The 57,671-nt window shown below is 36.5% G+C and carries 50 protein-coding genes (1 of these 50 running past the window's edge); 7 read left to right on the plus strand and 43 right to left on the minus strand.

Annotation, left to right across the window (positions count from 1 at the left end; genetic code table 11):
* Window positions 1-180: 180 nt before the first annotated feature.
* The 18 genes from Q0940_RS10865 to nrtS all read right to left on the minus strand — a co-directional run bounded on the left by Q0940_RS10865 (window position 181) and on the right by nrtS (window position 24,923).
* Complete coding sequence (locus tag Q0940_RS10865; RefSeq protein WP_299268577.1) at window positions 181-1,533, minus strand: M28 family metallopeptidase; 1,353 nt, start codon at window positions 1,531-1,533, stop codon at window positions 181-183.
* Between the two features lie 308 nt (window positions 1,534-1,841).
* Entirely contained in the window at window positions 1,842-4,214 is a 2,373-nt protein-coding gene (pbpC, locus tag Q0940_RS10870) for a penicillin-binding protein 1C (protein ID WP_299268313.1), read from the minus strand.
* 67 nt (window positions 4,215-4,281) lie between these two features.
* The gene (locus tag Q0940_RS10875) at window positions 4,282-10,248 is read right to left on the minus strand and encodes an MG2 domain-containing protein (protein ID WP_299268316.1); all 5,967 of its coding nucleotides are present in this window, start codon (window positions 10,246-10,248) and stop codon (window positions 4,282-4,284) included.
* A gap of 428 nt (window positions 10,249-10,676) precedes the next feature.
* A complete protein-coding gene (locus Q0940_RS10880; protein ID WP_299268319.1) occupies window positions 10,677-11,738 on the minus strand; it encodes an acyl-CoA desaturase in 1,062 nt (353 codons plus the stop codon).
* Complete coding sequence (locus tag Q0940_RS10885; protein WP_299268325.1) at window positions 11,735-12,793, minus strand: iron-sulfur cluster-binding domain-containing protein; 1,059 nt, start codon at window positions 12,791-12,793, stop codon at window positions 11,735-11,737. The genes Q0940_RS10880 and Q0940_RS10885 overlap by 4 nt, the downstream gene beginning before the upstream one ends.
* A 385-nt stretch (window positions 12,794-13,178) precedes the next feature.
* A complete protein-coding gene (locus Q0940_RS10890; protein ID WP_299268328.1) occupies window positions 13,179-13,676 on the minus strand; it encodes a hypothetical protein in 498 nt (165 codons plus the stop codon).
* An 83-nt stretch (window positions 13,677-13,759) separates the two neighbouring features.
* The gene (locus tag Q0940_RS10895; RefSeq protein ID WP_299268331.1) at window positions 13,760-14,302 is read right to left on the minus strand and encodes a GDYXXLXY domain-containing protein; all 543 of its coding nucleotides are present in this window, start codon (window positions 14,300-14,302) and stop codon (window positions 13,760-13,762) included.
* The gene (locus Q0940_RS10900; RefSeq protein ID WP_299268334.1) at window positions 14,295-15,404 is read right to left on the minus strand and encodes a DUF4401 domain-containing protein; all 1,110 of its coding nucleotides are present in this window, start codon (window positions 15,402-15,404) and stop codon (window positions 14,295-14,297) included. The genes Q0940_RS10895 and Q0940_RS10900 overlap by 8 nt, the downstream gene beginning before the upstream one ends.
* The gene (locus tag Q0940_RS10905) at window positions 15,391-16,440 is read right to left on the minus strand and encodes a DUF2157 domain-containing protein (protein ID WP_299268337.1); all 1,050 of its coding nucleotides are present in this window, start codon (window positions 16,438-16,440) and stop codon (window positions 15,391-15,393) included. Before Q0940_RS10905 ends, Q0940_RS10900 begins: the two co-directional genes overlap by 14 nt.
* Window positions 16,441-16,628: 188 nt before the next feature.
* Window positions 16,629-16,934, minus strand: a complete 306-nt coding sequence (locus Q0940_RS10910; RefSeq protein WP_299268340.1) for a DUF1330 domain-containing protein — start codon at window positions 16,932-16,934, stop codon at window positions 16,629-16,631.
* A 104-nt stretch (window positions 16,935-17,038) separates the two neighbouring features.
* Complete coding sequence (locus Q0940_RS10915) at window positions 17,039-17,398, minus strand: VOC family protein (protein ID WP_299268341.1); 360 nt, start codon at window positions 17,396-17,398, stop codon at window positions 17,039-17,041.
* A gap of 23 nt (window positions 17,399-17,421) precedes the next feature.
* Window positions 17,422-18,039 (minus strand): DUF1287 domain-containing protein, encoded by a 618-nt coding sequence (locus Q0940_RS10920; protein ID WP_299268343.1) that lies wholly within the window; start codon window positions 18,037-18,039, stop codon window positions 17,422-17,424.
* Between the two features lie 80 nt (window positions 18,040-18,119).
* Window positions 18,120-19,718 (minus strand): diguanylate cyclase, encoded by a 1,599-nt coding sequence (locus tag Q0940_RS10925; RefSeq protein ID WP_299268346.1) that lies wholly within the window; start codon window positions 19,716-19,718, stop codon window positions 18,120-18,122.
* A complete protein-coding gene (locus tag Q0940_RS10930; RefSeq protein WP_299268349.1) occupies window positions 19,708-20,136 on the minus strand; it encodes a hypothetical protein in 429 nt (142 codons plus the stop codon). The genes Q0940_RS10925 and Q0940_RS10930 overlap by 11 nt, the downstream gene beginning before the upstream one ends.
* Window positions 20,137-20,138: 2 nt before the next feature.
* Window positions 20,139-21,404, minus strand: coding sequence for a hypothetical protein (locus Q0940_RS10935; protein WP_299268352.1), 1,266 nt, complete (start codon window positions 21,402-21,404; stop codon window positions 20,139-20,141).
* Window positions 21,405-21,757: 353 nt separating this feature from the next.
* Entirely contained in the window at window positions 21,758-22,432 is a 675-nt protein-coding gene (locus Q0940_RS10940) for a dienelactone hydrolase family protein (protein WP_299268355.1), read from the minus strand.
* A gap of 529 nt (window positions 22,433-22,961) precedes the next feature.
* Window positions 22,962-24,611, minus strand: coding sequence for a methyl-accepting chemotaxis protein (locus Q0940_RS10945; RefSeq protein WP_299268358.1), 1,650 nt, complete (start codon window positions 24,609-24,611; stop codon window positions 22,962-22,964).
* Between the two features lie 69 nt (window positions 24,612-24,680).
* The gene (nrtS, locus tag Q0940_RS10950; RefSeq protein ID WP_299268361.1) at window positions 24,681-24,923 is read right to left on the minus strand and encodes a nitrate/nitrite transporter NrtS; all 243 of its coding nucleotides are present in this window, start codon (window positions 24,921-24,923) and stop codon (window positions 24,681-24,683) included.
* Window positions 24,924-25,278: 355 nt separating this feature from the next.
* Here nrtS and Q0940_RS10955 point away from each other — a divergent pair, with 355 nt between their 5' ends.
* Window positions 25,279-26,175, plus strand: a complete 897-nt coding sequence (locus tag Q0940_RS10955) for a 3-hydroxyacyl-CoA dehydrogenase (RefSeq protein ID WP_299268364.1) — start codon at window positions 25,279-25,281, stop codon at window positions 26,173-26,175.
* Window positions 26,176-26,580: 405 nt separating this feature from the next.
* Here Q0940_RS10955 and Q0940_RS10960 read toward each other — a convergent pair whose 3' ends face one another.
* From Q0940_RS10960 to Q0940_RS10980, 5 genes are all read right to left on the minus strand, one after another.
* Window positions 26,581-27,981, minus strand: coding sequence for an alpha/beta hydrolase (locus tag Q0940_RS10960; RefSeq protein ID WP_299268366.1), 1,401 nt, complete (start codon window positions 27,979-27,981; stop codon window positions 26,581-26,583).
* 992 nt (window positions 27,982-28,973) lie between these two features.
* A complete protein-coding gene (locus tag Q0940_RS10965) occupies window positions 28,974-29,324 on the minus strand; it encodes a hypothetical protein (protein WP_299268368.1) in 351 nt (116 codons plus the stop codon).
* 122 nt (window positions 29,325-29,446) lie between these two features.
* Window positions 29,447-30,382 (minus strand): hypothetical protein, encoded by a 936-nt coding sequence (locus Q0940_RS10970; RefSeq protein WP_299268371.1) that lies wholly within the window; start codon window positions 30,380-30,382, stop codon window positions 29,447-29,449.
* A 138-nt stretch (window positions 30,383-30,520) separates the two neighbouring features.
* Complete coding sequence (locus tag Q0940_RS10975; protein ID WP_299268374.1) at window positions 30,521-31,102, minus strand: hypothetical protein; 582 nt, start codon at window positions 31,100-31,102, stop codon at window positions 30,521-30,523.
* A gap of 136 nt (window positions 31,103-31,238) precedes the next feature.
* Window positions 31,239-31,652, minus strand: a complete 414-nt coding sequence (locus Q0940_RS10980; protein ID WP_299268377.1) for a GNAT family N-acetyltransferase — start codon at window positions 31,650-31,652, stop codon at window positions 31,239-31,241.
* A gap of 294 nt (window positions 31,653-31,946) precedes the next feature.
* Here Q0940_RS10980 and Q0940_RS10985 point away from each other — a divergent pair, with 294 nt between their 5' ends.
* Window positions 31,947-32,555, plus strand: a complete 609-nt coding sequence (locus Q0940_RS10985; RefSeq protein WP_299268380.1) for a phage integrase N-terminal SAM-like domain-containing protein — start codon at window positions 31,947-31,949, stop codon at window positions 32,553-32,555.
* Window positions 32,556-32,769: 214 nt separating this feature from the next.
* Here the strand turns inward: Q0940_RS10985 and Q0940_RS10990 are convergent, their stop codons facing one another.
* The 5 genes from Q0940_RS10990 to zwf are packed head-to-tail and all read right to left on the minus strand — an operon-like array spanning window position 32,770 to window position 38,510.
* A complete protein-coding gene (locus Q0940_RS10990; protein WP_299268383.1) occupies window positions 32,770-33,411 on the minus strand; it encodes a bifunctional 4-hydroxy-2-oxoglutarate aldolase/2-dehydro-3-deoxy-phosphogluconate aldolase in 642 nt (213 codons plus the stop codon).
* A 56-nt stretch (window positions 33,412-33,467) separates the two neighbouring features.
* On the minus strand, window positions 33,468-34,421 hold the full coding sequence (locus Q0940_RS10995; RefSeq protein ID WP_299268386.1) for a glucokinase: 954 nt from the start codon (window positions 34,419-34,421) through the stop codon (window positions 33,468-33,470).
* 25 nt (window positions 34,422-34,446) lie between these two features.
* Window positions 34,447-36,264: a phosphogluconate dehydratase gene (gene edd / locus Q0940_RS11000; RefSeq protein WP_299268388.1), complete on the minus strand. Its 1,818-nt coding sequence runs from the start codon at window positions 36,262-36,264 to the stop codon at window positions 34,447-34,449.
* Between the two features lie 24 nt (window positions 36,265-36,288).
* A complete protein-coding gene (gene pgl, locus Q0940_RS11005; protein WP_299268391.1) occupies window positions 36,289-36,987 on the minus strand; it encodes a 6-phosphogluconolactonase in 699 nt (232 codons plus the stop codon).
* A gap of 53 nt (window positions 36,988-37,040) precedes the next feature.
* A complete protein-coding gene (zwf, locus tag Q0940_RS11010; RefSeq protein WP_299268393.1) occupies window positions 37,041-38,510 on the minus strand; it encodes a glucose-6-phosphate dehydrogenase in 1,470 nt (489 codons plus the stop codon).
* Window positions 38,511-38,844: 334 nt separating this feature from the next.
* Here zwf and Q0940_RS11015 point away from each other — a divergent pair, with 334 nt between their 5' ends.
* Complete coding sequence (locus Q0940_RS11015; RefSeq protein WP_299268396.1) at window positions 38,845-39,702, plus strand: MurR/RpiR family transcriptional regulator; 858 nt, start codon at window positions 38,845-38,847, stop codon at window positions 39,700-39,702.
* Between the two features lie 157 nt (window positions 39,703-39,859).
* Window positions 39,860-41,290, plus strand: coding sequence for a pyruvate kinase (gene pyk, locus Q0940_RS11020; RefSeq protein ID WP_299268579.1), 1,431 nt, complete (start codon window positions 39,860-39,862; stop codon window positions 41,288-41,290).
* Between the two features lie 160 nt (window positions 41,291-41,450).
* On the opposite strand, the gene Q0940_RS11025 is transcribed toward pyk, so the two are convergent.
* From Q0940_RS11025 to lrp, 7 genes are all read right to left on the minus strand, one after another.
* Complete coding sequence (locus Q0940_RS11025) at window positions 41,451-41,744, minus strand: DUF3301 domain-containing protein (protein WP_299268400.1); 294 nt, start codon at window positions 41,742-41,744, stop codon at window positions 41,451-41,453.
* A gap of 102 nt (window positions 41,745-41,846) precedes the next feature.
* Window positions 41,847-43,160 (minus strand): serine--tRNA ligase, encoded by a 1,314-nt coding sequence (gene serS / locus Q0940_RS11030; protein ID WP_299268402.1) that lies wholly within the window; start codon window positions 43,158-43,160, stop codon window positions 41,847-41,849.
* A gap of 57 nt (window positions 43,161-43,217) precedes the next feature.
* On the minus strand, window positions 43,218-43,598 hold the full coding sequence (gene crcB, locus Q0940_RS11035) for a fluoride efflux transporter CrcB (protein ID WP_105052649.1): 381 nt from the start codon (window positions 43,596-43,598) through the stop codon (window positions 43,218-43,220).
* A 48-nt stretch (window positions 43,599-43,646) separates the two neighbouring features.
* A complete protein-coding gene (locus Q0940_RS11040) occupies window positions 43,647-44,906 on the minus strand; it encodes a replication-associated recombination protein A (protein WP_299268581.1) in 1,260 nt (419 codons plus the stop codon).
* A gap of 74 nt (window positions 44,907-44,980) precedes the next feature.
* Window positions 44,981-45,625, minus strand: a complete 645-nt coding sequence (gene lolA / locus Q0940_RS11045; RefSeq protein WP_299268407.1) for an outer membrane lipoprotein chaperone LolA — start codon at window positions 45,623-45,625, stop codon at window positions 44,981-44,983.
* 3 nt (window positions 45,626-45,628) lie between these two features.
* The gene (locus Q0940_RS11050) at window positions 45,629-48,295 is read right to left on the minus strand and encodes a DNA translocase FtsK (protein ID WP_299268582.1); all 2,667 of its coding nucleotides are present in this window, start codon (window positions 48,293-48,295) and stop codon (window positions 45,629-45,631) included.
* 165 nt (window positions 48,296-48,460) lie between these two features.
* Complete coding sequence (gene lrp, locus Q0940_RS11055) at window positions 48,461-48,931, minus strand: leucine-responsive transcriptional regulator Lrp (RefSeq protein WP_299268409.1); 471 nt, start codon at window positions 48,929-48,931, stop codon at window positions 48,461-48,463.
* A 163-nt stretch (window positions 48,932-49,094) separates the two neighbouring features.
* Here lrp and ald point away from each other — a divergent pair, with 163 nt between their 5' ends.
* Window positions 49,095-50,225 carry an alanine dehydrogenase gene (gene ald, locus Q0940_RS11060; RefSeq protein WP_105052645.1) on the plus strand — a complete coding sequence of 377 codons (1,131 nt, stop codon included), beginning with the start codon at window positions 49,095-49,097 and terminating at the stop codon, window positions 50,223-50,225.
* A 217-nt stretch (window positions 50,226-50,442) separates the two neighbouring features.
* Here ald and Q0940_RS11065 read toward each other — a convergent pair whose 3' ends face one another.
* The 5 genes from Q0940_RS11065 to Q0940_RS11085 form a co-directional block, all read right to left on the minus strand.
* Window positions 50,443-50,781, minus strand: a complete 339-nt coding sequence (locus tag Q0940_RS11065) for a DUF6172 family protein (protein WP_299268415.1) — start codon at window positions 50,779-50,781, stop codon at window positions 50,443-50,445.
* Between the two features lie 165 nt (window positions 50,782-50,946).
* Window positions 50,947-51,786: a 2OG-Fe(II) oxygenase family protein gene (locus Q0940_RS11070; RefSeq protein WP_299268584.1), complete on the minus strand. Its 840-nt coding sequence runs from the start codon at window positions 51,784-51,786 to the stop codon at window positions 50,947-50,949.
* 205 nt (window positions 51,787-51,991) lie between these two features.
* The gene (gene yghU / locus Q0940_RS11075; RefSeq protein ID WP_299268418.1) at window positions 51,992-52,861 is read right to left on the minus strand and encodes a glutathione-dependent disulfide-bond oxidoreductase; all 870 of its coding nucleotides are present in this window, start codon (window positions 52,859-52,861) and stop codon (window positions 51,992-51,994) included.
* A gap of 360 nt (window positions 52,862-53,221) precedes the next feature.
* On the minus strand, window positions 53,222-53,821 hold the full coding sequence (locus tag Q0940_RS11080) for a TetR/AcrR family transcriptional regulator (protein WP_299268421.1): 600 nt from the start codon (window positions 53,819-53,821) through the stop codon (window positions 53,222-53,224).
* 239 nt (window positions 53,822-54,060) lie between these two features.
* Window positions 54,061-55,482 carry a sodium-dependent transporter gene (locus Q0940_RS11085; protein ID WP_299268424.1) on the minus strand — a complete coding sequence of 474 codons (1,422 nt, stop codon included), beginning with the start codon at window positions 55,480-55,482 and terminating at the stop codon, window positions 54,061-54,063.
* 168 nt (window positions 55,483-55,650) lie between these two features.
* Here Q0940_RS11085 and Q0940_RS11090 point away from each other — a divergent pair, with 168 nt between their 5' ends.
* Together Q0940_RS11090 and Q0940_RS11095 are read left to right on the plus strand one after the other, a co-directional pair.
* Window positions 55,651-55,950 (plus strand): YciI family protein, encoded by a 300-nt coding sequence (locus Q0940_RS11090; protein WP_299268427.1) that lies wholly within the window; start codon window positions 55,651-55,653, stop codon window positions 55,948-55,950.
* A gap of 32 nt (window positions 55,951-55,982) precedes the next feature.
* Complete coding sequence (locus Q0940_RS11095) at window positions 55,983-56,423, plus strand: hypothetical protein (protein ID WP_299268430.1); 441 nt, start codon at window positions 55,983-55,985, stop codon at window positions 56,421-56,423.
* Window positions 56,424-56,493: 70 nt separating this feature from the next.
* Here the strand turns inward: Q0940_RS11095 and Q0940_RS11100 are convergent, their stop codons facing one another.
* The 3 genes in view from Q0940_RS11100 to Q0940_RS11110 are tightly spaced (at most 40 nt apart) and all read right to left on the minus strand, a layout consistent with a single transcriptional unit that may run on beyond the window.
* The gene (locus Q0940_RS11100; RefSeq protein ID WP_299268433.1) at window positions 56,494-56,700 is read right to left on the minus strand and encodes a hypothetical protein; all 207 of its coding nucleotides are present in this window, start codon (window positions 56,698-56,700) and stop codon (window positions 56,494-56,496) included.
* Window position 56,701: 1 nt separating this feature from the next.
* Window positions 56,702-57,226 carry a DUF1697 domain-containing protein gene (locus Q0940_RS11105; RefSeq protein ID WP_299268436.1) on the minus strand — a complete coding sequence of 175 codons (525 nt, stop codon included), beginning with the start codon at window positions 57,224-57,226 and terminating at the stop codon, window positions 56,702-56,704.
* 40 nt (window positions 57,227-57,266) lie between these two features.
* A protein-coding gene (locus tag Q0940_RS11110) for a hypothetical protein (protein ID WP_299268439.1) crosses the window boundary here: on the minus strand, window positions 57,267-57,671 show its 3' portion. 27 nt of this gene lie beyond the right edge of the window; the window shows 405 of its 432 coding nt (coding positions 28-432); its start codon lies beyond the right edge, outside the window — the gene reads right to left on this strand; its stop codon occupies window positions 57,267-57,269.

Raw genomic sequence — 57,671 nt, forward strand, 5'->3', positions numbered from 1 at the left:
CGTTATCCTAGATGGGTAAAGCCAAAACCGTCTAAGTATCCCAAAAACGGAAATAAAAATGCCAGTCGGCTTAACTGTGACTGGCATTACACTATACGTGTCTTTTTATAACTATAACTTAAGTTATGCCTCATCAGAGGAGAATAAACAATGTAAGTTCAATTCTTTAATCTTAATCCTTTAATCACCAAAGCTGCCAGCAGCTCCAGGAAATACAACAGGGCTTTCTGTACCATCAGCAGCAACACTGGCTACACCAAAGAAGTAGTTATCAATAACTACATTTTTTAAGGTAAATTCACTTACCTTGCCAACTGAGCGACTAAATTGCCATTGTGAAGAGTCTGTAAATCTCCAATATATTTTAAAACCAACCAGTTGTGGGTTTTCTTCTGCTGACGGTAACGTCCACCAAAGTGTTGTGTCAGGCTTAACCGCTCCTTTAATACCAACATTTGCAGGTGGTGTTGGTGCCATTGCCATTGACGCTAAAGACACAGCATTAAGAGATGTTAATTTAGCGGCGTAGTCAAAGTTAACGCCATCAATTGTGTCACCATAAACAATGCCATTTTCAGTACGTAAGTCTTGATGTTGACGGTTATAATTTTCATTAGTTTCCATGATCCTAACACCTGGGATCCCCACTTGATTAAATGGTCTGTGGTGTCCACCGCGACCAAATCGGTCTAAACGGTAAATCATCATAGTATCTAAATTTGGAATGTATTGATCCGCAATTTTATCTATATAACGTGCTAAATTACGACTTGGTGAGTCAACTTCACCACCAGTAAAACGACGAGTGTTCGCTTCTTTGGCTGTCTCTGTAGGGCGTGTTCCTTCCGAGAAAATGCGTGCGGTTGTATTATTTATAACACCATTAACACCTTCAATGTTACCAATCATGTCATTGTTTAAAACCGCTTTAATTCTCCAACCGTCTTTTTGTGCTTGTTTGGCCATTATCTTGCCACCAAATAAGCCCTGCTCTTCACCAGCTAAAGCAACATAAATAATACTGCCATGAAATTTATATTTAGACAGTACTCGAGCGGCTTCAATAGTACCAGCCAAGCCAGAAGCATTATCATTAGCTCCCGGAGATATTGATGTAGAATTCATTACATCTGACACTCTTGAGTCAATATCACCAGACATTACAACAAAGCGATTTGGATCTGATTGCCCCTTTTGAATTGCAACTATACTAACAACCTCAGTTGAATTTGGAATACGCTTTTCACCACTAATAGTTTCTGATTGATAATACACAGTAAGGCAATTACCACACTCCGCAGATATTTTATCAAATTCAGCTTTAATCCATCGACGTGCAGCACCAATACCTGTGGTTGAAGATTCAGTTTCAGACAGAGTATGACGTGTACCAAAGCTGATCAGTTTCTTTATATCTTTTTCAATATTACTTGCAGAGACTTCACTCGCAATTTTATGTAGTTGTTGATTGTCGACAGAGCCTGATGCTGGTGTTGTAGATATGTCGCTTGCAAACGACTGACCTACAATCATAACAAGTGGCAGTAAGCTGACTTTATATAAGGTTTTTATATTCATCTGACATTCCAATTTAGCTTTTATAATTTAGCTTTTTTAATTTAATGTGAATTTGTGAGTTATACCAATTGTATTAACTCACTATACCTTTAATCATAAGCTGAAAAATACAGCTAAACGGTTAAATGCCCAAGAACAGACGTTTAATTACCGTTAATGTAAGGAAATAAATAAAAATGACTATAAAAGGCTTAAACGTTAAGAGATAGCAGTGTGTTTTTAATTGATGTAGCAGCTATCAGAGACATCCATCAATAATTTAACTACTGAATAAGGGTTACTCGAACTTTGTTTGATGAGCCTCGACCTAGGTCGTCTACAACTTTAACGTTGAATGTGCCAACTTCTGGATGCCAGAAAAATGGAGTATCTCGGTCTACCTTGCCGACAAACCTATTATCAATAAACCAATATAAATAATTTGAGTCGCTATCTGTCGTGGCTGTAAAAGGCAGTACTTCATCTTTTAACTTACTTGCTCTAACTGTGTAACGAATTAAGCTACTTGGCGAGGTTATTACTGGTGCAAGACCTCGAGTGCCAGTTTCGTTAATAGAACACGACTCTAAATAAATAGGTGGTTGGCGTTTCACAATACCGGCTTGTCTAAACAGGGATATTAAGTCCGACGGCCAAAATTCATAAACGTCTTTTTTAGTTGTCGCTGAGTCAAACCGACATGCTCTTAATCCTGTTTTTTTATCTATGTAAATTTCTCTGTGTACGTCGGATATTTTAATTGGCGATTTTCCCGGTATAAACAAGCCCTTTTTAGTTTTAGGGCAATGTACGTTTGGTAAATCGCCAGTGCTTGCGCATATATCGACTTTGGTCACATTTAAGCCGTCGGCTGAGATATTATCTTTAATTAAACCATAGCTTTCTAATGAGCGGATTATTTCAAAAAATAAAGGCCCTGCTGCTTTACTGCCGATAAAAGAAGGATGCCCTTCTCCGGTAAAGTTACCAACCCAAACGGCTAATACATAAGGTCCTGCAACGCCAACAGCCCAAGCGTCTCTAAAGGCAAAAGACGTTCCTGTTTTCCAATATACTGGATATTTTTGTCGGCTTTCTTTTTGAAAGTCCATTTCATCTACCGCGGTATTTTGCTTTAACATTTGTAAGGTCAAATACGCAGCTTCTGAACTTAATAAGCGATTTTCATTTGATCTTTGTTCGCTATTGGCATGGTTTTCGTTATCGTCGTTGCTAAGGAAATACTGGTTTATATCAGCTTTAGCAGTGTTTTCGTTAGAAACGACTGTTGACGACTCAGGTGTTAAAATTACTTCTTCTTTATATTCGCCTAAATTAGCTAACATGGCGTATAACTTTACCAGCTCTAACATGGTAACTTCGTTGCCCCCCAACGCTAGCGCTAAGCCGTAAAACTCTTTTGGTTTTAAATCTTTAACCCCACCTGCAACTAAAAGCTCGTACAAACCTGTTTTTTTCAGTTCATACATTAAATTTACCGCTGGCACATTTCGACTTAAGACTAATGAATCAGTTGCCGTTATTGGCCCTAAAAAACCTTGGTCATAATTTTCTGGCGTGTATGCACCAAAACGTTTTGCGGCATCTTTTACTAAAGACAGAGGATGGATTAATCCTTCATCAATAGCGAGTCCGTAAATAAACGGTTTAAGGGTTGACCCCGGTGACCGTTTGGCTTGAGTACCATTCACCTGCCCACTAATTTTACTATTAAAAAAGTCAACAGAGCCTAGCTCGGCAACCACTTCCATGGTTTTATAATTCAGCAACATGGCAGAGGTATTATTGAGGCCATCTCGGTCACGACGTTCTATATAACTTGTCGCGTGACGTTCCAATAACTTTTGTAAATTCAGCTTAATCGAGGTTTTGTACTGACCTGATTTAAGGTGTGGGTATTCACTGCGTAAGTGATTCATAAAATGTGGTGCTAAAAAAGGTAAGTCAGACGTGGACTTAACACTAATAGGCAGTTGCATTGCACTTGCCCAATCTGCATCGTCCGGATGGTCTTCTAACCAACGAGTAAATAGTCTTTGTCTTGTGTCTATCAGTATCGGTTTAGCTGTCTTTTTTATAGGATTACGTTTGGTTGGATTTTGCGGAATTAAACTCAATAACAAAGATTCTGGCAAATTAAGCTTACTTGCTGGTTTATCAAAATAAACCAAACTAGCAGCACCAACACCTTCAATGTTTGAGCCGTAAGGCGCCAGGTTAAAATAAGCTTCTAGTATTTCAGTTTTACTGTAATGCCTTTCAATTTGTAAGGCTCGGAAAATTTGCTCCAATTTGCCCAAAATAACATGTGTGTTCATGCCAAAACGTAAGCGCGCCAATTGCATTGTTATAGTGGAAGCACCAACGCGTCGGCTACCTTTGATATAACTGGTATAAAATGCCTTGGTTAAGGCAACAACATTAATACCAATATGTTGATAAAAGTACTGATCTTCATATAAAAGAGTGGCCTCTTGTATATCTAAAGGAATTTTATCTATTGGTGTCCAAAGGCGGTAACGATCATCTCTGGCTAAGTTTAACCGCAGTAGTTTCTCGTCATTGTCATAAAATGCCGTTGAATAAGAAATATGCTGGGTAATATCAGGTTTGGGGATAAATAGGTATAGCAGCACTGTAAACAGTACTGCTATTAAAACTAACTTTATTAAAACTGCTTTTTTGAAAAGCACAAAGCGTTTTCTATTTAGACGAGATGACATCAAAGCGACCAGACGTCGAATTAGCCTTAATAGTTAAGTCGTACATAGACTCAACGCTAACCGGAGGAATAACGAAACTACCTATCGTTGTTGCTTTAACTTGATAAGTTAGTGTTGTCACGCTCTCACCAAAGCCACCGTAAAATACAACTCGGTCTTCTCTTACGTCTTGGTAATCAGACTTCCAACCATTGTAGCCACGACGTACACTTTCGGTTTCAACTTCAAAACCACCTGGTAATAAGTCAACAACCGCAACGTTAGGAACATAGCTGCCTGTTGTACTACGTATTTTTAATACAACATTTAACTCTTGCCCTTGAGCTACTTTACCAGTGATAACATTGCCTTTATCGTCTTGGAACTCACGTATCACTTCTAAGCCTTCACTTACCGCTTCTTTTGGTAAGTTAGTATCAAAACCCGACTGACTAAGCATATAAAATGAGTTTGGCTGAGCAAATAGTTTTAGTTTTTCAATATCAGTAAAGAAACTGGCTTTAGGATATGGGTTATGTTCAACCGTTAACTCATCTCCCGGAGCTTCTTCGCCATCTTTTTTACTTGCTTTAAATGCCGTAACCGTTACATCTTCCTCTACACCTTTTGGTAATACAGCTTGCGAATAAGCACTCATAGCAATGACTGACCATGCAGATGACAAAGTGTTGTATTGGCCTTCAAAAATTGGCTCAACAAAAGTAAACAACTTGTCTTTTTCAAGTTCAGCTAACTTTGTTGGAAAGTGTTTAGCTAAAAGATAAACATATTGCCCATCATGGGTAAGACGCGAATCGTAAGAACTCCAACGATCATTCTTAGATTTCTTGCCCACACTATATTCTTCAATAAAGGACTCGGCTTTGTCTTCAACACGCATTAACTTATAAGTCGCACCAATAAATACTGACGCAATATCACGACGCCACTCTTTACTTCTAGCACTTTTGAGTTTTTTCTCTAAGTCGAATAGATAGTTAGTAGTAACATCACCTTTACGTGTTAACAGGTAAATAGCATAAGCTCGGTTTCTATTACTAATTGTTGAACTTGAGCTAGACGAGTTATGAGCTATCTTGCGCACAGCCTCGAAGCCTTTTTTCCACATATCATTTGGTATTGCTACGCCCTTTTCTTTCGCATCTAGTAAAAAGTGCATTACATACAAAGACGCATACGTAGACTCGTAATTACTAGCAGGCCAAAGCATATAGCTACCATTTGGTAATTGGCGTTTTCTTAATGTGTTTATTAGGTTATTTAAACGCTCATATTTAGTGTCTACATCCCCCATATAAGTTGGATGTTCTAAATAGTTAAGTATTGGGAATACGCCACTGACTACTTGTTCCGTACACATGTGTGGGAATGTATTTAAATAGTTAACCAAACCATCGACTAAAGCTAATGGGCTTTGAGACGCTGTGATCTTATTGTTAGACAAACTAGGATAAAGTGTTCTTGGTACGTCAAATTCTTCTTTACCAGACTCACTTAAACCACTTTCAAAGGTACTCACTAAAGGCACTGGTGGACGAACACTTAATGTTGCCGTACGACGACTGTATTTTTCACCCGCAGATGCAGTAAAGGAAATAGACGCTGCGCCTAGCTTGTTAAGAACTTTAACTCTAAGGGTTACTTTATCCTCTGAGTTTTCATCAATTTTCAAGCTTAGTTTATTTTCACCTAATATTTGCAAGTTATCTGACGTAGTAACATCAATATCAATTGGTAGTTGTTTGCCAGATTGCTCAACACCATTGGCAACACCTAACACAACTTCAAATTCATCACCTGGAGCGGCTGCGGTTAATACATTTGGTGTTAATACAAATGGACCACGCACAAGTGTTTTATGCTCTTGTACACCAACACCGTCGTTATTTACAGCCACCGCCATAACTCGTAATGTACCTGAGAAAGTGTCAGGGACTACAAAAGTGTGTTGTTTTGTTTCAGGACCTGCGGATAAAACACCAGACCAAAATGCAACAGGTTTCTCTACTTTACGAGAGAATGGATTAAGCTGCTTGCTTCTAAACGACGATACCATTTCGTTCACACCACCACCTGCGGCAGCAAACTCTTGGACTAAACGAAACGCAGGTAAAATAAGATCCACTATTTGCATAGTGCCTACTTCTAATGCGCGTTTTTGTAAAAAGTGATTTAGCGGTTTAGGTGTTTGATATTTTGCAACTTGTAATATGCCTTCATCCACTGCATACAAAACCACGCTGGATGGTTTAGCTGAGCTGTATGAAATAGTTAATTCATCACCTGGTTTGATTTTTTTAGGTACACCTAAGTCCAAGTCAACAATACGTGTGCTACGGTCAATAGAAAATGACTTAACGGCGTAGCTTAATGGACTAGTAAATATTTCTTTTGAGTCAACATCACGGACAAAAGACACATTTATATAAGCATTACCTTCAATACCCGCAGGTAACTTTATGGTTTGTACACTGCTAAGTGTGGTCGTTTTAAACCATTTATGCGCATGGACTTTGTTGGTTTCAATTGTGATCAAGCCAGAGCCGGTATAAGGCGCGACAATACTCATTTCAATTTCTTCACCAGACTTATAATCGCCCTTGTTTAATTGCAATTGTAACTCAGCATTTCTTTCTAACTTGCCTGCTAAATTACCCGCACCTACAACGGTAAAGTGTACTTTAGTTAGTTTGTTGCCGTCTTGATCAACAAGTTCTAATAAATAAACACCGGCTGTGTCAGTAGGTAATTTATAGTCCGTGCCCTTTTCAGTAATAGAGAACTTTTCTGTACTTAACAGTTTATCTTTTCTTACCGATTGATATTTATAAGTACCATTATTTTGCAGTACTAAAGTAGAAATATACTGCTGTTGCGTTAACTGTAGAGACAGATCATTACGAGCAATCTGTTTAACGTCTGAGTTAATATTTACAAAGTTTAATACACGGTCTGAGTCTCTAGAAATATAACCTAAGTCACCGTCAGCTTTATAACCTACCAATTCGCTTGCTGGTGATACAAGCATAGCGGTACTTGAACGAACGCTTCGGCCACCGCCTTCTTCATAACCTTGAACAGAAAAGTTTAAGCGATATGTACCCGCTTCATAGTTTTTAAGATCAATATCAAATTCAGCTTTACCGTTTTTATCGGTTTTGGTTTCGTCTAAGTTTTCATTTCTTTGTCTGATATTTTTATTATCGTAATAAGAGTCTGAAAATTTATATTTAGCGTATTCATTAAAGTAAAAGTTAGCCGGCGTTAAACGTATATTGGCTGTCACTCTTCTGTTTTGAGCTGGTGTGCCAAATAAGTTTTCAAGATTAACCAATGCCTTTATTTCAGAGGCGGTTACCCAACCTTTTGATTTATATTGAGCAAATTCACTTTTTATTTTTAATCTATCAGCTTGAAACTCTTCTACTTTAAAATTGGTGCTACCAAGTTGGCGATGTCTATTTTTTTCAACCAGCGCAACAGACGCATAATAGTTACCTGTAGCTGAGCCATATTCGGTTTTAAAGCTAAAATCAATTAAGCCATTAGGCTCTAGTCGCACACGTTTTTTATAAACCGTTGCGCCACGAGGATCGGTAACTCTAAGCTCTAAAGGAATAGCGCCTAAAGCAGAGAAGTCTTGTTGTTTAACAATAGTCGCTAAGTTAACTTCATCACCTGGGCGATAAATACCACGAGAAGAGAAAACAAATGCATTTATTTGGTTGCTCGCATTTTGACTGGTTCTTACACCACCGGTATCAAAACGAGAGTAATTTACCGTTCTGTCATAACGATTATATGGAATGAAAGAAATATCAGAACCTTTCTTCACAACAAAAGCCACAGGCTCTTTATCACGTTTAAATGAAGATGTTATTGGGAAATATGCATGACCTTTCGCATCGGTTTTTGCCGTTAAAACACTAAGTCCATTTTTCGCTAATAAAGAAACACTTGTGTTACCAACAGGTTTACCTGTTTCTATAGATTGCACAAATAAGTCGTGGGAGCCATCTGCATTATTTTTTACTAAAATACCTAAATCTGTAATAAGAATAAGGCGGCGGTCTGTACGACCAAATGAATAATTTCCAACTGGATCCCAAGCTCTAGCATCAATAATAAATAAGCCCAAACCATCCGCAGGAGTATAACTGTCACTTAAATCAAGCGATGAATACACGGCTTTTTTCGGATGTTCGTCTTTTAATTTAATGTGTTTGGTTGAAAGCGTACTGATGTTCTCTTCTGAAAAGTAGTAACTCTTAAAATCAGGGCTCGTTATACGGCCGCTTGTTTGGCTAATTAAGTGATTAATTTGATTTTCATGTACTTTAGAAATATCGACTTCAATTTCTTTAATGCCGCGCGTTAAGAACGACAATTTATGATCACCATTTTTAGACAAAATAGCGCCATCTGACATAATATTTACTTCTTTAGGATAAGCTGGAGTCTCTAAAAATCGCTCGTACCTATTGCCCATTACAAAACCATTAGTTGATTTTAATCCAGAGTCTAAACTTATAAAAACCTGTCTATTCTCTGGCGCATCAAGAGTAAAACTATGCAACTTAGCCGTATCATGCTCAGTAGGCACAGCAGTTAATTTGATTTCGTTTGCCGGTTTTAGAAGTTCTTTAAAACCAACATCGCTAGTGCGACTCCAGTATTTACTTCTACCTTTAGCATCAGTTGTTGGTAATAAATACGCTTTAGTTTTACCAATTACATCTTCTGAGCTGATTTGGTCTGTAAAGTTAATAACAAGTGCTTGTTCTGGTTCGTCTTCTGAATCTTTAACTAAAGAAATACCTGTTCTATTGACTTTAAAAAAGCTAGAAACACTTGGAATTGATAGCGTCTTTTTAACTTTATAAGCTGAACTAGAGTCACCGTAAATTGGCTCAATACCTTTATCTAGTTCAAGGTACATATAACTACGACTATCTTGAATTTTTATTTTTTCTGACGTGATGTAAATTCTACGTTGATGTTTGTCGGACTTTACATCAAATTTGTATTTGTATTCACCGTTGCTACCTTTGCCACTGAGTGGCTGAATCAAGGTTAAGTTTTCTTTTATGCTTTCAAGTTCAACCGGATGAGTTGCGTTTAATGTTGCAACTACCTTATGGCTATTTGTTACTTGTGGGTCTTGATAAAGTTCAAACGAGGCTAAGCTCATTTTAAAACGAGGTGTAGTAAAGCTAGTACTGTCGTTATTTAATAAAAGGTCAGGTTTAAAAATAGAGGCATCAAAACTAACAGTATATTTTTTGCCAGCAGGCCAATCTTGTTTTGGTTGAAATTTAAGACTATCTTCTTCATTCCAACGCCAAACACCCGCAACCTCTGGGGTCATTGTTATGCCACTTGTGATCTCTTTACCTAACAGCTCTAATTTAGCAACAGAACGTGATACTTCTTCATTTTTATTGTTTCTAGACTTGCTAGGCTTAAATCTTATGTATACCGCTTCTGGGTGTAATGTTTCACTATTATAACGAGTGAGTCCTGGACCAGTGTTACTGATTGTATAACTAACAGGTTGAGGTAACGAAAGGTAATAATTATAACCAATTACAGCTAATGTCACTAAAACCACAACAGAGATAACGGTCTTTTTAAATCGTTTAATGTAACCAACAATAAAAGTCCAAGACGGTTTAAACCATTTAGGTTTCTTCAGTGTAATAATGTCTAAGATACTTAAAATAGGTAATACAACAGCAAAAATACTGGCAAAAATAGCCACCCCCTTTAATGCCATTTCAGGACCCGAGGTGAATAAAATAATAATCCCCAAAATAGCCGCCAACAAAATAGCAACAAAACCGCCAAATAAGAATTGCTTGCCTACAAACCCGAGAAATTTAAGTACCTTTAAATTAAATACTTTTGATAACAAAGAAACCTTCTTGTCTTTATCTTGTTCATCCATTGGACATTAACCTTATATGTTAGTTCTACGTATTAGTTTGGTAATTTTGCGTTGTTAGTAAATCAGTGTCATACATTCAATAATGTTTTAGTTACATCATTAGCGAGTGTTCGTAAAATGGCGTATCCATTAATGTTTCAACTGTGTACTTTCTATTGTTATTAAGCAATTAGTGTATGGGATCATTGGTAAAAGTTGATTTTGCGTTAACCGTAACGTCAACCCACTCTCATCTAGCTTAATAGGCCGCAAATACTATAATAAAATGAGTAAGTTAACTAGTAGGGTAATCCCCTAGTCATACCTGAAAAAAACAATTTGAATTAACCATTCGTGTTTAGTAAAAAAAATGCCACCTATTGAAAGTGACATTTAAATATTTGAACTCTAAAATAACCTAGATTATTGATATTTTATATAATGTTTTTTTAAACTGCATTAGGTAAAGAGTATTTAAATATACGCTTTAATACGCCAGAATACTGAGTTGAGAAACTTCCGGTATTATAAGGTAATTGATACTTTTTAAATACTTCCTGAACCTGTGGCGCAACGTCTTGGTAACGAGAAGATGGTAAGTCAGGGAATAAATGATGCTCTATTTGAAAGCTCAAATGCCCTGTCATTAAATGAAACGCTTTGCCACCTTGAATATTTGAAGATCCCAGCGCTTGACGGTAATACCATTGTCCACGAGTCTCATTCTCAATAGACGCTTCTGTAAACGTATGCACGTGTTCGGTAAAGTGACCACAAAATATAATGGTTGAAGTCCATAAATTACGTAACAAGTTGGCAATTAAATTACCTACTAACACCCACAAAAATAATGGGCCAGCAATCAATGGGAAAAACACATAATCTTTAATTATTTGGCGTGTGGCTTTACTAAAAAATCGATGTTTTAATTCAGAATGTGGAACTCGTTGATCTCGCCCGGCTTTCTTCTTACCAAAGAAAACACGTTCAGCCGCTAGTTCGTGATAAGCAATGCCCCACTGAAATAGTAAGCTTAAATTAATGTAAGTAATAAACTGCCAAAGATTTTTAACTTTCCATTTAAAGTCGTTAGATAAACGTAAAAGTCCGTAACCGAAATCACGATCTTTACCTATTACATTAGTATAAGTGTGGTGTTCAAAGTTATGCACTCGGTTCCAACTTTTACCATCACAGGCAATATCCCACTCATAACTTTGTGAGTTAATGTGTTTATCATTCATCCAGTCGTATTGACCGTGCATAACATTATGGCCAATTTCCATATTGTCTAAAATTTTTGATGTCGCCAATAATAAAATACCAACTACCCAAAGTGCAGGATGAATTAATCCAGTTAATAACATTAAGCGGCCTGTCCAACCACAGTAACGTTGCCAACGAATAACACGACGAATATAGTCGGCGTCTTTCTTACCTACTTTTGCCATAGTATTTTGCTTTATAGAATCAAGCTCTTGAGCAAATTGATCGTAATTCATTTGAGTCATATTGACATCTCCAAGTCGCTTAATGGCTGTGAAATACACAGCTGTATAATTTGTTCACCACTGTCTGACACATCGCCAGTAAGCAAGTTTTTTACAAGCCCACTCTTTTTAGTACAGTGACATTGATGACATACACCAATTCCGCAACCACGTATCACTGGCGCGTTTTGGCTTTCTAATTGTATTAACAGGTTTTGTTGGTTAGATGCCGTAAAAGCGTTGCCATTTAACGTAACAGTTACTTCTATTTCTGTCGCTGAATCATCATTAACTATTGGAGCTAATGAGAAATGCTCTTGATAGAAATTAGCGCCAGCATCTTTACTTAACGTTTCAATATCAGACATTAAACCTTGAGGTCCACAGCAATAAACATCTGAGTTAGCCAGTAAAGTTAATGGCTGTGATTTATGTTCACTGCGAGTCATAAGGTCAAATGTAAAATGAGAATGCTGTTTTGCTAATGACTCTAATTGCTCAACAAATTGATGTTCATTCAATGGCGCAATATAACGTAAATACATTGGGCTGTTAGTTGCAGAGATATGCTCTGACAACATTGACATCATTGGAGTGATACCTGAACCACCTGCAAGCATAACAATAGGATTTTCCAATGGCTTATTTGACTGTTGAAATACAAACTCACCTTGTGCCGCTGAAATATTTACCCAGCTATTAATAGTGAGTTCATCCGCTAACTGTGGTGTAAAACGCCCTAATTCATTTGTCTTAATCACTAAAGTAATCGTTTTATCTTTAGCATATTGCTCAGGACTAGAGGCTATTGTAAAAATACGCGTTAGCAAACGACCATTAAATTCTGCTGTCAATTCAATATGTTGACCCGCTTTATGTGCCTTCCACTGGTGCTGAGGTTGCAATGTAATATGTACAAAGCTACCAATAGTTTTAGTAACGTTAAGAACTTGAGCGCGATATAAACCCTGACGCCATGCAGGTTTTACTCGCTGTATCACTGGTTCAAAATAACCAGAAAAAGCACTATGGTGTGAAAACCATAAACTTAGTTTGTTTAAAGTTGTAGATAACATAATTTGAGAGTACACCTGTACGCTGAAGTTTGAGCGCACAAGTGTACGCTTAAATTATTAAAAATCAATACTCTATATTTAACATTAATTATTGTTTTTTATGTTTGAAAAAATAAGATACACGCTACATCAAAATAGTTAAGTGCATGTTATTAATAGCTTTAATAACTAGATTCAGCTGAAATAGATTTGATGTAGAGGTTTAACGTGGGTGTTTATGGATATGCTTATAGATGCAATTACAGAAAGATTATTGCTATTTATTGCTATGAATAAAAAAGCTTTGGCTAAGTTTACAATACCAAGCCAAAACTATTTATCTATTCTCTAATTAACGTTAACTAAATTAACTTAGATGTTAAAAACAAGATTTTTACTTATATTATTAATATAAATCTTTAATTCTAGTAGTAAAATCAGAAAAACTACGTGTCATTTTATGACCTGATTTTACTGTTAATGTATTACCGTTTAATGAAAACTCGCTTTTTGTGTCTTCAAAGCTCGCTTTTGGTAGCACTTGAATGTCAGTCAGTTTAGCCAATTCTTCTTTATAATCTTCATCTGCTGCACAAATTTTACTAATAGATTCTAAAACCGCAACAGTACGCTCGCCTGAATGGCCGATAACCCATTCACTTTTGTACTTCTCACTTTTTAATGTCTCTTTGTTTGTAGAGATCATTGTTTTGTATTCATCCCAGTTTACAGTAACGTTTAATGATGAATTACCACACGCTGTTTTCACATTGGTCACTTCTTCTGCAATTTTTGCATCAACAGCTCGTATCGCTTTTTTATCTTTTACAGCAGCAAAAGTCGTAGAGCTAAATACCGTACTAAGTAAGGTAACAGCAATACCTGCTAATATTTTATTTTTCATTTTATTTCCTCTAAACATTTAATGATTAATTTTTGCTAAGTGTCTTTCAAATATTTTTACTTTGCTGAGTATTGTTTCCTTCTTTACTTCCCTAACACATTAAATGCGTCGTCCACTAAAGACACTAGTAATAACTCGCCTGAAGGGTCTACTCTAAATAGTCCGTACTTTGCAGCTTCAAGCTCAAGGCCTTTGCCCTCTTCAAAGAAGTAAGCATTGGTAGCTATTTTTATTCTGCCACTGCGCTCTCTAAACTTAGCCGGTATAAGTTCAGCGTTTTCATTATCAAGGATATTACTTTTATCATAAGCAGTTTTAGTCACTTTTATAAATGAGCCAACTCGATTTTCATCGAGTGTTAGTTGTGCAAAACCGTCAAAAACATTCTCTTCAACATTTGATTTAAGCTCACTATGGCGATAATGACTGAGGCCTTTTTCAATTTCACTGGCAATGGCAAAACGCAGCGCCATATAATCGCCTTGCATTAAAGATCGGGGATCAACCGGAGCTAATTGCAAATAAACAATTTGACCATTTTCTAACAATTGTTCTTTTTTATAAATAGACCAATTCACCACGCCAAGAACTAAAACCAAGGTAATAACGGCAACTAATTTACGCATGCTCAACTCCTTGTGCATCAGCTTTATCAAGAATTGATTTTTCAGTCTCAGACCAAAAACGTACAAGGGCAAATCGAGTCATTAACATTAAAATTCCAACTAGGAATAATATGGCAGATTTATACAATAAGGTTTGTTCCATCGTATAATAATAAACCGAGCAAAAACCTAATAATGCGATGATCCCTATTCCCATCATCACTCGATTAGAACGAGAAAAACCAAGTATAATAATAACAACCGCCGCCGAGAAACCAGTCGCTTTAATAGTTAATAAACAAAACAATAAAGCCGCGCCGAGCGCTAACATAGTCGGCTTAGTTGGTAATCTTCTTTGAACGGTTTTTTCCATATATGGAATGACTTTCCAGATACTAAACATAATGGCAAATACAAATAAGCCTTGGGAAACTCTATATGGAAAATAAAACAAAGGTTCTATATCACTAGATAAAACCGTAAAAAGCCATAAATCGAGTTCAGTTACACAATGTATGGTTAACCAGAACAAAGTTAGCCCATAAACCAAGCCACTGACTTTTTGGTAAGACTTAGTCGTTTTAAATTCACGTGTGTACAAGACAACAAGCAGTACCAGCACAACTGAACTAACCACATAAGGAATGCCTATTACTTGAAAGCCAACTTCAAATGAGATTGCAGCAAAAGCCGAAGAAAAAACACGATGAACAAAATTAGGCATGATCACAGCTAATAGCGCATGGAAAACACCGACAACAAGCCAACTATCAGGCTCTCTCTCACCAACAATGGAAAAAACAACCAAAACTTGCCCTGCTAAACTAATGGCTAACCCTACATGCTCAAAAAATTCATTTTTAGGTATGCGTATTATAAAATACGCTACAACAACGAGAAGCCCACCGACAATGCCAACAATAGCTTGTTCATCAAATAGCTCAGCCATTAACAAACCGACAAACCCTAAGAAAAATACAGCGCCCACCCAACCAGAAATAGCCAATAGCGTTTTAATATACCAAGACGATGTTAACGGTTGCGACTGAATGTCGTCATCATCATTGTTTTTCATGAGTCCTGCATTTTTTAACTTAGCTAATAATGAATTACTCTGACTCATGTTGAACTTCCTTTTTAACCTGTTCTTGCAATGGCTCTTGTTCGCCCCTGTCTTGCTCAAATGATTTTACTTTAGTCGACTTTTGCACTGAATTAAGCCACCAAGCAGAACAAGCACCAAGACCTACGATAATTAACGCTAGCAACAAAAATGCACTTATGATTTCACTACCATTAAATAAAAGATTTATAAATAATGTGGCGATCAGCATAATTCCAGACAAACAACCAATGGCTAATATAAACAGTTCAACGCTTTTAACGCGATACACCCAATAACCTAACCCCATACAAATTACCCACATAGGTACGGCTAAATTGCTCAGCATATTGCCTTCGCTCACTGAAATTATCGCAAGAATTGTAATTAAAATGGCCACAGTTACAGTTATAAATCGCATAGAAAAACCATCTTGTAACCATTTACACTTTACACTGGCCAGCTGCCATACAATTAAGCTGACAAAATTAATGGCAAACAAGCCCCATAAAATACTATCTTGAACGTCATGTAGGAAAAACAAGCCGTTATGCGCATCGATATACAAAATAAAAGCGACGTTAATTAGGATTATGGATATTAACCACAACACTGAAAATCTTGCTGTCATTGTCCAAGGTAGAATTAAACAAGCCCAAATAAAGAATAGCTGCCAAGGATCGGCTCCTGTTTGATAAGTTTGACCAAACAGTGCTAACAAAACCCCCACTAAAATAGCAGAGACTGTGATAGATGCTTTTGCCAACAAGGATTCTTTTTTTAATATTAGGTAGGAAATTACAGCCGCGACTAAGCTCACCTCAACCAAAGCAAATTTTGCAAAGCGGCCGAATTCAAGCCAGTTAAAGGCAATAAAGAAAAGTACAGAAAGGCCAAGCGCAATACTGCCAGTCCACAAACATAATTGATTTAAGAAGGTTAACCAACGTGAATCGTTTGGGATAATGTTAGCCAGAGTAACGGCCTGCTCTAGGTTTTCATCCGTTACTACATTACTTTCAATGAGATCAATCAACTCATTACGATGTGAGTCCATCACACATTCCTTATGAATAAACGTTATTAACAAAAAGTCATTAACCCAAGTGGTTAAGAAGAACTTGCTAACAAAAGCTGTTAATAATCGTTTCTAAAAAAACTAAAATGAGTAGAGTGTATTTAACAACGGCTACTTTATATTAACTACAGTGAAATTAGAAGTTTTTGAGGGTATGGTGTATTAATTCAATCACTTGAACCGTGTATTGCAATAGTTGTGACTGACTTAACTGAGTTGTTGAAATACTCCTCTCTTACTTTAAGGTAAGCAGGATCCGTAAAGAATCCATCCATCATTTCCTTACTTGGAAAATCAATTGTGAAAACACGATTAATCGGCTTTTCTGTTTTTGAAATTAAAACATCACTGACTTTAAAATCGAAACCAAAACTACCACCAAAGGTTTTAAGAATTGGGATCATATTTTCACGGTATTGTTGATATACCTCATCATCAAAAACCTCCACCCCCATAATTCTTTCAAAAGACATACATACTCCAAACTAAATAAAACAGGACATTCTAAACATATCAGCACTTACACATGGAATAAATATTTAGCTGAGCTAAACCGAATAAGGACTATGTATTCTTCCTACGAGTTAATTTTTGACCAAACAGCTAATTCATTTCCACTTGGTTCTGTAAATTCAAATCTACGACCGCCTGGAAATGAAAAAATAGGTTTTGTTATTTTACCACCAGCTAATTCGACATTAGACTGGGATAATTCAAGATCATTACTTAGTAATACTAACAAAGCAGAGCCATTAGCAACGGTTGCCGTTAATTCAGATTTATAAAAACCACCATCAATACCTTGGTTTGTAAATGCAGTGTAGTCAGGTCCAAAGTCTTCAAATGACCAACCAAACGCCGTCTCAAAAAATAGCTTTGTTGCTGGGATATTAGTCGCTGGAAATTCTACATAATTTAGTTTTTCATTCTGAGTCATTGGTTAAATACGCCTTAGTTAACTTACTCGTTATACTTTGCTGGCACGTATCGATAATGCCCTGTAATTTTATAATTAAATAGCATATCTTCAATTTCAGGACCGCTACCAATATTATGAACTATCATAGGGTTACCTGTTTTTGGATTAATACGGTCTATCACGATACCAATATGAGGAAGATTTCCCGACACCATCCAAGTCACTATATCGCCTGTCTTATAATCACTTGGAACCGCAGATGTTGTTAATACCAAACCATGTCGAGTAAAGAACGTTTGTAAATTAGGCACCCTTCTGTGATCAATATTCTTATCAGGGCTTTTTAAGCCCCACATTCGCTTAGACGGATATAACAAAAAATTATCACGCATATCTTCATGAACAAGTTGTTGTAAGTCCGTACCTATTGCTCGGTAAGAACGAATAACCACGTCAGTACAAACACCTATATTTTTAGGTACATCCCCATTTGGATAGCCAATAGATAAATAAGCACCATCATAAGTTACCTGATGAGTTGTTCTTTCTACTGAAGCTGCCACTATATCTTGCTCAAATACAGTTGCAGCAACTGGAGTTGCTATAAAAGCGGTTAATATAAAAAAAGCGAATAAAAACCAATTGATAAAGTACTTCATATTTTCCTTATAGAACGAGCTCTTTGCTGATATTTAAGATCTGGGTAATCTTGTTTGAATTGGCTTTTGATTAAATCCTGCTATTTATTTTTAAATAGTACAACTTGCCCTCGGCCATTTTCTTTTGCTTGATACATAGTGTTATCTGCATTCACCATAAGTTCATGTAATGCTTCTCCATGGCTAGGACCAATAACGACACCAATACTGGCACTAATATCACAACTATTTTTATCCGTTACTTTAATTGGCAGCTCAATATCCTGTAACATTTGTTGAGCTTGGGCCATAACTTGTTTTTGATCAAATGATTCAATTTGACGAGCAATCAAAAATTCATCTCCCCCCCACCGAATACAAATATCTGTTTTGAAGTTAAATCGATTTTTTATACGTCTGGCCACTTCAGTTAATACTTTGTCGCCAGCTTCATGACCAAAATTATCATTTACCGGTTTAAACTTATCTAAATCAATCATCATTAACACTAAGTTACGATCATTTTGGATACATTCAGATAGCGCGTTATTGAGTTCTCTTTCTCCAGAACGTCTATTTAACAAATAAGTTAATACGTCATGATCCGCTTCAAATCGAGTTTGGAATTCTTTTTCTGCACGTTCAGTTACGTCATGTAAAATAACTTCAATCAGGGTTTCTTGATTTTCGCGCAATGTATTACGTTGCTCTGATAATTTAGCGAATAAGCAATGTATCCACTTTGTTTGTGTTCCAATTGTGCATTCGATGTCTAAAGTATACTGCTCTGCATTTTCCTTATCTCTGATCACATGTAGCAACTCTTGTAATTTTTCAGAATTGTTTAATAAAACAGGAAAATTAAGTGAGGATAATTCAGTCTCACCTTTGACCAAAAAATGGGATTTAAATGCGGGATTGTAGGTTGTGATCATGTTTTGTTCATTAAGCAAGCAGATACCTGCGCTGGCTTGTTCAAAAATCAATCTAAAACGAGACTCTAGCTCTTCTGTTTTTGTTCTTAATTCCCTTTCATTACGGATAGTCTGTTGTAATGCATGCATTAAGGAGTTAATACCAGTTATCAGTCGACTTATTTCACCTTTACCACGCTTTTTTACACTCAGCATTTGCATTGTTTGTGGCATATTTGGATCTATTTTAGCAAAATCATCTGTTAATTTTTGTAGCGGTCTACTTAATTGTTTGTGTACAACAATGGACACAAAAAAGATGATAATAATAGAATGAACCATCATTAATAACACTTCTTTTTCACTGGCCTTTTGTGCTTGCTGCTGAATATAAATATCATCAGGGTATAAGGTTAATATACCTATTTGAGTGTCAGGTATAAAAGGATGCATAAGCTGAATTGATACAGGCTCAGATACGTTATTTATATCACCTTGAGTAAGCAGCATTTCTGAGTCACCGGATAAGGTAACCCCTTTAACTAGATCATTACTTAATAAGCCCGTAGTGATCTCTGCGCCAAGCTCAGAATCGACTAAATAGGCAGAAATAGCCGCTGTTTTTTGTATTGTTTCAGCAAGTTGTTTAACCAAAGAATAATTAGTGGTTTTCTTTTCTTCTAACCCTGATATATAAGAAAAAAGTGACGTAATCAACGACACTAACAAAGCCATGATCGTAATTGAAAATGCAACTCTAACGTAAAGCTTTTGACTAATTCTCATTTAATCTATACACCACTTTAACTGAATCCGTTACTTCTGATCCTGGAATATAGGCAATTGCTGATTCAGACATTTTCAAATGACTAAGTATTTCATTAATTGACGCCATTGACTCAGGAGGTTTAGCGCGTCCAGAGAATAATAGTCTAGCCCAATATGCGTTAATTTTTCGTTCATTCTGATCAACCAGTCTCAAATAAAAATCATTTTTTAATTGTGATTGTTTTGCTAAATCTAAAGGTTTAGCGCTTTTACCATCAGGAAACGTTATATAACGGCCCATATAAATATCGATTACTTCTCTTTTAGATAGTTCGCTTATACTATTAGCTTTACTGACAACCACCACTATATCTTGCCCATGACTAGATAAACTAAATAATAAAAGAGGTAAGATACTAAGTTTTATTAACTTCATGGTTAAAATACCATATTAGCGCTAAAACTAACTAAATTAACATTATGCTCAAGGTCTACTTGAGATAAGTCTTTAAGATCCCATAAACCAGCACCTGATGACTTAATAATATAATGGTCTGCTTGTATTTTAAACACTAGCTTATCTGAGTAATACCATTTAGCACCTAAATTAACACTTTCTTGATCCGCACTACTGCGTTTTATTGCTAAGTCTGTATTTGCAATTAATGTATATATCGCTTGAGACTGGGCCTCGGGTAAATAAGATAATGACTCTGGTATGACAATCTTTGGAGTGTTTTTCTTATTTTTGGCTGTTGAAACACCGCCAAAATAAGTCATTTCATTAACTCGATAACCAACACTTAAGTAAGCACTGGTGTTAGATGGAATGACAGTCCAATCCGACGTTGCAGATCCTAACTCAGCTTGAATTAACCAATGAGTATCGTCGTAGGCGACACCTAATGCTGAATAATTTATTTTATGGTGCTGATATTCAAACCCATGAGCAAATTCAGCAGCCTGAGGCCAAACTCCCGTTGAAGCAACAGAATTTAAGCCATCAATTAAATAATCAAAAGGAGCCGATTTAAAATTTGAAATATCAGTTCTGGATGCCGAAGCCCTAAAAGTCCATGCACTTTTTATATATACAGCGCTAGCCGTATATAAATCATCAAATGTAACGGCTAGTGTTTCATTTCCGGCTATTAATTTAGGCGTTGTTTGGCCAACAGAAAACTTAATTCGTAAAAAGCCATTATTAATTTGATTATTATATTCAACATCAACTCCGTCATAATGACCTGCGGTTGAAGCAAAAGAATAGTATGCATGTGGAGGCCTAGCCCATAGGTATGCGTAACCTACATGATTGTACTCAGATATAAGATAAAGATCGCTATTAAGCCTACCCGCCCTAAATATCCAATTACGTTGTGGACGATAACGTATAAATGCTAATTCTAAAAAATTATCAAAAGACTTAATTGAGCGATCTTGGTATATAGCTTGAACAACTGCGTCCCAATTATTATTTATGGTTATGTTCGCTTGACCACCAAGTAGAGAATCTCGCCTAAATGAAAAGCCTGCCTCACTAGCATTTAGATAGTTAGAGCTAAAACCAATATCAGGATCATCGCTGTAGCTCATTGTTAAAGTAGCAAAACCACTAAAATCAACATCTAGGTCATCTGCTTTGATCGGACTTGATACAAAAATCATAACAACTGCACATAACAAAATGTACTTAACTAACATGAATGCCTCATTTATATCCAAGTTTAATTTAGGGCTGCTTAATTATCTCAGCAATCAAAACAGCTTTGACCATCGGACTATAGTTCATATTGAAGCTTTATATCAAAAACTCAATAAACCTATTTATTACTCACCCCCTACTTAGTCTAGTTTACCGGTATTCATAAACAAGTTTGCTCTGTTTTTAATAGATTAAACTAATAATTTAGAGGAGAGATACTACCATAAGTTCCAATTCCTGGGTAAGAGCTTGATTAAACCACCAAGACTCAGAGAAAAGCGAATAATTAAAGTGAGTTTCTATGTTAAAGATGATTGAAAATCAACTGTTCTGACCCTATTGGTTTAAAAGCTTAAGCAAGTAATCGAGCTTGTAACCATGATGAGATATCCGCGAGTTGCTCTGGTAATACAGAATGTTCCATTGGATAGCTTTGCCAAGTTACATTATATTTAGCAGCATTAAGTAAATGGTTTGCTATTTTACCTGCACTGATAGGAACAACACCGTCCTGCTCACCATGATTTTGCAAAATAGGAGTATCTGCATTAGCGCTATGGCATTGCTCTGGTAGTTTATCTGCTGTCGGTAAATAACACGACAGCGCTAAAATACCTGCCAAGCTATGTTCAAAACGTAAAGCAGTAAATAAACTCAAAACACCACCTTGACTAAAGCCGGCTAAAACAATCTTTTTTGCAGGTATGCCAGAGTCAATTTGCTCTTGAATTAAGTCCTTAACCAGTTTCTCAGACGTTAACACACCTTCTATATCAGCACGATTATGTAAATCCATACTTTTAATGTCATACCAAGAACGCATTACATAACCTTGATTTATCGTAACCGCTTGCTCTGGGGCGTGAGGAAAAACAAAACGAATTCCATGGTTTTCCGGTAAAGCTAATACTGGCACAATTGGAGCAAATCCAGCACCTGAGTCTCCTAATCCATGTAACCATATTACACAGGAAGTCGCTGGGGATTTTGGTTCAATAGTAATTCGTTCAAGTAACGTTGTTGGCATAAAATTCAATAATTAATTTGTTAATCAAGGCTACATAATAGCAATGCTTGGTGCTCGTGGCAAAACGGACGAACTTTGCTTTACTCTTAAAGCCCCCACACATTTTAGATCTTTAAAAAAGGTACGCTTCACTCTATGGATACTTATTGATTAGCACCAACAGAATATAAAACTCTCAAGGCAAAGGTTAAGATTTTATATATCATGGGTTATTACTAGTGCAGAGTGAGTTAAGTCAACAATTAACAAAGCTTCCGCGTCCAGCCACCCCCTTAGTTACATCCTTGTAGGTAACAAAGAACAAGGTGTCTTGGTTGATCCCTTCGGACAGCGTTTGTTTGGTATAAATACGGCCTCATAACATAATTTAGGTAGAGCAATTACACCTCACATGTTCTAAGTTATCTAAATACCAAACAATTCGCTGCAAAAACAAACTCGAAAGATCAACAGGCCCTAAATTCAAAAAATAAAAAAACCGATTAACATAAAGCTAATCAGTTTTAATTTTGCAACTTATGGTTAAAGACTAACTAGTTTTAAAGAATCCAACTTCTTTATTTAGTTTTTCTGCCAATTTATCTAACGCAATAGTTGCAGCATTATTTTGTTCTAACGAATGTACTGTTTGTTTGTTGATATCATCAATTTGCGCCATAACATCGTTAATTGAACCAATAACGACAACTTGCTCAGTCGCTGTATCTGAAACTAAACTTGCATTTTTAAACGAATTATTAGCATTGTCACCGATTTCTTGTAACAACTTCATTGCATCTTGTGTCTTAGTTTGACCATCTTGAACTTTAGGTAAGGTATCCTGCATTACCGTTACCGCAGTTGAGGTTTCTTGCTGAACCTCTTCAATAGTTGATTGAATTTGACTGGTTGCCTCACCAGTACGTAAAGCAAGTTGTCTTACTTCATCGGCAACTACCGCAAAGCCACGACCAGTTTCACCAGCACGAGCCGCTTCTATAGCTGCATTCAAGGCTAATAAGTTGGTTTGGTCTGAAATACCGTTGATCACATTAGTAATGCCGCCAATTTGAATAGTTAACGCTTCTAATTTACTAATTTGCTCTACAGCCTGTGTAACGATATTTGCTACGTTTTGCATTGCTTCTACGCTTAAAGACATAGACTCAAGTCCATTATTTGCCCTTTCCACCATACGTTGTGCGTTTGTTTTATTTTTAGAAGCCGTTTCTGCTATATCTGTAATGTTGGCTTGAATATCATTCAGGTTTTCACTAGTGCTTACGGTTAATTTATCTTGTTCATGAGCCAATAATATTATGTCTTTAGACCCTTTAGTAACCACTGTAGATTGTACTTTCAAGTCATTTGACGCACCTGTAATTTCAAGCATTGTATGTCTTAAACGTTCCTGCATTTTAGCCATTGTACACATCATACTATTTTCACATGGCGTGACAAATGGCTGGACCAAGTTACCTTGGGCTATTTGGGACAACGCCTCAGCCGCAACTTTAGGCTCTGCACCAAGTGAATTTTTAAAGCTGTTAGCTATAATGTAGGCAATTAAAATAGACAGGGCTAATGCACTAACCGTTAATACCAACATAGTAGTTTTAAACGTTGATGCGTTTTCTAAAATTTCTTTAGTTGTAATAATATTTTTACTTTCTTCTAAATCAATAAACGAATTAATGGTACTAAGCCATTCTACAAACAGTTGACTACCACCGTTTTTTAACAACATTAAACCGTCGTTATTTGGCATCCCATTTTGAGTTTTAATGACATTTAGAATTAAGAGTTCGGTTTTTTGTTGAATTTGTTCAAGCTGCTGTAGTATCGAATTCTCTTCACTACTAAACTCGATGCCAGATACTTTCATTGCTTCCATGTTTTTTTGTGATACCTGGTAAAACTCAGCTAATTCATTGATATTGTTAATATGTATATTTGCTTCTTCTGGACTACTTGATGTTGCCAAATCACGAATAGCGATAGCACGGTCATGAACACTGCCACGAAAATTAATCGCATTACGTTGCTTAACTACATTAATGTTCGTCATTGTAGTTAGAGAACTACCGATCATATTAACTCGGTAAATACCTACGGTAGTAAGTATTATCATAAGCAAAGTAGTAATACTAAACCCTATCAGTAAACGATTATTAATACTGATGTTATTTAAAAAATTCATTTTATTTCCAATTTAAAGTGGGCGAATTAAGTCATTCCAAAGATGAGATGCTTGTTGTAATACTTATACTTATTTTGTTTCTATTTTTGCTAATATGCTGGAATATAGTGATACACAAAAAGGGACTATGTAGGTAAGGATAACTTTAAACCAGTTCAGCTCTGCAGCATCAAAAAAAGCCTCTCCTTGATTGATTAAGGTCAAAATTGTTCCAACAACAATACTGATAATAACGGCGGTTTTAATTTGTTTTTTAGTGATAGCTGTACTGATGTTCAATGATTGCTCGATAGTTTGTTGAATTGCCCCCATTCACTTTAGGTTAAAACTGTGGCTTTTGTAAACCTACTAATCATTCTTTTATATTCAATTTCGTTTTGAAAGTTAAATCAAAGTGGCTATGAGCCATTAAATATAGAATTTAACAACCTGTGTAATAGTGAATTACTTTTATTTAATTTGCTCTTCCCCCCTTTTAATTTCCGGTAAAGCACCAACCATATAAGTAGAAGTTAACTTTATTCATTAACTTAATTATTTTATTGCCAAGATTTTGATTTTAATATCTATTTCTTGACTGATTTTTGAAATTAGATTTTTAAACTAACCATAAACTAAATACTAAGAAGGATATAACTACTTCTTTGTTTAGTAGGAGACTAATGTTATGAAATATAAAAATGTAACTGTGGCTGGAAGTGGTGTTTTAGGGTATCAAATTGCTTTTCAGTCGGCCTTTCATGGGTTTAATGTAACGGTTTATGACATCAACGATGATATTTTGGAAAAGGCAAAAACAAAATTTCAAACGTTAAGTGAGGCGTTTAAAGTAGATTTAAATGCAACTCAAGAGCAACTAGATCAGGCATATAAAAATTTAACTTACACGTCGGATTTGAAAGAGTCCGTTAAAAATGCGGATCTGCTCATTGAGGCGGTTCCTGAAAGTCCTGAGATAAAAATAGATTTCTATCAAAAGTTAGCTCAAGTTGCTCCAGCAAAAACAATTTTTGCAACCAATTCGTCAACCCTTCTTCCGAGCCAATTAGCCGACGCCACAGGAAGACCAACTCAGTTTGTAGCCTTGCATTTTGCTAATAATATTTGGACCCATAATACAGCCGAAATAATGGGTCACCCGACAACAGACCCTAAGGTGTTTGAGGAAGTAGTGGAGTTTGGTAAAGCAATAGGAATGTTGACCTTACCACTAAACAAAGAGCAGCCTGGATATATTTTAAATTCACTGTTAGTGCCTTTACTATCAGCTGGCTTGGATTTACTTATCAAAGAAGTTGCAACACCTGAAACAATTGATAAAACATGGATGAAAGCCACAGGCGCCCCAATTGGGCCATTTGCAATATTAGATACGGTTGGTATTACAACTGCATATAATATTAATCAATTATCAGCAGCCAAAACAAAAGATCCACTTAAAATTAAAACAGTAGAGTACTTAAAAGAAAACTTTATTGATAAAAATAAACTAGGTGTTTCTACTGGTGAAGGTTTTTATAGATACCCAAACCCTGCTTACTTGGAACCTGATTTTTTAAAGTAAAGAATTAATCGCAGAGCAAAAAAGGATCAGAGTGATATTAAATAAAAATAATATAACTCTGATCCTTTCATTTCTTAGCAGCATTAAACAAAGTGTTGCATCGCTTTAGAATTTGTAGCTAAGAGCTAATTTTACTAACTGTCTATCTGTGCGTTGCTAGATTTATAAACTTCGAATTTGACTAAAAGCGGTTGACGATCAAATTTGTAGAGGTAGAAATAGTACCTAGGCTCAAAAATACCAGAGATTTCTGTTTTATGGTGAAGTACATAAGCATTAGACTCCCCCATTGTTCTTAAATATGACTCCATTTGAGTATTTAGCTGTTTAATATCTACTGTAGAAATATACTTCCTCAGCAATATGTTTAAATAAATTTAACATTGCCATATATAACTCTGTTAATTATTGCCCAATCAATCTTTGATTTTTAGGATAAAAAATACCATGAACTATCCCAGTATATTGAGGGCTACTAATATCACTAAGAGAGACTGAAATTCGTGATTTATTGGCTACCATTACAGCATCGCCCGTCGATTTAATAGAAACCCCAGCCATATCTAAACGACTACCACTTATTAACATTACATTATGACCAGATATATTTGCATTAGTTATAGTGGCAACAGAGCCTTTAAATTCTATTTGATTATCTTTATTAGCAAAACTCAGGTTTTCAATATTAACTACCGAGTCTATGAATTTAAAGCTATCTGCACTGATGTTAATCAATTTAATATTGTCGCAATCGTCCATTACAATTTCATCATAATGACCAGAATAGGTTTTATTACGTAACCCTTTACAATTTAAAACACCTTGATTTTCACCTGTATTTGGCAAAGTATATTTATCGGTTATCGGCTGGTTAAGAGCTATTTCTAAAGCTCTCATAAACTCCACATTATGACTTTTCATTGGCACATGCGCCGCACCTTGAATCACTTGTAAACGGGCATTACGCATTTGCTTATAAAGTACTTTACCGGTACGAATTGGTGCAACATTATCTTCATCCCCCCAAATAATATTAACGGGTAAACTGATCTGACTAACGGCTTGACTAAAGTCCTCTTCAACCAAACTCAATGCCGCATTCATATTATTTGAATCTGACACTAACAAATTCCATGCATAATCATTATTTTGTAAAAAATCGGTTAACAAAGAGCTTTTGGTCGTAACTTCTATCATTGATGAGCTAAATTTATTTGCTCCATCAATTAATTTTTGAATAGGTGCTGGTATATAATCGCCAAACTCAAAAGATGCAATGTGCTTAATAAAGGCCGACTTTTCTAATAAACCAGCAGCATCCACCAAAATCAGCTGTTCAACAGAGTTTTCATATAACTCAGTATAACGTAGAGCAATTGCGCCCCCCATAGAGTGACCAATAACAATCGACTTTCTATTAGTGTATTTTTTACTAATAGCGTCTATAACATGGGCATAATTGGTGGGTAAGAAACGTCCTCTGGAACCTGAAGAAAGCGCAAAACCTGGAAGGTCCATGGCTATTACACGATAATTTTTGGCAAGGGTTGGAATAACACTAAACCAATCTTTCATCCCTAACTGGCCAAGTCCATGAATCAAAATAATAGGAGGGTTAATTCGGTCACCAGCCTCTAATACAGCAACTTCACTATTAAAGACAGGCTCATTAAAATAAGATAACTGCCAATTTTCGTCAGGCAGAGAAGTAATGGGTGTAGGTTCAACAGCTGCTTGTGCTTGTTGTTGGCAAGAGTAAGTTAATACCATCAATAACAACATATACATTGAGACTCGTCTTAGCATCCTTCATCCTTAAAATGTTTATAACAACATATTTTTGTTGCTTAGATAATATTAACTTTGTTAGTTCATCTAAGCCAGAACTTACTTAAATTACCTTATAAATAAACAGTTTGAGTAGCAGGGTCTAATACCAACTTTCGTATTTATAATTAATTTACTAACGGTCTAACTCTGTGCGTTACTAGATTTTTTTAAGTCAAATAGCTTGATTAACCCCAAAAGAAATTAAGGTAAAGAAAAATATAACTAAATTATTATCCTCCCGCGTCCCCTAACCTACTTTCTTTAGAGCAGAGTTTAACTAACTTCATTAATTGGCTTAATTGTAATTCAACCATTATTTTTACAGCCAACTATTTATAAGCAAAGCTGCGTAATACCATTTACTGTAAATAATGAAATTGAAAATACATAGCAATTAAAGGGCTTTAGAGAATAATTGAAGCAGCTTAAGTTCCATTCAAACATTATATTAATTCTGATAAACAAATATTGCTGTCCGTTTATCAGAATTTTTAACGACCAATTTATGTATGTGAAATAAACAAGAACTAGATTAAAAATGAGCGCCAGCCAAGATTTAAGGCGTCCATTATTAATGCGTTTGTTAGGTGCCGTTGTAAAAGTAATTTCTATAATTTAGAAGTGGTACTTTATAGACCTGAATTTTAACTTTCCCACTCGATGGACAATCTTTTTGGCATCTTACTTCAACGTTATTTACCGCTTCAATATATTGCTCGGAGGTAGAGTCAATTTTTACTATCATTCGATAAACGGGTTTATTAGATACTACTTTTTTTATCTTTTTTACGACCATGGCTTCTACTGAATACATGTATATTCCGCGAAAGTAAAAATTATCTAAAACCAGAGTAAAAACAACTATTGTAATTAAAGTGAGTATTGAAAACTTAATTTTCGATTTAGTAACGGAATTCAATTAGACACCTAACGAGGCTGTAGAATTTCTCATTCTCAGCCAATTCTTGTTACAAGCCATTTGTCACCACTCTTTGACCGCAATGAATGCAAACAATAGAGCCTGAAAACCAACGCCATACAACTTTATCCCAACTACCACTAGATACAGGATGTGGCGTTTTAAAACCTTGAACAATAAGACACTTATTACAATGTGGGCAACGATTAAAAAACGCTAGAACAATATGAAGTACAACAGAAACAGAGAAAGCACCAAAAATATAAATCAAATGACTAGCGCTTGCATTTGGTTCTGAGAAAACTTTTCCGTAGCCTAAAGATACAAAGAATACGATCAGTAAAGTCCAAGCGATAAAAACGCTTAATACATCAAGTTTCCTGACAATTGAATTCTGCACCGAAATTCCCTATGGCTTATAACGCCTGAATAATGTGTGAGCTAGTTTGGCAGTTTTATTGCGTTGTTTGCAACTAAAAATGACAAACTAAAGTGAATCACTATTCATTCTCTTGTTAGCATTTACCAGTGCTTGTCTTCATGCCACCCAACTGTACATTTTAATCCCCAAAACATAAAACCTCCACCACAAACCCAAGACGGCTTGAGTTGTATCCATATAACTTCGTTATTAATATAGCCAAAGGCGACGGATGGTTCATCCATTATTCCTGACTCTAAATATGCTGAACCTTTACCATTGGATTTAGAAATAAAGTTTGAATCGAAACTAGATAAATAGTTCTCTAGTCCCTTATTTGAGCTGAGTGTTAAATGAAATTTTTCTTTCTGATTTTCAGAGGACTTATAATCGTATACTAAAATCGGAGAAGACAGTATTGCAGCTGGTACTAAAATGGGAGACAAGAGTATTGCAAATACAACAGTTCCTACTGCCCCATTGTTTTTTCGGTTTTTTTCTTCTTCATTTACACTTTTTAAATTGGTTAGAAAATTAGGGTTATTATTGTTTTTAACATTTAAATTAAATTTAGATAAGCACTCCACTACATCCAGCTTTTCGTGGTGTGGGAATAAAGTACACTTTCTAATTTCAGGCCAGTAAAATTGATCTCGGGATATTTCTGAGCTAGCTAATAATCGACCGCTCTCTGTTAACAGCTCGATATATCTATCCTTATCCTCAATCTCATATGTAAAATAAGAATATTTTTTATCGTTAATTAAATAATCTAGTCTGAATTGGTAACTGTTACTAAGAGTTTTGAAATCATGGCTATCTTTAGCTTCATTTATATCTTTTAAGGAAACTGTATTTGACGCACACCCACTAAGCACAAGTAATATAAAAACAAGTTTAGAATATTTCACCATAATCTCAGTAAATGCTAACGAGGCTGTAGAATTACTCCAACAGCCCAAATTGATAAAAATCGAGTTCTTGCAACAAATTCTAAGCGCTTTTCTTCCACTAGGTAATGCATTTGGAACCCACAAAATCGGCCGTTTTTCTTAAAAAAGAATTATTCTACGGCCTCAACGCCCTGTTAACAGGCAAAAAATAGTTGGTTAAAATTAGCGACGTAGGAGCAAAACCAACTGTTTTTTGTCCTTGTTTAACAGCTTGTTATGCTACTAAAACTCTTTAAATTGCATGTTACTAAAAAACTCTTCTGCGTTTTTAGTTAGCTCAGGGTGCTCCTTGCCTTGAAAGTGACGAAGAGAATATTCCGTATGTACGCCAACAGATTTTTTAAAAGGATGTATGCAATTATACCCAAGATACTCTATCTGCATTACGGCTGATTTATTACCATCGATTTTGGCATTGTTATCTTGAGAAATTGTTCTGTGCTTTACGCATGTTGCACCATTAAGGTTTACTAACTCTTCGGTGTTTTCTTTAAGTTCGAACCTGCCGATATCTGGTGAGGATGCTCTATGTTTAACCACGAGTGAAAGAAATGCTTCATCTGAAGGGAATTCTGGTAATTGATAAAGCGACATATTTATAACGCCACTACTGTTATCTGTTAGCTTAGTCCCAAGAGCAACCTGATAGCCAGTTGAGGTAATAACAGACCAACTACCATTCTTAGGTGATAACGAAGAAACACCATAAATATTAACAGGTGTACCTGAATTAAGTTTATGGGAAGTTGCTGCGCATGAAGTCACAAACAACAACGAAGTCATAATAATGGTTAGTTTAAACACCGAACTCTCCTTGTAGCATAACGCCGTTTTAAGCGGCAAATTGCAGTTGGCTAAAATAAGTGAGGCACGAACAAAAAGCCAACTGTAATTTGTCCGTCTTGAAAACCCTTGTTAGCAGTACTGTACTCAAACTGTTTTATAACTCTTTGAGCATAAAGTATTTACAGCCCGTTTTAGGGTACCCTTCTTGAACCCACTGAGTTTTATAACCATGCTTTTCATAAAATGGCATTGCTTGAAAGTTAAGTGTATCTAATAGACATTTAACACACCCACGCTTTTTACCTGCCTCTTCAATTGCTTTAAGGAGCTTACTACCAATATTTTGACCCCGCAGTTCATCTGAAACCCACAAGGTATCTAATAATAGCCAATCACCAAATGACCGAGCTGCTGCACCAGCAATAACTTCATCTTGATCATTTTTAATTTGTACTGCTAAAGGAGTTCTTTCACTTACTTCCCAGTTAGCCCAGTTAAAATCATCAATTTTTTTATCTAGATAATCGATTAGTTCTTGTTTCGGGTTTTCTAATACTTCGATGTTCATTGATACTCCGATTTATCTTGTACTGCTAACAATTTAATAGTGCGCAAATTGCGCATATTTCTGATTTGCAATCGCGCACTTTTCTGAATGAGTTATTTTTAACAAAGTTAATAACTATTTGCCAGCATTATTAAAATATAAGCCGTTAACTTTATAAGTAAGATAAAAGTGCGTAATTTGCGCATTTTCTTGAATATGGGGTAAACCCTACTGCAACTGTATATACATACAGTTTATTTAGGAGGAGCTTTATGAAAACACGTTCACCATTTTTTGAACTCTATTGCTGATCACATGCGTAGCCGACATTACTCGCTTAGAACCGTTGAAATCTATTTAAAATGGATAAGTTCTTATATTCGCTTTCATGATAAACGTCACCCAGCATCGATGGGAAATAATGAGGTGACAACTTATCTGGATCATATCGTACTAAAAGGTAATGTATCGCCTCGGACTCAAGCAACGGCGTTGAATTCTTTGGTCTTTTTATATAAACACATCATTAAGAATGAACTTTCATTAAATTTAGAATTTGTTCGGTCAAAGAAACAGCCAAAATTACCTGTGGTGATGACGCCAGATGAAGTAAAACAACTGATGAGTCATTTATCTAAGCGATATTATTTAATTGCAGGATTAATGTACGGTAGTGGTTTGCGAGTGATGGAAGCTGTGCAGCTTAGGGTAAAAGACATTGATTTTGACTATAAATGTATTCAAGTTTGGAATGGTAAAGGGAACAAGCATCGAATTGTTACACTAGCTACTGAGTTGATCCCATTACTTAGGAATCAAATTATGCAGGTTGGGGAGTATCTAGAGCTGGATATAAAAAATGAGCAATATGCAGGTGTTTGGATGCACGAGATAGAGCGACTCAGGAGACAAAGCCGAGAATAACTATATCGACACAAATTTTACTTATTCTCACACCTCTAACATAGCTCTGAACTAATCAATTCATTAATACAATTGGTATAAGCCCTTTAAGTAAAATTTTCTAGCATGTTATTAGATTGAACTGTGTTATTGATTAAGCCCTGGACTAAAAAACAAAAACCAGCCGTAGCTGGTTTTTTAATATTTAAACACTGGAAATCTAAACAATAACAGCCTAAACGCCTGCTGTTGCCTTTTTAGCTAACTCTGTGATCTCTGACCAGCGTTTGCCTTTAATAACGTCATCTGGACATAACCAAGAGCCGCCACAACACATAACGTTAGATAGTGACAAATAATCTTTGTAGTTAGCTGGGTTAATGCCACCTGTTGGGCAAAAACGAACATTTGGAAATGGACCGCCAATAGATTTTAACGACTGTACACCACCAGATGCTTCTGCTGGGAAAAATTTAAAGTGTGAGTAACCTCTATCTAATCCAGTCATAAGCTCAGAAATGGACGCGATACCAGGGATTAATGCAATAGAGCCTGCATTAGCAGCTTCCAATAACTCAGGTGTTAAACCTGGGCTAATAGCAAATTTAGCGCCGGCTTCTGTTACTTGTCTTAACTGCTCTGCATTAGTAACGGTTCCTGCACCAATTATGGCGTCTGGGCAATGCGTGGCAATTTCACGTATTACATCAAGTGCTGCAGCTGTACGCAAAGTCACTTCTAATACTTTAATGCCACCGGCCATTAATGCTTCAGCGATTGGAACCGCATCTTCAACGTGCTCAATAACTAATACTGGCACTACAGGACCTGCTGCGAATACTTCTGCTGAGTCGATTAACCAATTACGTTCTGCCATTTTAAACCCTTTTAAACTTTTCTTATTATGAGGTTGTTCCAGTTAAGGAACCCTAATTAAATTTCTTGTTGTAAATACGCAGCACAACCAATTAATCCAGGTTGTTCTTCTGTTACAACGTATACAGGAACTGTTTTTATTATTTTTCCAAAACGTCCTTTTGCATCAAAACGAGCTCTAAATTCACTTGTCTTAATATATTCAATAAATCTTGGTACTACGCCGCCAGCAATGAATACACCGCCATAGGTCATTAACGTTAGTGCTAAATTACCACCAAAGCTACCTAAGATACGACAAAAAACATCGAGTGTTTTAACCGCTAATTGGTCGGTTCCTTCAATTGCATGTTTGGTAATGTCTGCTGGTTCATAATCTTTTGCTGTTTCATTATTCATGGCACACAAAGATTGATAAATTTGTACTAAACCTAAGCCTGACAATACTTGCTCTGCTGAAACTCGAGCGTATTTCTTTTGTAATTCTTTTAAAATTTCAATTTCATCGCTGTCTATTGGAGAAAAGTCGACGTGTCCGCCCTCGCCTCCAACTGGGATCCATTTGTTTTCTGCATGGATTAAATTGGCAACGCCAAGTCCTGTACCTGCACCAAAAATCGCAATTGGCGCATTAGGTATAGCATCTTGCCCACCAATTTGTACTAACTTATCTTTTGCTATATTTGGCACTGACATAGCTATCGCTGTAAAGTCATTGATAACAATTAGCTTTTTCAAACCAAATTGTTTTGTCACCGCCGCTTGTGAAAAACACCAATGATTGTTGGTTAAATTAACTTCATCGCTAACAACCGGGCAAGCAACATCAAGACATGCATACTCAAATTCTTGTTTTGAATCTTGTTTATATTGGCTAATTGCACCATCTACATTGTCAAAATCTTTACACTGGTAAGACAAAATATTGGATATGGAAAGTGTTTCCATATCCGCAATACCAAGTCGAATATTAGTGCCGCCAATATCGGCAACTAATGCTTTAATAGTCATACTTTAAATCCACGATTAAATCGAATTATGCTTCATGAAAAACGCAAGATGCGCCTTCTTCTGGCGTTGTCATTGCTTGACGTAATCCGTTAAACAATTCACGTCCCATGCCTTCACGATCTTCTGTTAAATCTTTAACAGTAACGATTCGTTTTGCCAATTCTTCTTCACTTACATGAAGGTGGACAATATTTTTCTCTGCACAAATTTCGATAATGTCGCCATTTTGTACTTTTGCGATCAAGCCGCCATCTAGCGCTTCTGGATATAAATGGATAGCCGCAGGTACTTTTCCTGATGCACCAGACATACGACCGTCTGTAACCAAAGCAACACTAAAGCCTTTATCTTGTAATACACTCAAAGGAGGCGTTAGTTTATGCAACTCAGGCATACCAACCGCTCTTGGCCCTTGATAACGAACCACAACAACACAATCTTTATCTAAGTCGCCAGCATTAAATGCCGCGTCTATGTCATGTTGACTTTCAAATACAACTGCTGGTGCTTTAACGGTTGCCTTACCTGGACGTAGAGACGATGTTTTAATAACAGCGCGACCTAAGTTACCCGATAATGCAGAAAGACCACCGTCAGCTTTAAACGGTTTTTCAATCGTTGCTAATACTTCTGAATCTAGTGCTTTATCAGGACCGTCAACCCACATTAGTTTACCGTCACGAACAATAGGCTCTTGTGTGTATTTATCTAACCCTTCACCACAAATAGTCGTTACATCGTTGTGTAAGAAACCACCACGTAGTAATTCTTTAATTAGATATGCCATGCCGCCAGCTGCTTGGAAGTGATTAATATCAGCTTCACCATTTGGATAAATCTTAGCGATTAAAGGCGTAACTGAAGATAACGCATCAAAGTCATCCCAATTAACTAAAATGCCAGCCGCTTTCGCCATTGCCACTAAGTGCATTGTATGATTAGTTGAGCCGCCAGTTGCTAATAATGCAACTATGCCGTTAACCACTGATTTTTCATCAACAATGTGGCCAACAGGTCGGTACTCAGTACCTAAATCTGTAATTCTGGTTGCTTGAACTGACGCAGCATCTGTTAATGCATCACGTAATTCTGTACCTGGATTAACAAATGACGCTCCCGGTAAATGTAATCCCATTACTTCAACAACAAGTTGATTTGAGTTAGCAGTTCCGTAGAACGTACAAGTACCCGCTGAATGATAAGATTTAGACTCAGACTCTAATAATTCATCACGACCAACTTTACCTTGTGCGTATAACTGACGGATACGTGCTTTTTCTTTATTTGGAATGCCTGATTCCATAGGACCAGCTGGAATAAAGATAAATGGTAAGTGACCAAATGTTAATGCAGACATCACTAAGCCTGGGACAATTTTGTCACAAATACCTAACATTATACCGCTATCAAACATGTTATGAGATAAACCAACCGCTGCACTCATGGCAATAACATCACGACTCATTAAGCTCAAATCCATTCCTGGTTGACCTTGTGTAACGCCGTCACACATGGCAGGAACGCCGCCTGCAAACTGAGCAACAGAACCTACGTTCTCAATCGCTTTTTTTATCTTAGCTGGATAAACTTCATAAGGTTGGTGTGCTGAAAGCATGTCGTTATAAGAAGAGATAATGCCAACATTGGCTTTAGTTAGCTGGGTTAAATCTTTTTTCTCTTGTGTACTACAAGCAGCAAAACCATGAGCTAAGTTACCACAAGAAAGAATGCCACGATGTGGTCCTTTTAAACGTGCTTTTTCAATTTTGGCTAAATACGCAGCTCTTGATACTTTGCTACGCTCAATGATTGTGTTTGTTACTTCTTGAATGACTGAATTCATAATTATCTCCAAAGCTAAGTCAGGTTATTTGGTGGTTGCTAACATCACAGACATAGGCACAACTGACTGATTTAGGAATGCACGTATAGGTGCTTGTTTTTCGTCACTGCCTGCAGCAACGTCTAATAATACGGTTTCTTTACTTTCACCGACTAAGTGTAGATAAAGTTGTTTTGAATTTAACAACGCAGACTTAGTAAACGTCATACGTTGATGTGGCGCCGTCGTTGGCTCGGTGGCCATAATGTCTTTGCTGGTTGTTAACGCTTCATCTAACTGAGCGCAACATGGGAAAATTGAAGCTGTGTGTCCGTCTTCTCCCATACCTAAAATAACAACATCAAATGGACGTTTAAAAGTATCAAACTTAGCACTAACGGCTGCTTGGGCCTCAAACGCATCTTTATGTTCGGTTTTCATACCAACAAAGTTTGCAACACTGGCTTTATTGATTAATAACGCGCTGTTAACCATGGCTTCATTGGAAGCAGGATCGGATAACTCAACCCAACGGTCATCAACTAATGCAATATTAACCTTGTTCCACTCAATGTCTTTGTTACTCAACATTAAGAACATAGGTTTAGGCGTATTTCCGCCAGATACTAATAAAGTGGCGCTGCCATTTTCATTAATACCAGCTTGTAACTTATCTGCAATTTCTTGTGAAAACTCTTCATTTAATGATGTCGAATTTTCAAACTTTCTAATTTTTGCTTTCATATTTGTCCGTTGCTTCTATTTGGCTAATATTTATTTTTGAACAAAAGGTGAGATTATTCATCCCACTCACGTTCATCTCTTGCCAACATAGCAATAGACGCAACAGGCCCCCAAGAGCCAGCTGAATATGGTTTAGGTAATTCGTTAGAACGTTTCCATGAATCTAAAATCCCATCGACCCAAGTCCATGCTGTTTCAACTTCATCACGACGAACAAACAGAGATTGATTACCTAGCATAGCTTCTAGGATAAGACGTTCGTATGCATCGGCAATACGGTCGTTTTTAAAGGTTTCTGAGAAACTTAAATCAAGCTTAGTTTGTTGCAGTTCCATTTGCTCACCTAGGCCAGGCACTTTATTCAACAAGTGAATTTCAATACCTTCATCTGGTTGCAAACGAATAATTAATTTATTGGCTGGCAAATCTTTGTAGGTATCTTTAAAGATATTGTGCGGTAACTTTTTAAAGTGAATCGCAATTTCAGTACCTTTAATAGGCAAACGTTTACCTGTACGCAAATAGAATGGTACACCAGCCCAACGCCAGTTATCGATATCAACACGAATAGACGCAAACGTTTCTGTTTTACTTTGAGTATTCGCACCTTCCTCTTCTAAATAACCAGGTACTGCTTGACCATTTACAAAGCCAGACGTGTATTGACCACGCACTGTTTTTTGCTGGTAGTTTTGTTCTGTAATTGGACGTAATGCTTTTAATACTTTTAATTTTTCATCACGGATACTGTCAGCGCTCACATCAACCGGAGGCTCCATCGCTAATAACGATAGGATTTGTAATAAATGGTTTTGTACCATGTCACGCATTTGACCTGCGTCATCGTAATAACCCCAACGCCCTTCTACACCCACTTCTTCTGCAACGGTAATTTGCACATGATCAATACACTCATGATCCCAGTTGTTGGTGAATATTGCATTGGCAAAACGCAGTACTAAAAGGTTAAGTACGGTTTCTTTACCTAAGTAATGGTCAATACGATAAATTTGGTTTTCGTTAAAATATTCTGCAATTTTGTCATTAATAACTTTTGAAGACTCTAAACAATGACCAATTGGTTTTTCAACCACAACACGAGTTTCGTCAATCACTAATCCAGCAGAGTGTAGGCCACTACAAATATCGCCAAATACAGATGGTGGTGTAGAGAAGTAATTAACTAAGGTTCTGTTTTCTAAATCAACTAACGCTTTTATTCCTTGGTAATCTTCAGCCTTGGTCATATCTGCTTGGCAATAACTTAGTCTTGCGATAAATTTATTTTTAGCCGTTTCATCTAAAATTTCTTTAACAAAACGCTCCAGGCTTTCAACAACTGCCGCTTGATATTCTTCGTGGCTAAAGTCTTGGCGGGCAACACCGATGATTTTAGTGTCGTCAGCAAGTAAGCCTGCTAATTCCAATTGATATAACGAAGGTAATAACTTTCGGCGTGCTAAATCACCATTAGTGCCAAATAACACTAAATCGCATGGCTTATGACTTAAATTTGTGGCCATTCAGATTCTCCAATAAACAAATTTGTATGATTAATTTGTAATTTAACTACATGTTTCCAATGCTAACTAACTATCTTGGTCTATGTAAACCTAAATTATGTAATTTTTTTACATTTTGAGTAAATTTTTAACTTATATTGTTGTTTTTAACTCGTAATTACATTCTAATGCTGAATATAACTTATTCAAAACTCGTTATTCGTTGAGCCATCTTCAATTTAACTAAATTCAAGATATTATGATAAAACTAAAATGATAGCCTTTTTTGATTAAAGACTACCACACAAAAAACAACTATATTAATGAGTTAGCTTAGTAAAGTTAAGGAAAAAGAATGAATATTCTTGAAAAAATAAATTCTCAAATTACCACATTCAGTAAATCTGAAAGAAAAGTAGCAGAAGTCATCATTGCTAACCCAGAACAAGCTATTCATTCAAGCATAGCTACATTAGCAAAAGTTGCTGATGTTAGTGAGCCAACGGTAAATAGATTCTGCCGTCGTTTAGACACTAAAGGTTTCCCAGACTTTAAATTGCATTTGGCTCAAGGCTTAGCCAATGGTACGCCTTACGTTAATCGTCACGTTGATGAAACCGACGGACCTGATGAATATTGCGCTAAAATTTTTGAATCTACCATGGCTGCGTTAGATATAGCTCATCGCAACTTAGATATTGGCCAGATTAATCGCGCTGTGGATATTTTAACTCAAGCTAAAAAAATCTCTTTCTTTGGTCTTGGCGCATCCGCTTCTGTAGCACAAGATGCACTAAATAAATTTTTCCGTTTTAATGTACCCGTAAACTGTTTTGAAGATATTGTTATGCAACGTATGAGCTGTATTAACAGTACAGATGGCGATGTTGTTGTGATCTTCTCACATACAGGTCGTACTAAACCGTTAGTAGAAATCGCTCAAATTGCTCGTCAAAACGATGCAACTGTAATTGGGTTAACAGCCAAAGACAGTCCGCTAGGTAAAGAATGTAATATGTGTATAAGCTCTGATGTACCTGAAGACACTGACTTATATATGCCAATGGCGTCTCGAATTGCTCAGCTAGTACTTGTGGATATTTTAGCAACTGGATTTACTTTAAGACGCGGTCCTAAATTCAGAGATAATCTGAAAAAAGTAAAAGACTCGCTAAGACCGTCTCGCTTTGAAAAGAAAGAAAATTTCAGCTAATGTAATAAAAAAAGCAGCCTAGGCTGCTTTTTTTATTAATGTGTTAATTTTTAATCACTTTAAGCAGTTTTTTCTTGTAATTTTATTAAATTGTCTCAAAATGTAATTAAATTACAAAAATATAAAATCAACGGAGTTTATAGTCGTCATGTCGAATATATTGAGAAGAACAAAAATAGTATCAACATTAGGTCCTGCAACGGACAAAGATGACGTTTTAGAGCAAATAATAAAAAGTGGCGTAAATGTCGTTCGTATGAACTTTTCTCATGGCTCAGCCGAAGATCATATTGAAAGAGCAAGACAAGTACGTGAAACTGCAAAAAAATTAAATACTTATGTTGCAATATTAGGTGACCTACAAGGTCCTAAAATTCGAGTTGCAAGATTTAAAGATACAAAAATCCATTTAGCCATTGGCGACAAATTTATTTTAGACGCTGAACTAGGTCGTGATGAAGGTGATCAAAACCAAGTTGGTATCGATTACAAAGAATTACCAAATGATGTAAACAACGGTGATCTTCTATTACTAGATGATGGTCGTGTTCAATTATTAGTGTTGTCAGTATCTGGTAGTAAAATATTCACTGAAGTAACGGTCGCTGGTCCACTTTCAAATAATAAAGGCATCAACCGTAAAGGCGGTGGCTTAACAGCTCCTGCACTTACTGACAAAGATAAAGCTGACATTCTTACTGCAGCAAAAATTGATGTTGAGTACCTTGCTATTTCTTTCCCACGCTCTGGTGCTGATTTAGATTATGCTCGTTCATTAGCACACGAAGCTGGTTTTAAACCACTTATAGTAGCAAAAGTAGAACGTGCTGAAACGGTAGCGACTGATGCAGCGATTGACGATATTGTACATGCGTCTGACGTTATCATGGTTGCCCGTGGTGACTTAGGTGTTGAAATTGGTGATGCAGAGTTAGTTGGTGTTCAGAAGAAACTAATTGCTCGTTCACGTCAGCTTAATAAAGCGGTTATCACAGCGACTCAAATGATGGAGTCAATGATCACAAGCCCGATGCCAACTCGTGCTGAAGTAATGGACGTATCAAATGCTGTATTAGATGGTACCGATGCCGTTATGTTATCTGCAGAAACAGCCGCTGGTGACTTCCCTGTTGAAACAGTAAAAGCAATGGCTAATGTATGTCTTGGTGCTGAAAAACACCCTACTGCACAAATTTCAAAACACCGTATGGAAAAAGTATTTGATGATGTATCTGAAGCAATTGCGATGTCTGCTATGTATGCAGCTAATCATATGGAAGGCATCAAAGCGATTGTGGCGTTAACTGAGTCTGGTGGTAGCGCTAAGTTATTATCACGTATCAGTTCATCTCTACCTATTTTTGCACTATCTCGTCACGAGAAAACATTAAATAAGAGTGCAATGTACCGTGGTGTATACCCAGTATTTTTTGACTCTACATTGTTTGATAATGAAGATACTCGTGAAGCGCTTAACACTTTGGTTCGTCAAGAAAGATTACAAAAAGGTGACCTAGTTATCGTTACTCATGGCGATAGTATGGAAACAATTGGTGCAACCAACACAGTAAAAATAATGACGGCTTAATGTCATTATTTTTTCAAATCAGCTGTCTTGTTTTAATTAAACACATTTAAGGACGAGACAGTTAAAACAAAAAAGCCTATTTATTAAATAGGCTTTTTTATTGCGTGTTTGGTTAACTTAACGCTAGATTAACTTTAGCTTAATTTAGTTTAATAATGAATTAAGCCCAATGGTGAATATGCTCTACTTTGCCATTATGCAAAATGATCTCACCCTTTTTAGCACTCAACCCATCTGCACTATAATTTAGTATAAAGCTAGCTTTGATAATTAACTTCTTGTTAAATCCTAATTTCCAGCTTTGCATCGGCACAGAAAGTAATTGAAGATGGTAACGCTCGCAATAACCTTTGGCTGCTGACTCAGCAATTTCTGCAAGTTTTCTAAATTGTAAAAATACAGCAACAATACAAGCGAAAAACATTATCAGCCATATGGTGGTTAAATCAAACATGCGTTATTTCCAATTTAGTTAAAGCCTAATAAACAAAAAGCGACTAACACTATATGCAGTCGCTTTTTATATTTTCAACTCAGTTCGGTTGCTGTTATGCAATTAACCTATCTGAGTTAAGCCTTTCATATAAGGAACCAATACAGATGGAACCGTTATAGTGCCATCTTCATTTTGGTAATTTTCTAATACGGCCACCAATGTACGGCCAACCGCTAAACCAGAACCATTTAATGTGTGTAACAGTTCAGGTTTTTTCGCGCCTTTAGCTCTAAAGCGAGCTTGCATACGACGCGCTTGGAAATCGCCCATGTTGCTACATGAAGAGATCTCACGGTAAGTATCTTGCGCTGGTAACCAAACATCTAAGTCGTAAGTTTTAGTGGCTCCAAAGCCCATATCACCAGTACATAAAATCACTTTACGGTATGGCAACTCAAGTTGTTGTAATACAGTTTCAGCATGATTAGTGAGTTGCTCAAGCGCTTCATTTGAATCTTCAGGTTTCACCATTTGCACTAATTCAACTTTATCAAATTGATGCTGACGAATAAGACCTTTAGTATCACGACCATAAGAACCCGCTTCAGAGCGGAAACATGGAGTATGAGCAGTTAATTTAACTGGTAACTCTGATTCATCAAAAATCACATCACGTGCAAAGTTAGTCAACGGAACTTCCGCAGTAGGGATTAAAGAAAGCTTGCGGCTATCTTGCTCACCTTCTTTGTCTGTTTGGCCTGAAATAGGTTTAGTATGAAATAAATCTTCTTCAAATTTAGGTAATTGACCTGTGCCTAATAAGCTTTCAGGGTTTACTAAATATGGAACAGAGGCTTCCATATATTCATGCTGCTCAGTATGTAAGTCCAACATAAATTGCGCTAGCGCACGATTTAACCTTGCGACTTGACCGCGCATAACCACAAAACGAGCACCGCTTAATTTAGCGCCCATTTCAAAATCTAAACCTTTACTTAGGCCTTCGCCTAATTCAACGTGATCTTTCACCTCAAAGCTAAATTGCTTAGGTGTGCCCCACTTTAAAATCTCAACGTTTTCATCTTCATTTTTACCAACCGGCACATCAAGCTGAGGCAAGTTAGGTACTTGTAATGCAATCGTATCTATTTCAGCTAATAACTCAGATAATTCTGCTTTAGCGGCATCTAGCTTGTCACCTAAGTCGGCAACGCTGGCTAGCAAAGGTTGAATGTCTTCGCCTTTAGCTTTGGCTTGGCCAATAGATTTAGATTTGGTATTACGTTCGTTTTGTAAATCTTGTGTGGCTGATTGTAGGTCTTTACGGCGTGTTTCTAACTCATTGAGTTTTGCAACATCCAATTCAAAGCCTCGAGTGGCTAAACGACTTGCAGCTTCATTAATGTCGTTACGAAAGAACTTTGGATCTAACATTTTTTAATAACCCTATAACTGATTTTTTTAATTAAACTCGACAATTTGAGTTCAGATTCAACTGTGTTTAAATCCCATCATTTGCATTCCAAGCCAAGCGGCAAAAACACAAACAACAACATTTAACGAAATATTTAATATGGCCTTAAACCAATCACCGTCCTGCAACAACAACAAGGTGTCTAATGAAAACGTAGAAAAGGTGGTAAATGCACCTAATAAACCTATTCCAAATAGCGATCGCCAAGGCAAGTCGGACATCATACCATGTTCAATTACGCTAAATAAGATCCCCATGAAAAATGAACCAATAACATTCACCAACAAAGTTGCGTAAGGAAAGCCTTTACCTAACAAGCTAACCATCAACATAGTTACGCCATAACGCATACTCGCACCTAACGCACCGCCAATAGCGACAAATATTAGATTGTTCATAGCACTGCCTTTTGAATATTTACTGCAAATAAACACGTTTGTTTAATATTAAGCATTGTCATCTAAGCCTTTTAGATAACGTAGCTTTTCAGCAATTTTCTTTTCTAAGCCCCGTTCGACTGGGTGATAGTATTCTGTACCATTCATTTGCTCTGGTAAATATTTTTCACCAGCGGCATACGCATTAGGTTCATCATGAGCGTAACGATATTCAGCGCCCTTACCCATGGTTTTCATTAACTCTGTTGGAGCATTGGTTAAATGGATTGGAACATCGTAACTCGGTAAACTTGCGGCATCTTGTTTCGCTTGATTAAAGGCTTTATAAACAGCGTTACTCTTTGGAGCGGCAGCCATATATAAGGTTGCTTGTGCAATTGCCCTTTCGCCTTCAGACGGACCAACACGGTGGAAAATATCCCACGCGTTTAAGCCTATTTCCATTGCCCTTGGATCAGCATTACCTATGTCTTCTGTTGCTATGGCTAATAACCGGCGTGCAACATATAAAGGGTCGCCTCCGCCGGCTAAAATTCGACAATACCAATACAAAGCAGCATCTGGAGCTGAGCCCCTAACAGACTTATGAAAGGCAGAGATTAAATCATAAAAATGATCGCCCCCTTTATCAAAGGTTGCCATTTGGTTGCCAGTGGCTTGTTCAATGATCTCATCGGTAATGACATTATCATCTGCAACTAAGTCACCACAGAGTTCGAGATAGTTTAGTAATTTACGAGCATCACCATTGGCTAAACCAATCAATAAGGTTCTATTTTGTTCCGATAGCTTAAGCTGTAATTTGCCAAGACCAAGCTCTTCGTCTGTTAATGCGCGGTCGACTAGTTCAACAAGATCGCTTGGTTCTATGGCTTTGAGGATATAAACACGAGCTCTAGATAAAATAGCGTTATTTAACTCAAAGGATGGATTTTCTGTCGTTGCGCCTATAAAGCTTACCGTGCCATCTTCTATAAAGGGTAAAAAAGCATCTTGCTGGCCTTTATTAAAACGATGAACTTCATCAACAAACAAAACGGTTTTTTTACCTGTTTGCTGTAATCGTTCTTTAGCTCGTTCAACCGTGGCTCTAATTTCTTTTACACCTGCACTAATAGCCGAAAGCTTTTCAACTTCCGCATCGCAGTACTGTGCAATAAGTTCTGCAAGTGTCGTTTTTCCGGTACCTGGAGGTCCCCATAAAATCATTGAATGGCAACGTTTGCCTTCAATCATTTTACGGATTGCTTTGCCCTCACCAACCAAATGTTTTTGTCCAACATATTGGTCTAAGGTTAAAGGCCGCATTCTTGCAGCTAATGGTTTTGTATCTGTTGGAGAAAAGTCAAAACCTATATTAGTGTGGTGAGACAAAATAAGTCCTACTGCCTCGGCGTTGCTTGCACCTGACGTTGATCATCTATTTCAATGTCTTCAGGTATTTCAAAGTCAAAACCAACGCTAAGTGATTTATTAAATGCTTGGTTTTTTAATATATAAGAACTGGTTTGTTGTGTTCTGTCGGTAATAACAATTTCATTTAATAAGAATTCGTCAAAATACACAGCCAGTTGACTTACCTGTGAGTCATTTTCATCTTTAGGTTTGATCATAAAACCTGACTCTAACTCAGTGATGGTAAATTTATTCCAAACTTCATCGTTTTGCGAAACCAATAGTGCAAATGGTGTCGTTGATACGGCATCTGCTGCATCAAAGATAGAAACTTGTTCTAAAAACGGATTAAACCACCATAAGGTTTCACCGTTAGATAATAAAAGCTCTTCCTCTGGTTCATTGATTTGCCAGATAAACTTACCCGGTTGTTTAAATACCAATTTGCCTGATGCACTATGAAGTAAGTTATTTTTTGTGTCTTTGACTTCCTGATTAAAGTCGGCAGTAAAGCCATCATAATCAGCTAATAACTTTCTAAGTTCAGTTTCAGAAGGTTCTGCTAACAGCGAAAAGCTGCTAGCGAAGCTAACGATTAAAGTCAGCAATATAACTATTTTTGTTATTTTCATTTATTAAAATTCTTCTTCAATGTTTTTAACTGGAGGCGGCGCTAATACTTCACGACCACCATTATTTGCAGCTTTAGTTACAATACCCATCATTTCCATTTGCTCAACAATACGAGCTGAACGGTTATAACCGATACGAAGTTTGCGTTGAATACTAGAAATTGAAACCTTACGAGTTTCAGTAATAAAGGCAACCGCTTCGTCGAATACTGGGTCAATCTCTTCCCCTTCCGCGGCTTCTGCTGCTTCGCCAGGCAACATGTTTTCGTCTGTCATCTCACCTTGCAAAATCTCTGCAATGTAATTTGGTTTTGCTTTCGATTTCCAATCATTAACCACGGCATGAACTTCATGATCATCTACAAATGCACCATGTACACGTGTTGGCACGCCAGATCCTGGTGGTAAATAAAGCATGTCACCCATACCAAGTAAGTTCTCTGCACCTTGCTGATCTAAGATAGTTCTTGAGTCGATTTTGGATGACACTTGGAATGCCATTCTTGTTGGAATGTTGGCTTTTATTAAGCCGGTTATTACATCAACAGATGGACGCTGTGTTGCTAAGACTAAATGGATACCAGCAGCACGAGCTTTTTGTGCGATACGAGCTATAAGCTCTTCTACTTTTTTACCAACAATCATCATCATGTCAGCAAATTCGTCGATAACAACTACAATTGCTGGAAGTTTTTCTAACGCTGGTTGACGGTCTGACATCTGATCTGACTTAACCCAAAGCGGATCTAAAATCGGATTTCCTTCAGCAATCGCTTTCGCCACTTTAGCGTTATAACCTTTTAAATTACGAACACCTAATGCAGACATTAGTTTATAACGACGCTCCATTTCACCAACACACCAACGTAATGCATTTGCTGCTTCTTTCATGTCAGTTACGACTTCTGAAAGTAAATGTGGAATACCTTCATAAACAGACAGTTCCAGCATCTTAGGATCTATCATGATCAAACGAACATCTTCAGGTGTTGATTTATACAACAAGCTTAAAATCATGGTATTTACACCAACCGACTTACCAGAGCCTGTTGTACCAGCAACTAATAAATGTGGCATTTTTGCCAAATCAACCGTAACCGCTTTACCTGCTATGTCTTTACCTAAAACCATAGTTAAAGGTGATTCTGAATTTTGGAAACTTGGGCTATTCATCACCTCAGATAAGCGAACAATTTGACGATGTTTGTTTGGTAATTCTAAACCAATAAACGACTTACCCGGTATAACCTCAACAACTCGAACACTTAATGCTGAAAGCGAACGTGCTAAATCTTTAGATAACGTTGTGATTTTACTTACTTTAATACCCGGCGCTAAATCCAATTCAAAACGGGTAATAACAGGACCTGGGAATACACCAACTACTTTAGCTTGGATATTAAAGTCTAATAGCTTGGCTTCAACCAATCTTGAAACTGCATCCAACTCTTCTTGTGAAACTGGATTTTCTATCTTATCTGGACGGTCTAATAAGTTTATTGACGGTAAGACTATAGGTTGAATTTCTTTTACTATTGGCGTTTTATTTTCTACTGCTGAAGTATCACGCTCAGGGGCACGTTGATGTGCAGCTTGCATTCCATCTAACGTGCTTTTAATGTCAGTAGTATGTAATTCATCATCAACACCTGAATAGGTAGGTTGTTGTTCATATTCATCAAATGACATTGGCATGTCGTCTTCAAGTGACACTTCATTTGCTGCTTTTGCAATATTATGTGTAGGCTCTGGAGTTTCAAAGTGAGAGTCTACCATGCCAGCGGCTTGAGAATTTTCAATTGAGATTTCATCATCGTCAATTGACCCAGTGTTTACTGATGCTGGTTTAATTGGATCGCTTGATATTGAATTTGTTGTTATTGATGGCAATACTCGCTCATCTAACACTTCATCTTTACTTGCTGTAGCACCGAAGAATTGATTTAAAAATGATTGTGAATTATTACTGTCTAGCTTCTCTGGAATCGTCGTTGTGTTATTAAGCTCTGCACTTTCAGAAGGTTCACCCGCTGAAGTTAAAGTAACACCACTGCTTTTTGTTTTATTATCTTGTTTTGATTTTTGAAAAGAACTACGTAATTTGGAATACAAGATCCCACTCAAAGTTAACGAATACTTACCTATGTTATCAATGACGTTAATCCAAGAGATGCCAGTCATTAGCGTTATGCCTATCATTACAAACGCTAATAGCACTAAAGTTGAGCCTGTAAAACCAATTACTGGTAACAACAAATAAGCGAAAACATCACCAATGATGCCACCTGAAGAAAAGTAATAAATGTCATCAAAGTTAATACTGCTTAACGTGGAAGCACCTATTATAAATAGAAAAATACCAATTAAACGTAAACCTAATGCTAAATAATCAATTTCAATTAAGTTATGAAATTTACGGAATAATAACCAACCCACTAAAGAAACCGCGATTGGCACAAAAAAGGCTAACCAACCAAAGGTGAATAATAAAATATCAGACAGCCAAGCACCAAAAGCCCCACCGCCATTTTTAATTAATTCATAGTTGCCCGTTTTACTCCAGCTAGGGTCGGCTGGATCAAAAGTAAATAGCGTGATTAAAATGAATATTGCGATAAGCCCAGCAATAAATAACCCGGCTTCTAATAATCGCTGAAATCCATTTAACATATTCGGTTGGTTCTCTGTCAAAATATACTCCGCACTCAATTTTTGTTTTATATGAAATATTCATTTGAGGCTGTAAAACTGTAGCAAATTTAATGATAAGAATCATTGCGTTTATGCTCTTTTACACAATTATTTGTAGATTATCTACTTGAATGGATTCAATATTTAAATATTAATTGGAATTGCCGTATTTGACTTCACTTCTTCCATCACCACATAAGTTCTACTGGCACTAACAGAAGGCAGTCTTAATAAGGTATCCCCCAATAATTTACGATACGACGCCATATTTTTAACTCGAGTTTTTAACAAATAATCAAAACTACCCGAGACTAAATGACATTCTAATATTTCATCAAACGTACTTACCGATCTTGAAAAGTCAGAAAATACGTCCTGTGCTGTTTTTTCTAAGGTTATTTCAACAAACACCAATAATGACGCACCGACTTTTTCAGCATTCACTACCGCTTTATAGCCTTCAATAATACCCTGCTTCTCTAATCTCTTCACGCGTTCCAAACAAGGTGTTGGGCTTAAACCAACCAACTTAGATAAATCTACATTAGAAACTCGACCATTTTTTTGCAATTCAATTAAAATGTTCTTATCAATACGATCCAGCGTTTTATTCATTTAACCACTCAGTAAGCAATAGGTAACAGAATAATATCCTGTAAAAGCTAAAAATACAGTATTTAATATTTATTACTTACACATATACTCGCATAAAATAAAATGCACATTACACTATGTTTGTGCCACGCAATTACAAATAACTATAAAAGGCAGACTTAAAATGATCGTTGGCGTACCTAAAGAAATTAAAAACCATGAATATCGTGTAGGTCTTACTCCTGCCTCTGCAAAAGAATTTGTTGCTCATGGGCACCAAGTTATTGTTGAAACAAATGCCGGTACGGCAATTGGTTTTACTGACGCACAATACGAAGAAGCTGGTGCAACTATCCTTGCAACTGCTGCTGACATATTCGCTCAAGCTGAAATGATCGTTAAAGTAAAAGAGCCACAACCTAACGAATGTAAAATGTTACGTGAAGGTCAAACTTTATATACTTACCTTCATTTGGCACCAGATCCTACTCAAACTGAATTGTTAGTTGCTTCAGGCTCTACCTGTATCGCTTACGAAACCGTAACTGATCATACTGGTGGATTACCTCTTCTTGCTCCTATGAGTGAAGTTGCAGGCCGTATGTCTATTCAAGCTGGTGCACATAACTTAGAAAAAGCCCAAGGCGGAAGCGGCACTTTATTAGGTGGCGTACCGGGTGTAGCGCCAGCTAAAGTATTAGTGTTAGGTGGCGGTGTTGTTGGTACAAACGCAGCTAAAATGGCGGTTGGTATGGGCGCAGATGTGACTATCTTAGATCGTTCTCTACCTCGTTTACGTCAATTAGACGATATCTTCAACGGTCGTGTAAAAACAGTATTTTCTACTGTTGATGCAATTGAAGAATACAGTGCAAACGCTGACTTAGTTATTGGTGCGGTATTAATTCCAGGTGCAGCAGCGCCTAAATTAATCAACAAAGCTCACATTGCAGCAATGAAACCAGGTTCTGTTGTTGTTGACGTTGCAATTGACCAAGGCGGTTGTTTTGAAACTGCAAAAGCAACGACTCACCAAGACCCTACTTATGTTATTGATGACGTTGTACATTACTGTGTTGCTAACATGCCAGGTGGTGTTGCTCGTACTTCAACTATCGCATTAAACAATGCAACATTGCCATTTGGTTTAGCACTTGCTAACAAAGGCCCTAAACGTGCAATGCTAGAAGACAAGCATTTATTAAATGGTCTTAACGTTCATAAAGGTAAAGTAACCTATAAAGCCGTTGTTGATGCATTAGGCGATACATTAAAATTAGAATATATGGATGCTGCTGCTGCATTAGAGCTGTAAGCTGTAAGCTGTAAGCTGTAAGCTGTAAGCTGTAAGTAGTATAAAAATCCTGTTTGTTAACGCAAACGGGATTTTTTTATGTTTATAACTTTGGATGTGTTTTCAAGTAAGAGAGCCCATTCCCTGTTTATGTGTTTCCATGAAAAACAGGCATAAAAAAACAGGCTATATAAACCTGTTCTTTACTGCTTGAATACCGTTATTTTTAAATCAACAGTTAATCTTCATCATTAACAAATTCTGGTTCAATGTCGTCTTCATCAAACACTGGCTCTTGAATAATGCGAATGCCAGGTTTAGCAATGATCTCTATATAAAAAGAGGTAGCGCCACCTTCAACGGCAGTATCAATAGATTTATTGATTTCGCTTAAACGGATAACTTCAGACGTTTCTTGAGTTAAACCAAACTTAACATCAAAATCCCAAAAATCTGCGTCTTTAGGTATTTGTTTATTACGTTCTCTTCTTAAGTATTTTTTTACATCATGTTTAACTGAGTCAACCATACGTGCTGGTTGGATTTTTGGGTGTACAAGTTCAAATGTTTTTTTCATGATATTCCTAAAAAGATAACGTTCAGATTGAGATCTGAGTAATGGCGTGCATGATACGCGAATAAATTGTAAAAGACATGAATTTACATGCCTTAAATACAATCAATGGAACAATAAATTAAATTACTATTGTTCCATTTATAGTACGAGCTAAAGTTAACCCCGTTATTTTACACCTAACTCACGTAAACGCTCTTGCAAGTATTCATCTGCAGTATAACGTTCTGATAAAACCACGTCGGCATTTGGGTGTAAAAACAAAGGTAAAGAAATACGAGATTTCGTTTTGTCTTGCCCTTCTGGATTGATCACTCGGTGAATGGTTGACGGATAATATCCACCAGACGCTTCTTGCAACATGTCACCAATATTAACAATTAAACAACCAAAATCACCAGGCACGTCATACCAAGTACCGTCTTTTAACTGAACTTGTAAACCACTAGCATTTGCCGCAGGCAAAATCGTTAAAAGGTTAATATCACCATGAGCTGCGGCTCGGATTGCACCGAGTTCTTCATCACCGGTAATTGGTGGATAATGTAAAATCCGCAATAATGTTCTTTCACTTTCGGCGATCATTTCAGATAAGGCAATTGAGAACTTTGCTGATACGTCCGCTGGAGAATATTTTTCAACCCAATCTAACAAGGTCGCCGCTAACGTATTAGCTTGTTGGTAATAATCAGCAAGCTGTTGCTTTAATTCTGCAGGAACTTGACCCCAAGGATAATAGTGAAAGTATTCTTTGATGTCTTTTAAACTGTTACCTTTGGCTGTTTCAGATACTGTAGTTGGGAAAAAACCATCTTGAGTTTCAACATTAAATTGATAATCAAATTTTTCATCTGATGCGAAGAAACCTGCCCAATTTTTATAAATAGATTCAAGTAATTCTTTTTGAATAGGATGATTTTTTAATACGCCAAAACCCGTTTCGTGTAACGAGGTAACAAATTCAAGAGCTGCGTTTTCAGCAGTATAATCGACAACAGATAACATAATTATATTCCAAGCTTAATTAACGGGCGAATTATAGAGGTTAATTAAGCAAAAGTAACTTTTATTATTTTGATCTTGGTTGTGATAATAAAAACCTTGTTCGGCAAATAAAAAAGCAGAATATAAATATTATATTCTGCTTGAACAAACAAAGGACATCTCTAAATTAGATTAAGGACTGTTTACCTTTGATTTTTTATTTATTGTCTTAGCTTTTTTCTAATTTATCTTGTGTTTTTAGTTCAAAATCAGACGCATCATGACGTTCATGTAGTTGCTCGTCTAGTTCGCCCCAACTTTTATTAACTTTAATACCGCGCTTAACCGCTGGTCGCTCGGCAATTTGATCAGCCCATCTCACTAAGTTTTTATAAGACTTAACATCTAGGAACTCAGCCGCTTCATACAAACCACCTTGGACTAACACACCATACCAAGGCCAAATTGCCATATCTGCGATAGTGTAATCATCACCACACATAAATTGATTGTTGGCTAAGTGTTTGTCTAATACGTCAAGCTGGCGTTTTACTTCCATCGTGAAGCGCTCTATTGGATATTCAAATTTCTCTGGTGCGTAAGCGTAAAAATGACCAAAACCACCGCCTAAAAACGGGCCACTGCCAACTTGCCAGAATAACCAAGATAAACACTTAGCTCTAGCAACTGACTCTGTTGGTAAAAAGGCATCAAACTTTTCAGCCAAGTGCATTAAAATTGCGCCAGATTCAAAGATAGGTGTATTGTCGCCAGTGCTGTTATCAACTAACGCTGGAATTTTAGAATTTGGATTAACATCAACAAAGCCAGAACCAAACTGGTCCCCTTCCATGATATTAACTAAATACGCGTCATATTCAGCGCCTTTAATGCCACGCTCCAATAACTCTTCTAACATTATGGTGACTTTGACGCCGTTTGGCGTAGCTAAAGAATATAACTGAAAAGGATGTTTGCCATGAGCTAATGGTTTTTCACTAGTAGCTCCTGAGATAGGACGATTAATATTGGCAAACTTACCGCCATTTTCACTATTCCACTTCCATACTTTCTCTGGTGTATATGTTTTATCTGTCATTATAAAAAGTCCTAATTAATGTACATTTATGTCATCTGTAAGTGAGGGTGAGAAAATGAAAAACAAGATATACCAATTATATTAATGAATTATTCACAGAGGTAGCAATTATAAATCATTAACTTTACATCTACGTTTTGTGTTCTGACCACGCACATCAGACAAAAGCAAAGCGATTAAAAATGGCTGTCCCTGTTATTCTTTAAAAATATTAAACGTTAATAATGAGAGATAAGTTTTAAAAGTTAAAGCTCTTAGATATTGCTAAAAGTTAGGATCACGCAGATGAAATTTAAAGTGAATAGAAATAACTAAAAAAACTGGCCTTTTAAAAAGCCAGTTTGGCGTAGAAAAATGAATTTATTTAAGCCCAATCCCGGCAATTACACTATCAATACAAAACTCAAGGCTGGCTTTATCAACACCAGAACGAGCCATTGACGCTGTGCCTTTTAGGATTGTAAATACAGCCATTGCATTTTCATAGGCTCTTTTGTCTAAGCCTAATTCAATAGACTCAGGATCTTCTTTGAATAAATCTATATATGCAGGTGGTGGAATTACATCAAATTCTTTAAGCATATTTTCAGCTTGCGTTGGTATTTCACCAGTGCTTACTTCTGAACGACAAAACGCTAAGTAGCAACCTTTCATATTATTAGGATCGCACTGTAAAGCTAGAGCCGTCATCATATAATTGCGTAAACGTTCTTTTAAAGGTAACTCTTTTATCGCAAGTAGCTCGCCGGTTGGCTCAATGATGGTATCAATATAAAGCTGGGTAGCTTTAATAAACAAGGCTTCTTTGTTACCAAACGCGCTATACATGCTTGGTTTATTAATACCCATCGTTTTAGTTAAATCGGCAAGAGATGAGCTGGCATAACCTTTTCGCCAAAAAACTTTCATTGCCGCATTTAGCGCTTCATCTTTATCGAATTGTCTTCTGGTTGTAGCCATTTTAGCTCTCAAGAACATAGTGGGATTGGGCAAATTATACCTTTCAGTAAGACTAAGTCAATTACTACTTAATCCCCATGTGACTAAGCTTAGACGTTTATTTTTATGACTATCAGTGGGGTCTATTTAACAGGAAAAAAATAAGTAAGAGATAACAGGTATTTAGTATCAATAGATAAAAAAACGCCAATCAATTGATTGGCGTTAAGTACTCTTTAGTTAATCCGCGTTAGCTTTAATTAAAATAACAATTTATAACCAAAGAACTTCGACGCCACTGTATTAATAAACACAATCGCTAAAATAACTGGAATATAGGTTTTTAATGCAATGTCAGAGTACTTAAGCAAAATACTGTGTTTTCCCTTCTCTAACCCTTCTGATAGCTCTTTATTGAAGTTAGCCATCTTCCAGCGATACATAACAAACAAACATATTAATAAACCATTTAATGGCAATATGGTGTCGTAAAATACATCGTAAATCACATCAAACATGGACTTAGATGCGCCAGCGTAATGAGTTAAGTTAGTAAGCCCCTCTGACATACCAAATGACATTGACGTTAATACCGTTAAGAACACCATGATCACAGCCAAGTAACCCAGTGATTTTTTACGGCTAACTTTTGCACCATCCATTAATGCTGAGTTTGGTACTTCAATAATAGATACCAAAGACGTAATAGCAGCAAAAAATACTAATAAGAAAAACACTGATGCAATTGCGCTTGCCCCAAAGTAACCAATGTCTGTTTGTAGTGACAAGAATATTTTTGGTAATAAAACAAAAATCAAATTAACTGATGATTCACTCAATTGGTCTGGGTCAACCATAGGGTTAAAGCTGAATATAGCAGGCATGATCATCAAGCCTGCAACAAAAGCCACACTTGTATCTGTTAACGCAACGAGTTTTGACGAGTCTGCAATATCTTGTTTTTTACTGATGTATGAGCCGTAAGTAACTAATATCCCCATACCTAATGACAAAGAAAAGAAAGCTTGTGATAAAGCTGAACTTATTACCGTACCGTTAATTTTAGAAAAGTCAGGGACTAAGTAAAAAGCTACACCAGCAAAGGCGTTATCTAATGTTAATACGTAGATAACCAATAATATTAAGAGAACAAATAACGAAGGCATTAGAATTTTTGCTGCGCGCTCAATCCCCTGCTTTACGCCACTCATTAAAATAACACCGGTAATGCCTACAACCGCTATCATGTAAATAAATAATGAATTGCTAGTAACAAATTTACCAAACATATCAGGGTCAGCTAAAGCAGCTAAGTCGCCAGTAACGGCGTGGTAAAGATAACCAAATATCCAAACTGTGATCACCATATAAAATAATGCGATCATAAATGGTGTTAATACACCTATCAATCCAGCTATCTTCCATTTGGTATCATTATTAGAGATACTTTTATATGCGCCAAGTGGGTCTTTATTGGTATGACGACCAACTGACATTTCTGCCATCATGATAGGTAAACAAATTAAGATCACGAATAATGCGTAAATAATTAAAAATGCACCTCCACCGTTTTTTGCGGCTGCCACTGGAAATCCAACTAGATTACCAATTCCTACAGCTGAGCCAGCTGCAGCTAAAATAAAACCAAGTTTTGAGGAAAAATGCTCTCTTTCAGCACTCATACAAGCTTCCTTTAAGTAAATGTTATTATTGTTATGAATAAATTTCTGCAGCGCATGCTAGCAAGTAATTTAAACTCTGTCTTCCTCTACACTTGATTTTCAGCTCAAATGTTGCAATATCCAGTTAAATAACAAAAATTAAATAACTCAAACAGGAATTATCTAAAAATGTATTACATGATCTGTTCACAAGATGTTGAAAATAGCCTAGCCTTAAGAATGCAAACACGAGAAAAGCATTTGGCTCGTTTGCATGAATTAACATCTCAAGGACGTTTATTACTTGCAGGGCCTTTACCAGCGGTTGATGCAGAAAATCCAGGTGAAGCTGGATTTACCGGTTCATTAGTGGTTGCTGAATTTGACTCGTTAGAAGATGCACAACAATGGGCTAATGCAGATCCATACCTTGATGCCGGTGTTTATGAAAGTTCGCTTGTTAAGCCTTTTAAAAAAGTATTTCCGTAAACATTTAACCCCAAATTAGTAGGGAATTAATATTGTCTTATAAAAAGTTTTTACTTCTTAGTGTATTAATATTTATTAATACAACAGCGCAAGCAGATACATTGAATGCAAATGATGTGAGTCGTTTTGATATACCTGAAGTTAAACATTGTCAGAGTAAGTTTTCCGACAATGTCACCTATTCCACTTGTTTGGATAGTGTTTTGTCTACTAAAAAACGAGAGTTAGAAACATGGCAAACAGATATGGAGACAAAAATCAGGGAAGTTACGGGTCGTAGAGATGCACTTTCTTTATTTGAAAAATCCAGTGAAGAGTTTGAGCAGTTTAAGAATAAAAACTGTAAATGGCAGTACTTAACATTTTTACCTGATGTTGAAAGTGCCGTTAATATGTCTAAAGAGTGTCAGGTTTATATGACAATCCAACGTATTAATGAGTTAAAACAATTAAGTAAGTTTGATTTTTATTAGCTTGTAAATATTTGCACTAGCCCTTTTAATTTCTAAATTAAAAGGGCTGATTTTATTACTGTCTTGCTGCCTACTCTTTTACCTTTCTGGTCATGGCAACATAAAAACCAATTAAGCCCAAAATAATGGCAACTAATGCGCTAACGTTAAATTCGCTTTTATTGTATAAACTGGCTATCAATATAAATAAACCGACACCAACCACACAAATTGAAAACACACCTAAAATGCCTTTCCCAGTTCTAATTGAACGATTTCTAAACTTATCAAATCCCATACTATTTGCCTCCAATCATGGTTGTAATTTTTTTTACCGTATTTAGGTTACGCCCAGTTGCTGGCTGCCCCAAACAAGACTCGATATTGGCCACTAACTTTGAGCGACCTATGCCCTCTGGTGCATGTAAATAAAATATATTATTTTCAACATAATAGGTTTCTGTGCTTGATAACCATTTATCTACATTGTCCATTTTTAGCTTTATATCCTGCTGACAAAAGTAAAAATGCACAAATTTACCTTCAAAACTCTGATATGGATTATTGGCTACAGACTTACTGAATTTATTGGCTTGGATAACAAAAGTGTTCGGTGTAAAACCAAACTGTTCTGTTATCAATGCTTTTATGTCGTGTTCTGGATTGGTGTCACTGTTTGACGTTAAAACAATATTACCCGTTTGAATGTAGGTTGAAATATTTTGATAACCACTGGCGGTTAAAAGCGGCACTAAGGATTTCATTGGTAATAGGTTATTACCGCCTACATTTATTCCTCTTAATAAAATAACAAATGTTTGCATTTTTGTTCCTTAATGCCTTTGCTCTCTTTTTGGCTCTGCTTTAGACCTTGGGATTTTTACTTTGTTTTTCAAGGGCTATATCGGCTTTTGATCTGAGTGTCTTTTTGCCTCTGATACTAGCAAAAGGATCTGGCTCGTTTGAGTCTTCTTGATCTAATGTTGTTGACTTAGGCTTTCGTTGTTTAGACGCCTTCATCTTTTTATGCAGATCTGAATCTTTACTGGCATTTTCATTAATTTTACCAACGCTAAACCAATAAACGCTAACTAAAACTAAATACACCAGCCACTTAACAAGATAAGACAAACCTAGACTGGAGTTATCAGAAACTAGGCTGTAATTAACAAAATCTTGGTGTACTAACGAGGTTAAAAACAACGCCAATATCAAGATAATAGTGATACCTATGTGCTTTTTATATTTACGCCAAATGGAAATTACTAA

This window comes from uncultured Psychrosphaera sp. (assembly GCF_947500655.1).
Classification (GTDB): Bacteria; Pseudomonadota; Gammaproteobacteria; order Enterobacterales; family Alteromonadaceae; genus Psychrosphaera.

Excerpts from the sequence above, each read along its gene's own strand:
- Q0940_RS10865 (WP_299268577.1), bottom strand. The coding sequence starts at position 1,533 with ATGATTGTAGGTCAGTCGTTTGCAAGCGACATATCTACAACACCAGCA.
- Q0940_RS10875 (WP_299268316.1), bottom strand. The coding sequence starts at position 10,248 with ATGGATGAACAAGATAAAGACAAGAAGGTTTCTTTGTTATCAAAAGTA.
- Q0940_RS10880 (WP_299268319.1), bottom strand. The coding sequence starts at position 11,738 with ATGACTCAAATGAATTACGATCAATTTGCTCAAGAGCTTGATTCTATA.
- Q0940_RS10885 (WP_299268325.1), bottom strand. The coding sequence starts at position 12,793 with ATGTTATCTACAACTTTAAACAAACTAAGTTTATGGTTTTCACACCAT.
- Q0940_RS10890 (WP_299268328.1), bottom strand. The coding sequence starts at position 13,676 with ATGAAAAATAAAATATTAGCAGGTATTGCTGTTACCTTACTTAGTACG.
- Q0940_RS10895 (WP_299268331.1), bottom strand. The coding sequence starts at position 14,302 with ATGCGTAAATTAGTTGCCGTTATTACCTTGGTTTTAGTTCTTGGCGTG.
- Q0940_RS10900 (WP_299268334.1), bottom strand. The coding sequence starts at position 15,404 with ATGAGTCAGAGTAATTCATTATTAGCTAAGTTAAAAAATGCAGGACTC.
- Q0940_RS10905 (WP_299268337.1), bottom strand. The coding sequence starts at position 16,440 with ATGGACTCACATCGTAATGAGTTGATTGATCTCATTGAAAGTAATGTA.
- Q0940_RS10910 (WP_299268340.1), bottom strand. The coding sequence starts at position 16,934 with ATGTCTTTTGAAAGAATTATGGGGGTGGAGGTTTTTGATGATGAGGTA.
- Q0940_RS10915 (WP_299268341.1), bottom strand. The coding sequence starts at position 17,398 with ATGACTCAGAATGAAAAACTAAATTATGTAGAATTTCCAGCGACTAAT.
- Q0940_RS10920 (WP_299268343.1), bottom strand. The coding sequence starts at position 18,039 with ATGAAGTACTTTATCAATTGGTTTTTATTCGCTTTTTTTATATTAACC.
- Q0940_RS10925 (WP_299268346.1), bottom strand. The coding sequence starts at position 19,718 with ATGAGAATTAGTCAAAAGCTTTACGTTAGAGTTGCATTTTCAATTACG.
- Q0940_RS10930 (WP_299268349.1), bottom strand. The coding sequence starts at position 20,136 with ATGAAGTTAATAAAACTTAGTATCTTACCTCTTTTATTATTTAGTTTA.
- Q0940_RS10935 (WP_299268352.1), bottom strand. The coding sequence starts at position 21,404 with ATGTTAGTTAAGTACATTTTGTTATGTGCAGTTGTTATGATTTTTGTA.
- Q0940_RS10940 (WP_299268355.1), bottom strand. The coding sequence starts at position 22,432 with ATGCCAACAACGTTACTTGAACGAATTACTATTGAACCAAAATCCCCA.
- Q0940_RS10945 (WP_299268358.1), bottom strand. The coding sequence starts at position 24,611 with ATGAATTTTTTAAATAACATCAGTATTAATAATCGTTTACTGATAGGG.
- nrtS (WP_299268361.1), bottom strand. The coding sequence starts at position 24,923 with ATGGGGGCAATTCAACAAACTATCGAGCAATCATTGAACATCAGTACA.
- Q0940_RS10955 (WP_299268364.1), top strand. The coding sequence starts at position 25,279 with ATGAAATATAAAAATGTAACTGTGGCTGGAAGTGGTGTTTTAGGGTAT.
- Q0940_RS10960 (WP_299268366.1), bottom strand. The coding sequence starts at position 27,981 with ATGCTAAGACGAGTCTCAATGTATATGTTGTTATTGATGGTATTAACT.
- Q0940_RS10980 (WP_299268377.1), bottom strand. The coding sequence starts at position 31,652 with ATGAACATCGAAGTATTAGAAAACCCGAAACAAGAACTAATCGATTAT.
- Q0940_RS10985 (WP_299268380.1), top strand. The coding sequence starts at position 31,947 with ATGCGTAGCCGACATTACTCGCTTAGAACCGTTGAAATCTATTTAAAA.
- Q0940_RS10990 (WP_299268383.1), bottom strand. The coding sequence starts at position 33,411 with ATGGCAGAACGTAATTGGTTAATCGACTCAGCAGAAGTATTCGCAGCA.
- Q0940_RS10995 (WP_299268386.1), bottom strand. The coding sequence starts at position 34,421 with ATGACTATTAAAGCATTAGTTGCCGATATTGGCGGCACTAATATTCGA.
- edd (WP_299268388.1), bottom strand. The coding sequence starts at position 36,264 with ATGAATTCAGTCATTCAAGAAGTAACAAACACAATCATTGAGCGTAGC.
- pgl (WP_299268391.1), bottom strand. The coding sequence starts at position 36,987 with ATGAAAGCAAAAATTAGAAAGTTTGAAAATTCGACATCATTAAATGAA.
- zwf (WP_299268393.1), bottom strand. The coding sequence starts at position 38,510 with ATGGCCACAAATTTAAGTCATAAGCCATGCGATTTAGTGTTATTTGGC.
- Q0940_RS11015 (WP_299268396.1), top strand. The coding sequence starts at position 38,845 with ATGAATATTCTTGAAAAAATAAATTCTCAAATTACCACATTCAGTAAA.
- Q0940_RS11025 (WP_299268400.1), bottom strand. The coding sequence starts at position 41,744 with ATGTTTGATTTAACCACCATATGGCTGATAATGTTTTTCGCTTGTATT.
- serS (WP_299268402.1), bottom strand. The coding sequence starts at position 43,160 with ATGTTAGATCCAAAGTTCTTTCGTAACGACATTAATGAAGCTGCAAGT.
- crcB (WP_105052649.1), bottom strand. The coding sequence starts at position 43,598 with ATGAACAATCTAATATTTGTCGCTATTGGCGGTGCGTTAGGTGCGAGT.
- Q0940_RS11040 (WP_299268581.1), bottom strand. The coding sequence starts at position 44,906 with ATGCGGCCTTTAACCTTAGACCAATATGTTGGACAAAAACATTTGGTT.
- lolA (WP_299268407.1), bottom strand. The coding sequence starts at position 45,625 with ATGAAAATAACAAAAATAGTTATATTGCTGACTTTAATCGTTAGCTTC.
- Q0940_RS11050 (WP_299268582.1), bottom strand. The coding sequence starts at position 48,295 with ATGTTAAATGGATTTCAGCGATTATTAGAAGCCGGGTTATTTATTGCT.
- lrp (WP_299268409.1), bottom strand. The coding sequence starts at position 48,931 with ATGAATAAAACGCTGGATCGTATTGATAAGAACATTTTAATTGAATTG.
- ald (WP_105052645.1), top strand. The coding sequence starts at position 49,095 with ATGATCGTTGGCGTACCTAAAGAAATTAAAAACCATGAATATCGTGTA.
- Q0940_RS11065 (WP_299268415.1), bottom strand. The coding sequence starts at position 50,781 with ATGAAAAAAACATTTGAACTTGTACACCCAAAAATCCAACCAGCACGT.
- yghU (WP_299268418.1), bottom strand. The coding sequence starts at position 52,861 with ATGACAGATAAAACATATACACCAGAGAAAGTATGGAAGTGGAATAGT.
- Q0940_RS11080 (WP_299268421.1), bottom strand. The coding sequence starts at position 53,821 with ATGGCTACAACCAGAAGACAATTCGATAAAGATGAAGCGCTAAATGCG.
- Q0940_RS11085 (WP_299268424.1), bottom strand. The coding sequence starts at position 55,482 with ATGAGTGCTGAAAGAGAGCATTTTTCCTCAAAACTTGGTTTTATTTTA.
- Q0940_RS11090 (WP_299268427.1), top strand. The coding sequence starts at position 55,651 with ATGTATTACATGATCTGTTCACAAGATGTTGAAAATAGCCTAGCCTTA.
- Q0940_RS11100 (WP_299268433.1), bottom strand. The coding sequence starts at position 56,700 with ATGGGATTTGATAAGTTTAGAAATCGTTCAATTAGAACTGGGAAAGGC.
- Q0940_RS11105 (WP_299268436.1), bottom strand. The coding sequence starts at position 57,226 with ATGCAAACATTTGTTATTTTATTAAGAGGAATAAATGTAGGCGGTAAT.